At 55.9% G+C, this 53,131-nt stretch carries 53 protein-coding genes and 1 tRNA gene; 23 read left to right on the plus strand and 31 right to left on the minus strand.

Annotated elements, in window-relative coordinates; all coding sequences use genetic code 11:
* Positions 1-38 precede the first annotated feature (38 nt).
* Together B3075_RS09750 and B3075_RS09755 are read right to left on the minus strand one after the other, a co-directional pair.
* Positions 39-251: a hypothetical protein gene (locus tag B3075_RS09750; protein WP_290488318.1), complete on the minus strand. Its 213-nt coding sequence runs from the start codon at positions 249-251 to the stop codon at positions 39-41.
* Positions 252-268: 17 nt separating this feature from the next.
* Complete coding sequence (locus tag B3075_RS09755) at positions 269-3,430, minus strand: AsmA-like C-terminal region-containing protein (RefSeq protein WP_290488317.1); 3,162 nt, start codon at positions 3,428-3,430, stop codon at positions 269-271.
* A gap of 205 nt (positions 3,431-3,635) precedes the next feature.
* On the opposite strand from B3075_RS09755, the gene B3075_RS09760 reads away from it, so the two are divergent.
* Entirely contained in the window at positions 3,636-4,334 is a 699-nt protein-coding gene (locus B3075_RS09760; protein WP_290488316.1) for a pirin family protein, read from the plus strand.
* Positions 4,335-4,390: 56 nt separating this feature from the next.
* On the opposite strand, the gene B3075_RS09765 is transcribed toward B3075_RS09760, so the two are convergent.
* Entirely contained in the window at positions 4,391-4,930 is a 540-nt protein-coding gene (locus B3075_RS09765) for a DUF2062 domain-containing protein (RefSeq protein ID WP_290488315.1), read from the minus strand.
* A gap of 184 nt (positions 4,931-5,114) precedes the next feature.
* On the opposite strand from B3075_RS09765, the gene B3075_RS09770 reads away from it, so the two are divergent.
* A complete protein-coding gene (locus B3075_RS09770) occupies positions 5,115-5,843 on the plus strand; it encodes a TlyA family RNA methyltransferase (RefSeq protein ID WP_290488314.1) in 729 nt (242 codons plus the stop codon).
* A 280-nt stretch (positions 5,844-6,123) separates the two neighbouring features.
* On the opposite strand, the gene B3075_RS09775 is transcribed toward B3075_RS09770, so the two are convergent.
* The 6 genes from B3075_RS09775 to nagB form a co-directional block, all read right to left on the minus strand.
* Complete coding sequence (locus tag B3075_RS09775; protein ID WP_290492083.1) at positions 6,124-6,537, minus strand: hypothetical protein; 414 nt, start codon at positions 6,535-6,537, stop codon at positions 6,124-6,126.
* A gap of 21 nt (positions 6,538-6,558) precedes the next feature.
* Positions 6,559-6,714: a hypothetical protein gene (locus tag B3075_RS09780; RefSeq protein ID WP_290492084.1), complete on the minus strand. Its 156-nt coding sequence runs from the start codon at positions 6,712-6,714 to the stop codon at positions 6,559-6,561.
* A complete protein-coding gene (locus tag B3075_RS09785) occupies positions 6,711-7,376 on the minus strand; it encodes a hypothetical protein (RefSeq protein ID WP_290492085.1) in 666 nt (221 codons plus the stop codon). The genes B3075_RS09780 and B3075_RS09785 overlap by 4 nt, the downstream gene beginning before the upstream one ends.
* Before the next feature lie 31 nt (positions 7,377-7,407).
* Entirely contained in the window at positions 7,408-7,935 is a 528-nt protein-coding gene (locus B3075_RS09790; protein ID WP_290488311.1) for a hypothetical protein, read from the minus strand.
* An 18-nt stretch (positions 7,936-7,953) separates the two neighbouring features.
* Complete coding sequence (locus B3075_RS09795) at positions 7,954-8,223, minus strand: hypothetical protein (RefSeq protein WP_290488310.1); 270 nt, start codon at positions 8,221-8,223, stop codon at positions 7,954-7,956.
* Positions 8,224-8,404: 181 nt separating this feature from the next.
* Positions 8,405-9,148 (minus strand): glucosamine-6-phosphate deaminase, encoded by a 744-nt coding sequence (gene nagB, locus B3075_RS09800; RefSeq protein WP_022198221.1) that lies wholly within the window; start codon positions 9,146-9,148, stop codon positions 8,405-8,407.
* Positions 9,149-9,333: 185 nt separating this feature from the next.
* On the opposite strand from nagB, the gene B3075_RS09805 reads away from it, so the two are divergent.
* Positions 9,334-10,518: a class I SAM-dependent rRNA methyltransferase gene (locus B3075_RS09805; RefSeq protein WP_290488309.1), complete on the plus strand. Its 1,185-nt coding sequence runs from the start codon at positions 9,334-9,336 to the stop codon at positions 10,516-10,518.
* A gap of 331 nt (positions 10,519-10,849) precedes the next feature.
* Positions 10,850-11,131 (plus strand): KH domain-containing protein, encoded by a 282-nt coding sequence (locus B3075_RS09810; protein ID WP_094136228.1) that lies wholly within the window; start codon positions 10,850-10,852, stop codon positions 11,129-11,131.
* Between the two features lie 15 nt (positions 11,132-11,146).
* On the opposite strand, the gene B3075_RS09815 is transcribed toward B3075_RS09810, so the two are convergent.
* The 3 genes from B3075_RS09815 to B3075_RS09825 form a co-directional block, all read right to left on the minus strand.
* Entirely contained in the window at positions 11,147-13,615 is a 2,469-nt protein-coding gene (locus B3075_RS09815; RefSeq protein ID WP_290488308.1) for a hypothetical protein, read from the minus strand.
* Between the two features lie 88 nt (positions 13,616-13,703).
* Complete coding sequence (locus tag B3075_RS09820) at positions 13,704-15,005, minus strand: class I SAM-dependent rRNA methyltransferase (protein ID WP_094136230.1); 1,302 nt, start codon at positions 15,003-15,005, stop codon at positions 13,704-13,706.
* Entirely contained in the window at positions 15,002-15,907 is a 906-nt protein-coding gene (locus B3075_RS09825) for an SDR family oxidoreductase (RefSeq protein WP_290488307.1), read from the minus strand. Before B3075_RS09825 ends, B3075_RS09820 begins: the two co-directional genes overlap by 4 nt.
* A 91-nt stretch (positions 15,908-15,998) precedes the next feature.
* Here B3075_RS09825 and B3075_RS09830 point away from each other — a divergent pair, with 91 nt between their 5' ends.
* On the plus strand, positions 15,999-16,949 hold the full coding sequence (locus B3075_RS09830) for an enolase C-terminal domain-like protein (RefSeq protein WP_290488306.1): 951 nt from the start codon (positions 15,999-16,001) through the stop codon (positions 16,947-16,949).
* Between the two features lie 266 nt (positions 16,950-17,215).
* On the opposite strand, the gene B3075_RS09835 is transcribed toward B3075_RS09830, so the two are convergent.
* Positions 17,216-19,393, minus strand: a complete 2,178-nt coding sequence (locus B3075_RS09835; RefSeq protein WP_290488305.1) for a family 20 glycosylhydrolase — start codon at positions 19,391-19,393, stop codon at positions 17,216-17,218.
* Between the two features lie 111 nt (positions 19,394-19,504).
* A complete protein-coding gene (locus B3075_RS09840) occupies positions 19,505-19,951 on the minus strand; it encodes a hypothetical protein (protein ID WP_290488304.1) in 447 nt (148 codons plus the stop codon).
* A gap of 175 nt (positions 19,952-20,126) precedes the next feature.
* Between B3075_RS09840 and B3075_RS09845 the strand changes: the two genes are divergently transcribed.
* Both B3075_RS09845 and B3075_RS09850 read left to right on the plus strand, forming a co-directional pair.
* Positions 20,127-21,512: an MATE family efflux transporter gene (locus tag B3075_RS09845; RefSeq protein WP_290488303.1), complete on the plus strand. Its 1,386-nt coding sequence runs from the start codon at positions 20,127-20,129 to the stop codon at positions 21,510-21,512.
* 314 nt (positions 21,513-21,826) lie between these two features.
* Entirely contained in the window at positions 21,827-23,305 is a 1,479-nt protein-coding gene (locus B3075_RS09850) for an alpha-amylase (RefSeq protein ID WP_290488302.1), read from the plus strand.
* 83 nt (positions 23,306-23,388) lie between these two features.
* Here B3075_RS09850 and B3075_RS09855 read toward each other — a convergent pair whose 3' ends face one another.
* Positions 23,389-23,838, minus strand: a complete 450-nt coding sequence (locus tag B3075_RS09855; protein ID WP_180974620.1) for a YhcH/YjgK/YiaL family protein — start codon at positions 23,836-23,838, stop codon at positions 23,389-23,391.
* A gap of 238 nt (positions 23,839-24,076) precedes the next feature.
* On the opposite strand from B3075_RS09855, the gene B3075_RS09860 reads away from it, so the two are divergent.
* Complete coding sequence (locus B3075_RS09860; RefSeq protein WP_102759281.1) at positions 24,077-24,562, plus strand: MerR family transcriptional regulator; 486 nt, start codon at positions 24,077-24,079, stop codon at positions 24,560-24,562.
* Positions 24,563-24,686: 124 nt separating this feature from the next.
* On the opposite strand, the gene B3075_RS09865 is transcribed toward B3075_RS09860, so the two are convergent.
* The 11 genes from B3075_RS09865 to B3075_RS09915 all read right to left on the minus strand — a co-directional run bounded on the left by B3075_RS09865 (position 24,687) and on the right by B3075_RS09915 (position 35,298).
* Positions 24,687-25,505, minus strand: coding sequence for a carboxymuconolactone decarboxylase family protein (locus tag B3075_RS09865; RefSeq protein ID WP_180974619.1), 819 nt, complete (start codon positions 25,503-25,505; stop codon positions 24,687-24,689).
* A 7-nt stretch (positions 25,506-25,512) separates the two neighbouring features.
* Entirely contained in the window at positions 25,513-25,974 is a 462-nt protein-coding gene (locus tag B3075_RS09870) for a putative quinol monooxygenase (RefSeq protein WP_022198210.1), read from the minus strand.
* Between the two features lie 7 nt (positions 25,975-25,981).
* Positions 25,982-26,560, minus strand: a complete 579-nt coding sequence (locus B3075_RS09875) for a flavodoxin (RefSeq protein ID WP_290487886.1) — start codon at positions 26,558-26,560, stop codon at positions 25,982-25,984.
* Positions 26,561-26,748: 188 nt separating this feature from the next.
* A complete protein-coding gene (locus B3075_RS09880; protein WP_290487884.1) occupies positions 26,749-27,885 on the minus strand; it encodes a metallophosphoesterase in 1,137 nt (378 codons plus the stop codon).
* Positions 27,886-27,974: 89 nt separating this feature from the next.
* The gene (locus B3075_RS09885) at positions 27,975-29,093 is read right to left on the minus strand and encodes an aldo/keto reductase (protein ID WP_290492089.1); all 1,119 of its coding nucleotides are present in this window, start codon (positions 29,091-29,093) and stop codon (positions 27,975-27,977) included.
* A gap of 42 nt (positions 29,094-29,135) precedes the next feature.
* Positions 29,136-30,215 (minus strand): alpha/beta hydrolase, encoded by a 1,080-nt coding sequence (locus B3075_RS09890; RefSeq protein WP_343125187.1) that lies wholly within the window; start codon positions 30,213-30,215, stop codon positions 29,136-29,138.
* 24 nt (positions 30,216-30,239) lie between these two features.
* A complete protein-coding gene (locus tag B3075_RS09895; RefSeq protein WP_290487876.1) occupies positions 30,240-31,085 on the minus strand; it encodes an aldo/keto reductase in 846 nt (281 codons plus the stop codon).
* A gap of 46 nt (positions 31,086-31,131) precedes the next feature.
* Positions 31,132-32,139, minus strand: a complete 1,008-nt coding sequence (locus B3075_RS09900) for a DUF362 domain-containing protein (protein ID WP_290487874.1) — start codon at positions 32,137-32,139, stop codon at positions 31,132-31,134.
* 38 nt (positions 32,140-32,177) lie between these two features.
* Entirely contained in the window at positions 32,178-33,383 is a 1,206-nt protein-coding gene (locus tag B3075_RS09905) for a MalY/PatB family protein (protein ID WP_290487872.1), read from the minus strand.
* Positions 33,380-34,252 (minus strand): DUF3737 family protein, encoded by an 873-nt coding sequence (locus B3075_RS09910; RefSeq protein ID WP_290487870.1) that lies wholly within the window; start codon positions 34,250-34,252, stop codon positions 33,380-33,382. The genes B3075_RS09905 and B3075_RS09910 overlap by 4 nt, the downstream gene beginning before the upstream one ends.
* 728 nt (positions 34,253-34,980) lie before the next feature.
* Positions 34,981-35,298 (minus strand): hypothetical protein, encoded by a 318-nt coding sequence (locus B3075_RS09915; protein WP_143245586.1) that lies wholly within the window; start codon positions 35,296-35,298, stop codon positions 34,981-34,983.
* A 110-nt stretch (positions 35,299-35,408) separates the two neighbouring features.
* Between B3075_RS09915 and B3075_RS09920 the strand changes: the two genes are divergently transcribed.
* A complete protein-coding gene (locus B3075_RS09920; protein ID WP_290487867.1) occupies positions 35,409-36,215 on the plus strand; it encodes a LexA family protein in 807 nt (268 codons plus the stop codon).
* 411 nt (positions 36,216-36,626) lie between these two features.
* Entirely contained in the window at positions 36,627-37,808 is a 1,182-nt protein-coding gene (locus B3075_RS09925) for an acyltransferase family protein (RefSeq protein WP_290487865.1), read from the plus strand.
* A gap of 201 nt (positions 37,809-38,009) precedes the next feature.
* Here B3075_RS09925 and B3075_RS09930 read toward each other — a convergent pair.
* Positions 38,010-38,084 (minus strand) — tRNA-Gly (locus tag B3075_RS09930).
* A gap of 188 nt (positions 38,085-38,272) precedes the next feature.
* Between B3075_RS09930 and B3075_RS09935 the strand changes: the two genes are divergently transcribed.
* From B3075_RS09935 to B3075_RS09945, 3 genes are read left to right on the plus strand one after another with little or no spacing between them, the layout of a single operon-like run.
* Entirely contained in the window at positions 38,273-38,404 is a 132-nt protein-coding gene (locus B3075_RS09935; protein ID WP_256943693.1) for a hypothetical protein, read from the plus strand.
* 12 nt (positions 38,405-38,416) lie between these two features.
* Positions 38,417-39,181, plus strand: coding sequence for a S1 family peptidase (locus B3075_RS09940; protein WP_290487862.1), 765 nt, complete (start codon positions 38,417-38,419; stop codon positions 39,179-39,181).
* Complete coding sequence (locus B3075_RS09945) at positions 39,178-40,197, plus strand: PDZ domain-containing protein (RefSeq protein ID WP_290487861.1); 1,020 nt, start codon at positions 39,178-39,180, stop codon at positions 40,195-40,197. The genes B3075_RS09940 and B3075_RS09945 overlap by 4 nt, the downstream gene beginning before the upstream one ends.
* Before the next feature lie 100 nt (positions 40,198-40,297).
* On the opposite strand, the gene B3075_RS09950 is transcribed toward B3075_RS09945, so the two are convergent.
* The 4 genes from B3075_RS09950 to B3075_RS09965 are packed head-to-tail and all read right to left on the minus strand — an operon-like array spanning position 40,298 to position 44,697.
* Positions 40,298-41,140: a hypothetical protein gene (locus B3075_RS09950; protein ID WP_290487860.1), complete on the minus strand. Its 843-nt coding sequence runs from the start codon at positions 41,138-41,140 to the stop codon at positions 40,298-40,300.
* A gap of 34 nt (positions 41,141-41,174) precedes the next feature.
* A complete protein-coding gene (locus tag B3075_RS09955) occupies positions 41,175-42,713 on the minus strand; it encodes an SUMF1/EgtB/PvdO family nonheme iron enzyme (protein ID WP_290492087.1) in 1,539 nt (512 codons plus the stop codon).
* Positions 42,713-43,924 (minus strand): tetratricopeptide repeat protein, encoded by a 1,212-nt coding sequence (locus B3075_RS09960; protein WP_290487856.1) that lies wholly within the window; start codon positions 43,922-43,924, stop codon positions 42,713-42,715. Before B3075_RS09960 ends, B3075_RS09955 begins: the two co-directional genes overlap by 1 nt.
* On the minus strand, positions 43,921-44,697 hold the full coding sequence (locus tag B3075_RS09965; protein WP_290487854.1) for a hypothetical protein: 777 nt from the start codon (positions 44,695-44,697) through the stop codon (positions 43,921-43,923). Before B3075_RS09965 ends, B3075_RS09960 begins: the two co-directional genes overlap by 4 nt.
* Here B3075_RS09965 and B3075_RS09970 point away from each other — a divergent pair.
* The 10 genes from B3075_RS09970 to B3075_RS10015 all read left to right on the plus strand — a co-directional run.
* Positions 44,696-44,908 (plus strand): hypothetical protein, encoded by a 213-nt coding sequence (locus B3075_RS09970; protein ID WP_290487852.1) that lies wholly within the window; start codon positions 44,696-44,698, stop codon positions 44,906-44,908. The genes B3075_RS09965 and B3075_RS09970 overlap by 2 nt on opposite strands.
* 120 nt (positions 44,909-45,028) lie before the next feature.
* Positions 45,029-45,616 carry a hypothetical protein gene (locus B3075_RS09975; protein WP_290487850.1) on the plus strand — a complete coding sequence of 196 codons (588 nt, stop codon included), beginning with the start codon at positions 45,029-45,031 and terminating at the stop codon, positions 45,614-45,616.
* Positions 45,613-45,945, plus strand: coding sequence for a hypothetical protein (locus tag B3075_RS09980; RefSeq protein WP_094136257.1), 333 nt, complete (start codon positions 45,613-45,615; stop codon positions 45,943-45,945). Before B3075_RS09975 ends, B3075_RS09980 begins: the two co-directional genes overlap by 4 nt.
* A gap of 47 nt (positions 45,946-45,992) precedes the next feature.
* Positions 45,993-46,286, plus strand: a complete 294-nt coding sequence (gatC, locus tag B3075_RS09985) for an Asp-tRNA(Asn)/Glu-tRNA(Gln) amidotransferase subunit GatC (RefSeq protein ID WP_012420815.1) — start codon at positions 45,993-45,995, stop codon at positions 46,284-46,286.
* A 48-nt stretch (positions 46,287-46,334) separates the two neighbouring features.
* The gene (gene gatA, locus B3075_RS09990) at positions 46,335-47,747 is read left to right on the plus strand and encodes an Asp-tRNA(Asn)/Glu-tRNA(Gln) amidotransferase subunit GatA (protein WP_290487821.1); all 1,413 of its coding nucleotides are present in this window, start codon (positions 46,335-46,337) and stop codon (positions 47,745-47,747) included.
* 54 nt (positions 47,748-47,801) lie between these two features.
* The gene (locus B3075_RS09995; RefSeq protein WP_094136259.1) at positions 47,802-48,785 is read left to right on the plus strand and encodes an AAA family ATPase; all 984 of its coding nucleotides are present in this window, start codon (positions 47,802-47,804) and stop codon (positions 48,783-48,785) included.
* Between the two features lie 98 nt (positions 48,786-48,883).
* A complete protein-coding gene (locus B3075_RS10000) occupies positions 48,884-49,774 on the plus strand; it encodes a DUF58 domain-containing protein (RefSeq protein ID WP_290487820.1) in 891 nt (296 codons plus the stop codon).
* A gap of 18 nt (positions 49,775-49,792) precedes the next feature.
* On the plus strand, positions 49,793-50,407 hold the full coding sequence (locus B3075_RS10005) for a DUF4381 family protein (protein ID WP_290487818.1): 615 nt from the start codon (positions 49,793-49,795) through the stop codon (positions 50,405-50,407).
* A 6-nt stretch (positions 50,408-50,413) separates the two neighbouring features.
* Positions 50,414-51,400 (plus strand): VWA domain-containing protein, encoded by a 987-nt coding sequence (locus tag B3075_RS10010; protein ID WP_290487816.1) that lies wholly within the window; start codon positions 50,414-50,416, stop codon positions 51,398-51,400.
* A 17-nt stretch (positions 51,401-51,417) separates the two neighbouring features.
* Positions 51,418-53,131: vWA domain-containing protein (locus tag B3075_RS10015; RefSeq protein WP_290492088.1), on the plus strand; the 1,714-nt coding region annotated here is incomplete at its 3' end.

Below are 53,131 nucleotides of genomic sequence, written 5' to 3' on the forward strand. Positions count from 1 at the left end.
CAACGCCGGCGTGGCCAGGAGTTTCTAGGAACAATTCTTCAGTAATACCTGAAGTCATCAAGGAAGTAAGGAGGGGGGCGTTTTCCGCGCAGGGCGCGGGAGGCGTCCCCCTCTGATTGATGGGCGATCGTCGGCATGATGACGATGTTTTGCCGGCCCCGGATGGCGCTCTCTTCTTGACGCGGACCATGAAACAGACGAAGGCGGGAAAGAGGTCTTCTTTTGACGAAGGCCAAAGCGTCTCTTTTCATGTTCCTTTTGCCATGCGCTACCTCTTCCGGATGGAGGCCGGCGCAGGGGGAACAGGGGCTTTCCCTCCGGAGAACGGAGCGAAGTTCCAGGAAACATTGCTTAAAGGCCCCGTGCCGCGCACCTGGAACAACCCGCCGGCCAGAAGGAAGACGGGGGAGGTAATCAGCCCCGGCAGGCCACGCAGCCCCAGCTTGAAATCTGAATTGACCTGCAGGTCGGAAAGCCGTACCCAGCCCCCGCCCTCCAGAGACATGTTGCTTCCCTGGGCCGCGAAGTTACTGGTGCGCACATAACCCTTTTCAATGGAAAAATCGCAATCGGCCCTGGATATCTTGTAATTGATCAGATGCCCCAGTCCCGGAATATAATTGGAGAGGGCTTCCCCCAAAAATCCGAACAGGGGAATTTCCACCAGGTCTCCATGCACCAGGGCCGCCTCCCCCTTCGCCTGAATAGAATTCATGTTGCCGCCTCTGGATGAAAATTCAATGGCGCCGTGCACAGTGGCTTTCTCCATCTTCTTGTCATAGGATTTCCCAATGGACGCCAGGTTCATATCCTGGAGTACAAAGGAACCGTTCAGGGCATCACCATCGTCAATCTGCGCCAGCACACGGCCCGTAAAGGAACCGTCCCAGATGGTTCCCTTCATCTTGTCCACAACCACCCACTGCGGAGAAAGCAGCACTTCTCCCTTTGTTTTTCCGAGGTCCAGCGTAGTACCCAGCAAGGGATAGCGCACGCGCCCGGCGGAAGCGTCAAAGCGGATGCGCCCCTTCATCAGCTTCATGTCGTCCCCCATCGGGAACATGCCGCCGCCGGAAAGCGTTACGGGCCGTGTAAAGACGAACTCCTTCAATACCCTGGCGGCGCTATCGGAAAACATCCGCAGAGTATAGCCGGGATAGGCCTGTCCCTCCAGGCCAAGCACTTCCACCGTATCCTGCACAAAACGGAAATCTATGCTCTTGGCCTTGAGCGTGCATTCCGAAGGACCTCCGGACAATCCGGCGGAAGACAGGTAATTCCCATTGGAAACCACAGTCGTCACATTGGTCAGCACCAGCTGGTCCGTCACCAGATGGGCATCCGCCCGGGCGGACTTCAAATCCACCCCTTTGTAGCGCGTGTTGGTTGCGGAAACAGTAGCCTGCAAGTCGTAAGCCTTTTCCAGATTGTACAGGCCCAATGTCCCCTGGAAAGAAAGTTCCAGGCCGGAATCCTGGCGGAAGGAAAAGCGGCTCATTAAAAAGTCGTCATCCTTTATGCTCAACAACTGGTCTATCGTTTGCAGCGGAACCGTGGACTGCCCCATGATAAACATCTGACCGTCCAGAAAACCGTTGGCGAATAACTCAAAAACGCCCTTCTCCATTTCTATCCGGCAGTTTTGCACAAAAAGCTGGTTGGGACGGTATTCCGCCTCCACATCCGCCGTCTTAACGGAAACCTTGTTCCAAGCCAGGTTTTCCGCATGGATGCGCGCGCGGACCAGCGTCGGCTCCACAGGCTTGCCCTCCGGAATATCCAGCCTGCCGTGAACCCATAAAACCGCTTTTTCCGGAAGTTGCAAATTCTCAGGAACAGGAACCGAATTCCCGGCCAGAGTCACCAGCAGTCCAGGTTCCAGATTCGATTCCATCGTAAAAACAAGGTCAGTGCCCAGGTAGCTGCCTTCCAGCCTCACCCGGCCGTCATTCCGCACCAAGTCCAATTGGGTGACGTTAATGGAACGGCCGATCAATTCCGCCCTGGCCGCAGCGGAAACAAATTCCACCCCCTGGTAAAAGACATCCGTCACGGAAGCCTCAATCCGGAGGCGGTCCACCCGGAGCGGCCCTTTCCAGCCCTTCCCCATATCCACGGAACCGTACACCTTCAATTCCGGGTCTCCCCTGATTTCCAACGTTGGCGGCAGTTTCGCATCCTCCGGCGCAAGAGAGCGGGCCATGCCCAGCATCGCATTCATGGGCAATGTGCTGTGCACGTCTATCTTGATTTCCCCGTCCACTCCCATCACTTTGCCGGAAAAACTGCCTCCGGGATGCCTTATGTCCAGGTCTGTTACATAGAAATTACCGTTTTCGTAACTGAAATCGCAGGAAGCCCTCTGGAATTTTTCCCCAAGCACGGAAAACGCACCCAAGGAACCGGCCCCTAAAACATTCAGATGCTCCACGCCCTCCCAGTTTTCCGAAAAAACCGCACGCCCGGATAGTTGCACATGCGGCTCGCTCAGGAACTTCATTTCCCGCGGCACCAGAGCTTCATCAACAATAGCCACCGCCCAGGAAACCAGCGGAGCCGTACTGCGGACATCCCAGATCAGCGTGCGCTTTTTCAAATCGGCCTGGAGGGAAAGGCTGACGAAACCGGCCGTTTCCGCATCCCGCATGGTAAAACGCTTGGCCATAATGACGGAATCCGCATAATCCCCGCTGAACAGAAAATCCTTGAGCATGATTTTTCCGTACCTGAGGGAAGGCGCCTGCAAATCCATGCCCACACGCACGCCGCCTTTCGGATCGTCGCTTAAATTGACAATCAGGCGCGGAGGGGATGATTCAGGCCACTTCACCCGGTCCATGTAATTCAGCGCCTGATTCAACTGTTCCCTGACGGCGGCCATGTCCTGAGCCGTCAGCGTAAAGTCGCCGGAATCATCCTGCCCCATGGAAAATGCCCCCTGGGCCGTCACCCGGATGCCCTGCACCACGGCATCCGCATTGACGATGTCCACCATGCCGGGACGCTCCAGATTCAGTTCCGCGTTCACCCCCGTTACGGAAAAAACTTTTTCCGGATTCCCTGCATCTACGGGCAGGGTGACGTCCATCCCCTTCACATTCACCCGCTCCGGCACTACTTGCCCGTCTATCAGTTTTTTCCAATTCAGCGCCACATCCGCCTCATGCAGCAAAACTATGGGCCGGCGCGTTTCCGGCGCAGCCTCCGGATCCAGCAACTCCACGTTTTTCAGTGTCACGACGGCACGGGGCCACAGAGCAACCTTCAGCGTCCCTATATGGGAAGGGATGCCCTTTTCCAGAAGAACCTGTTCCACCCGCTGCACGACGAAGGAGGGCACCCCCCAGATGGAAATGCAGCATACGCACCCCAGCAACAACGCCCCCAGCAAAATAATCACTGTGGGAATCAGCCCCTTAATCCATCTCATAAATGTCCGCTGAGCCATAAGCCTTGTCTTCTTTGCACAGGTGCTTCGGTACGCTACCTTAAAAGAAGAGACATTGCACCATCAATTTGTGTTGCCTATTTATTTTACGGCACCGGAAATGATGTCATCCGCCTTGAACATCCCCGCGTTTCATCCAGTCAAACACTTTACAGGCGGAAAGCCGCTCTTACTACCCCAGACAATCATGAACATTACCATTCACCGGGCATCCACCCGTGGTCATGCCAACCACGGATGGCTGGACACATACCACACGTTCAGCTTCGCCAATTATTTCAACCCGGAACGCATGCAATTCGGAGCTCTGCGCGTACTCAACGACGACACTGTTCTCCCGGAAGAAGGCTTCGGCGCCCATCCGCACAAAAATATGGAGGTGGTTTCCATCCCTCTACAAGGAAAACTCCGCCACGGAGACAGCCTGAACAACAGCCACACCATTACCCGCGGAGAAATTCAGGTGATGAGCGCCGGAACGGGCATCCTGCACAGCGAATTCAACGACAGCCCCACGGAACCATTGGAATTCCTGCAAATATGGATTATTCCGGACAGAGTCAACGCGCCTCCCAGATACCGGGATTACAACATTGCTCCCCTGCTGAAACACAATGAAATTTCTACCTTCCTGGCCCCGGAAACGGATATTTCCATCATGCAGCAGGCCTGGTTTTCCTGGGCGGAGCTGGACAGGGGCATAGAACGGGAATACCAATTCAAGGGAAGGAACACGGGCATATACATCTTCGTGATAGAAGGAGAAATAAAAATAGGAGATGCAGTATTGCACAGTCGGGACGGAGCCGGAATTACGGATACGGAAACCGTCTCCATGGAAGCCCTTCAGAACTCAACCGTTCTGCTGATGGAAGTAGCCGTCTGATTTCTGCGGACTGCCCGGCTTTCCGGTTGCGTTGCCTTACCTAGGCGGCAGTTTTTTTACGCCTCGCCGCTCGTTCTTTTGCCGTGCAGGAAATGGCCTATCCTCCACCCCAGCTGCACCAGTCCGTAGCACAGTCCACCCAGAACCACGCTGGAAACAATCCAGCCCGCTGCGAATTCCAGGCTTACCATGCCGATGCTCAATCCGCCAAACGGCTCCCAGGACCACTGTTGAACTCCCGCTTTCAGCATCTCCCAGTTCGCTCCGGACGTAGGGAGCCCCAAAACCGAAAAAAGAAACCATCCCAGCCACCATTGAGCGGGAATGGCAAAAAAGGTAAAGCCGGGGGGGGAAAGCCACGCCATCAGAATGGCTACGGGAATATTGCCCTTGCGCCACAGGCAGGCGAAAACGCCCCACAGGCTCTGCATGGGAAGCGGGGCAATCGCTGCGGCAGCCCCCCAGGCGGCGCCCGTCGCTACGGACTGCCTGTTCCACGACCAGTAAACAGAATCAAAAACCCTGGCGGAAAGGAACTTGCTGGTCCACGATTTTTTGCGTACCTCCGTCAGCAGGTAAAGCCTGACTCTGCGCATCAATTGCCTGTAGCGGTGTTCCATCCGCCGCAGAATCTCCTATAAACCAGCCTTGAATCAATCGTAAAATGCTCCAGTACGGGGAATGCCGCATTTTTACGCCCAAATGTCTTTCCGAGTTCGGTTTTTCTTGATTCTTCATACGGTTTCATGAAATACCTGCGTTCACATCTTTTTCCGAATCATGAGCAAGCAACGACTCGATATCCTTCTGGTTTCCCGCAATCTCGTAGAATCCCGGGAACTGGCCCAGCGGCTCATCATTGCCGGAGAAGTGAGCGTGGGGGGGCATCCCTCCACCAAGCCCGGTCTCAAGGTCAATGAAGACGCGGATATCGCCATCAGAAACCGTCCCCGCTATGTCAGCCGCGGCGGCCTGAAAATGGAAGGAGCCCTGAACGCCTTCCCCGTTTCTGCGGAAGGCAGGGTCTGCCTTGACATTGGGGCTTCCACAGGAGGCTTCACGGACTGCCTGCTCCAGCACGGAGCCGCCAGAGTGCATGCTATAGACGTAGGAACCAACCAGCTCGTCTGGAAACTGCGTCAGGACCCCCGCGTCATTGTGAAGGAAAAATTCAACGCCCGCTACATGACTCCGGAGGATATTGGGGAACAAGTGGATCTGATCGTTTCCGACGTCTCCTTCATCTCTCTGAAAAAAATCCTGCCAGCCGCCTTTCCCCTGCTGAAAAAAGGAGGAGACGCCCTGGTGCTCATCAAGCCCCAGTTTGAACTTCAGCCGGAAGACATAGGCCCCGGCGGCATCGTCCGGGATCCGGCTTTGCACCAGCGGGCAGTGGACTCCATACGCACTTTCGTCACGGAGGAGCTGAACCGTTCCTGGATGGGGTGCGAACCCTCCCCTATCACGGGAACGGACGGCAACCATGAATTTCTGGCATGGCTCAAATAGCTGCAGCCTTTTACTGTCCGGAAAAATCCTTCAGGCACCGTGGAAGGGGTCAACAGTTTCCCACAGACCTGTTGCCATCCCATGATTCCACATCAAAGTCTACCCTGCCTGCCCCTTGCTCAAAATTTGAGAATACCGGTATTTTCCGCTGGTAGGGAATATTCCTCTGATGCACAGGTGACTGGCACAAATCCTACCGGGAACCTCAAAGAAGCAACAACACACCTCAGACGTGATGAAAAGAGACTTTCACCATTCTCATTGAATCCACGTTGAACATTCACCGAGGCACTCCTTTGGGCGACCGGCTCGACGTACGAAATTCAGTCTTCCCTACATACACCCTCCGAACACCAGGTTCCGCACATTCATCCCTGAAACGTACTTCCAGCTCGTAATTCTTGTTATTGCGAAGGTGTTCGAAATACGTTAGCAATAAATAAGCTTCCTTGATGGAGACTTCATGCTTTTCTCCCGGCTTCAACGTAATGAAACGTATCTCGTCCGCAGCCCGTTCAAGCAAATACAAGGGTCCATAACGGGCTTTTGGAGTCTCTATTTTGCCCACCATGTACCCATATCTCTCCCCTCCCTCTTTTCCCCATATTTCGATGTCGATATTAGGTCCATATTCCTTGAGGGGATAGAAGTCGTCGAACAGGCGAACGGTCTTTTCTCCCTTGTTCGTGAACACCAGTTTGAAGTCAGGGAACGTCTATCTTGCGTCAAACCGGGTCTTTTCCATCACCACGGAACATTCCACTCCGTTGTCGGCCATGTCCCCCCATGCAACCGCATGGAGGGACAGGCTTGCCAGAAGTCCTAAAAACTGGAAGATTTTTTTCATCACAGCACGAGCTTGAATATTCACCGAGGCACTCCTTTGGGCGACCGGCTCGACGTATGAAATGCTGCCTTCCCTACATACACCCTCCGAACACCGGGTTCCGCACATTCATCCCTGAAACGTACTTCCAACTCGTAGTTCTGATCATTGCGAAGACGGTCAAAATACGTCAGCAACAGGTAAGCTTCCTTGATGGGGACTTCATGCTTTTCTCCCGGCTTCAACGTAATGAAGCGCATCAAAGCCGCTACCTTTTCGAGTTTATACCCTGGTCCATAACAGGCTATTGGAGTCTTTATTTTGCCCACCATGTGCCCATATCTCTCCCCTCCCTCTTTTTGCCATATTTCGATACGGATATTAGGTCTAGCCTCTCTCCTAGGTTCAACAAACCGTACAATAGGATAAACATCGTCGAACAGGCGAACGGTCTTTTCACCCTTGTTCGTGAACACCAGTTTGAAGTCAGGAAAAGCCTCCCTCGCGTCAAACCGGGTCTTTTCCATCACCACGGAACATTCCACTCCGTTGTCGGCCATGTCCCCCCATGCCGCTGCATGGAGGGACAGGCTTGCCAGAAGTGCTAAATACCGGAAAATTTTTTTCATCACAGCGAGAGTTTGGCCGTCGCCCGGAAAGTCCCCAGGAAATGAGCTGGCTTCCACAAAGGAAAAATCCTCCCTCATCGAATATAAGCGAGGATATTTTAATCATTTGTTAAGGCTTAGTACAGAATTTTGTCTCTCCCTTGTATGTCCTGCGAACTCCCGGTTCGCCGCGCTCATCCATGTACTCCACTTCCAGCAAGTAGGTTTCTCCCTTGGACAAACGCAGCGTCTCAGGGAGAAATTCCACCAGCAAGTAAACGTCCTTAATGGGGACTTCGTGTTTTTCTCCGGGCTTCAAGGTAATAAACCGGATGTCCTGAAACATCGGGTTAACGTGGTAGGCTCCCAGATACGAGCCAACTTCTTTCTTCTCCTTCCCTGTTTGTTGGCTCCAAAGTTTTATCATGATATGAGGACCTAAAGTTGGATCAGGATAAAAACCATCATAAAGCCGGACAGGCTCTTTTCCTTTGTTAGTAAAAACGAGCGTAAAATCCCGTAGCCTGTCTCTTACGTCAAAGAAAGTTTTTTCCATCTTGATGGTGCATTCCAGGCCGTTGTCCGCCTGATCGCCCAGGGCGGCACCGGCCAGAAACACGCCAACCAACAAATTGACGAAGAGACAGGCTTTATTCATGCTTTAATAAAGAAACATTTAGTTTTCTTCACCGTTGACCGGGGGAAGGGAACACACAGGTTCCGTTACTCCCGGCACCGTGACGTTCCGGGGAACCCGGGTCCAGCCGTTGGCATCCGCTAAAGCGATAACACTCCTGATCGCTTCATTCAAGACTTTTTGCCCTGCACAATAAGGACGGCTATTCGCATCATCCGGAAGTTTTTGGACATAGTCCCAGACTTCTTGTTGGAATTTCTTCTCCCAATCGGTAACGGCCTTCTTCATCGCTTCCAATGCCTGGTCCATATCCGGGTATTCCTTGCAGGAGACGCTTTCCTTTTCCAGTTCCCTTTCGCCTGAATAGGCGGCATTTCCCATATAACCTCCATGGAAAGAAGAAGCTCCCGCTTTCCTTCATCCCATAAAAAACGCCGCCTTTCCACGAAACCGGGAAAGACGGCGTTTCCGTTGCTACAACGTAATAAAATTAAAGCTGGGAAGCGGCTCCCTTGTCCAGAAGGAACTTGGCGTTCGGATGCTTCTGAAGGTAGGAGGCGGCCACCTCCACCGTCACAGGCCCCTGAACAGCCTTCTTCACGATGGACGCCTTCTTTTCTCCCCAGGCCATCAGAGCCACTTCACGAGCGCCCATGATGGTAGCCACGCCCATAGTAATGGCGGTGGTGGGAACATTTTCAATACCGCCGAAAGCGGGAGCGGCATCGGAACGGGTCAATTCGTCCAGATGAACCTGCCGGGTAATGGTGGTGTCATCAGAGCCGGGTTCGTTAAAGCCGATATGGCCAGTCCGGCCAATGCCGAGAATCTGGAGGTCAATACCGCCGCAGTCCTTGATCTTTTGTTCATAGGCGGCGCAGTGGGCGGCAATTTCATCATCCTTCACCGTGCCGGAGGGCAGATTGATGTTTTCCGGCTTGATGTCGATGTGGTTGAAAAGGTTGGTGTGCATGAAATACCAGTAGGACTCCGGATGGTCACGATCCAGGCCGCTGTATTCGTCCAGATTGAAGGAAATGACGTTGGCAAAGGAAAGGCCTTCCTCTTTATGCATGCGAACCAGTTCCGCGTAAAAAGGCAGCGGAGTGGCGCCCGTGGCAAGGCCGAGAACCACGTTTTTGCCTTCAGCGGCGCGCGTACGGATCAATTCCGCAACTTCTCCTGCCAAAGCCTTGGCAGCATCCTGGGGAGTTTCAAAAGTTTCTACTTTCATAACGCGCCCTATTTTACTGCGTTTCTGGGCATTTTCAACCGAAATAGTCCCGGAATGATGCACGGCGGCGCACTTGCGCAAAAAATCCCCGGGTACGGAGGCCTCTTCCCTTTCCCCATCCGTTCAGGAAACCGCCCGCATTACCCTTGAACTTTCCCCCCCGATCATGTATTGCCTTTCCTGACATGGCAGGTTTGATTATTTCTCCAAGAGCACGTATTTTTCAAGGACACGACTGGGTTTACGGCACGGAAGTGCGCAAGGTCTTCGGCAACCCGCAGCCGGGGGACGTCGTGGCCCTGAAGGATTTCAAGGACCGCTTTCTGGGTTCCGCCATGTTCAATCCCCATTCCCAGATCGTCGCCCGGCGTTTCTCCCGCCGCAAACAGGAACTGAACGGAGATTTCTTTTCCAGGCGCATCAGCCAGGCAGTGGAACTGCGCCGCCGTCTGCTTCCGGAAGAAACTCTCACCCGGCTCGTCTGGAGCGAATCCGACGGGCTTCCCGGCCTCATTGTGGACCGTTACGCGGATTATCTGGTCGTCCAGACGCTGACGATCGCCATGGAACGCCGCCTCCCCATCATCCTGAATGTTCTGGAAGACCTTCTTTCTCCCCGCGGGATTATTGTCAGGAATGATTCCCCCATGCTGGCGGCGGAGGGGATTGCCCCCTCCGTCCGGGTGGCGCGGGGGCAGCAACCAGAACCTTTTGCCGCACGCAGCGGCAGCGTGCAATTCATGATTGACCTTCAGACGGGACAAAAAACCGGCCTGTATCTGGACCAGCTTGACAATTACGCCGCCGTAGCGCGCTTCGCCCGCGGACGACGCGTGCTGGACTGCTTCTGCAACCAGGGCGGTTTCGCCCTGGCCTGCGCCCTGGCCGGAGCTTCGGAAGTAACGGCCGTGGACGTTTCTCAGGACGCTATGGACGCCGTAGCGCGGAACGCCTGCCTGAACGGAGTCTCCGTGCAGTGCGTCACGGATAATGCGTTCGACTTCCTGAAAAAGGAAGCGGCCCTCGTCCGGGACGGAGGAGAACACAAATGGGATTTGATTATCCTGGACCCTCCCTCTTTTACCAGAAACAAAAAATCCGTGCATGACGCCATGCGCGGATATAAGGAAATCCACCTCCGCGCCATGAAGCTTCTGGCCCCGGGAGGCATCCTTTCCACCTTCTGCTGTTCCCACCACGCCGGAGCGGACCTGTTCCGAGAGAGTGTGCTTGACGCCGCCATTGACGCTCCGGCCACCCTGCGCCTGATGCAGCAACATGGTCAAAGAGCGGATCATCCGGTTTTATTGAATATTCCGGAAACGGAATACCTGAAGGGGTTCACTTATGAACTGCTTCCCGGAAGATGATTTCATGATAATAACAACCACCATTCCTTCCGGCCCGATATTGTCAAAATGAGGTAAAAATATAATGCTGTTTCCATTGAATAAAAACATTGTTCCCATGAAAAAATACTTGCGTATCCCCTTTTCCTCCACTATATTGCGCCCCGAGCAGGTGAGCGCTCGTTAAAAAAGCTCTCTGGATCTTAACCGATCCAGTTTCATAGGGTAGTTGGGGCGCCCCGGCCGTTTTACGGTCGGGGCGACTTTCTTTTTCAGGGAATGCCTGGAATTGCATCTTTTCAATCAGGCGGTTTTATAGTAGGGTTCATGAAAATAACCCACATTTCCCTTCATGCATCCTGCTGTAGAACAAATCCGCCAGTACCTGCAATTGATCGCTCTGCAATTCGTGCAACACCCGGAACAGGCGGAATTGCGCGTTGCGGAATCCCCGCAGAGAGACGCCGTCCGCTTCCGTTTGATTCTGGAAAAAACGGACGTGGCCCGCATCATCGGCCGCAATGGAATGACGGCCTCCGCCATTCGCTCCCTGGCGAAGGCGGCCGGGGAAAAACACGGCATCAAGGTCATTGTGCACATGCTTTCCCATGAGGAAGCGGCCGAACAGCCGTAAGCGGCGCTCCTGCACCTACAATTCCACATCCAGCACCAGGGCCAGAAGGTTAAATGGAGCCGGAGTCTCCACACGGAGGGCAAAGGAAGACTGCTCATCCATACCATAGTTGTGGATCATCCGCACATAGCCGGAGTAAGGTTCGGAAACACCGTACCTGCCGGGCTGGAAATCCTTCCATGCCTCCGGGGCCCCCGTTCCGTAGCGGAATTTCAGGGTGCTTTCATGAAGCAGGACGCGCGCACCTAGCTGCTTTTTAAAGCGACCCAGCGTCTCAAGCGTTTCCAGGGGCATCGTCCTTACTTCCGCCGGAGCGGCCAGACCTACGGAGACTGCTTCCCCATCCCCTCTTCCGGGACAGGCGGCATTTCCGTTCCCGTCAACGCTGATATCCATGCATGCGCCGTCCCCGCCCACCAGAAAGGCGCCGCATCCCGCCAAATGGCTCAGGCCGGACAGCGTTCCCCCCTTCACGACAGCCTCCGTGCAGGCATCCAGGCAGGCATTCCCATCCGCCATGCATTCCACCGTAATGCAGGCCTCATCCCCCTCCCCGCGCGCCACGGCAAACCATACTTCCTCATCCGGTGTGTTGCGGGAACCGCGCAGGGATGCTACGGACAAAATACGGCCGTGTTCCAAACGGTGCGCATGCCACGCCACAACATTCTGCTCCCGGTTCAGGGTCATGCATACGGCGCTGCCGTCACCCAACACGCACCAGACATGGAACGCCGTGCTCCTCTGCACAGTCCAGTCCACAATTCCCTCCGCCAGCAGATGGTCGGACAACAGGCTCACATCCCTTGTCTGGTAGCCGTCAGCCTCCAGAGAATAAAATAATTCCCGGACCTTCATCCCACCCTGCTGCACAAAAAGAAGGCTGTTTTCTACAGACAGGGCATCCAGGGAAGCGGAGCCCACTCCGGAATGACGCTCAAATCCGGCGTTAGAGGCATTCAACCCTTCTGAATTGGTGGCGGACAGACGCCATTCCCCCTCGCTGGTGCCGATCATCAGCCCCCGGAGGGAAGATATCCAGGAAATGCGGTTCTGCTGGGAAGCCGCCATGGTCAGAATCATGGGGGAATCCGCCGGAATGCCGGGCGTAAACGCGGAAAAATCATCCACCCTGCTGGCCCACAGCGTCTGGGGCTGCCCAGGCGTGCCACCGAACCACAGCCGCCCCTGATGGAACTCTACCGTGCACGGATAACCGTTCCGGACCCCGAACGCACCAAAGGACCAGTCATTGGTATCACAGTCACTCAGCGTATGATAGGACAGATGAAGGGCGTTCGCAAGATAGGCGCTGCGCGGGGAAACATACTCCTCCACCACCACTTCATGATTGAAGGAGCCGGCAGCGGCACGGAATACGGGCGTTCCCGCAGAGGTCTCGCCCTTGTACGCCATGAGGCGGATTTTGTAATAGGACATTTCCTCTTCATTGCCGCTCAGGGTGAAATTATTACGGAACCCCTCCCTCTGCTGGAAGCTCTTCACGGAATGCCACACCAGTTCCGGACGGTTGGGAAGGTAATTGGAACCGTCCGGATATCCCCGACAAATTTCCCATTCCGCATCCCAGGTCCCCGTCGTCTCCAACGTCCACGCGCCATTGACATAAACGCGGGTACTGGCATCGGCCCCTTTTTCAAAAAAGGCCGTGTAACGCTCCGGGCGGTCCACTCCTTTCAGGTAGTCGCTTTCCCGGCTGAAATCGCGGATGCAGGTATAAGCCTGCCTCCAGCCATCCTCCCGGTTCATGGAAAAAGTTTCTCCCTTGTAAAGGTCCCGGTCCAGAGTCGTTAAATGGTAAAAAGGCATCTGGGTTCCCTCCGCCACGGTTTCTCCATATTTCCTGGTGATGCGCAGAAACTCCTTTCCCTCCATTTCCGGAGTGAATACATCATCGTCCGCCGTCGCCAGCAGTCTGTTGGCGCTTCCCTCCCGCACCATGCGGCATTCCAGCCGCACGGCATTCAGCAGGGAACTCTCATAAGGCATGCCGGAAAACTCCAATGCTTCCAGCCGCCAGTCATCGTCTGCGTAGCGGGCCAGCGTCATAGGCGGCGTAGAAGGTTCCACGCAGTAAATCACGTCATTCAGCTGCTGCATCCGGAGGTTGCTTACCTGTTCATCCGTCTTCCACGGAGTAAGCGTTTCCTGCGCCCCGCCTTCCGCATCCGTCAGAGGAGCGCCATTCTTAAAATACCGGATATAGCCGCGCCCCACTTCCAGCATAAACTGCACGCCCGTGGAGTACTTGAAGGAAACCAGCCTCACCATGCCCTCCCGGCATCCCGCGCGGGCGACCAGGCGTGTTCCCGGCCTGCGCCGGAGACCGCCGAAGGGGCTGACCAGAAAATTGATCAGCCGGGAGGCACCGCGGGACACGGGGTCCAGGTCGGCGCGTCCGGCCAGCCACGGGGTCAGCTCCCCGGCCGTAAAACTGAGCCGCTGCAATACTTGTTTTGCCATATTCCCCACCACGAAAGCAGAGAGGGGCAAAAAACGTCAACACGCCTGAAAGGTTTTTCCGAAATGCATCCCGGGGCTCAAACTCCAGCTACAGGGCAATCGCCCACAGAACCTTCAGATAACGGCCCTCCGGATAAGTGCTCAGGAAAGGGTGGTCCCAGCCGGGGCCGGTCATCGCCATAATCTGGAGCTTGCGCCCCTGCCGCTGGGCGGCCTTGATGACGGTATGCTCAAACTCCGCGGGGGAAAGCAGCCCGGAACAGGAACAGGTGACAAACAGCCCGCCGGGGCGCACGCATTGCAGCCCCAGCATATTGAGATCATGGTATTTCTTGATACCCTCTTCATATCCGTCCCTGCCGATGATGAATTTGGGCGGGTCCAGCAGCACGGCATCAAACAGGCGGCCGTTGCGCACCATCTGGCGCGCATAGACAAAGGCATCCGCATGCACGAAGTCAATGCGCTGACGGTTGATATTTCCGTTTCTCTTAGCCATGGCGACGGCCTTTTCATCCAAATCCACAGCCGTTACCTCCGCCGCTCCGCCCAGCATCTTGGCGGCAATGGAAAAGCCGCCGCTGTAGCAGCACAGGTCCAGCACCGTGGCCCCCTTCACCAGAGAGGCGAACTTGAGGCGGTTGTCACGCTGGTCACAGAAAAAGCCCGTCTTGTGTCCCTGGGCGAAGTCCACTTCGTAGGTGATGCCGTTTTCCACAATCTTCACCAGCCTGACGGGAGCCGGGGATGCCGGTGCCTCCTCCGCCCGGATGCCCTCCATGCGGGCAATGCCCTCATCCACCTGCACCACATGGCGCTTTGTGCCGCACAGACGGTGCAGCAGGGGCAGCCAGCGGTCCAGCCTCTGCCAGACGGCCAGAGTACTCACCTCCAGGCTCAGCACGTCCGCGTAACGGTCCACCACCAGGCCGCCCAGGCCGTCGGAATCTCCGTGCAGCACACGGTACGCATTCGTGGTCTCATCCAGGCGCAGAACTTCCCGGCGCAGCTTCACGGCGCGTTCCAGCGCGGCATCCAGATCCCGTTCGGCAAAAGCGTCCTTCCCGTGGTGCACCATGCGCAGGGGCGTGCGGCTGGCCTCATTCCAGAATCCGGCGCCGAACAATTCACCATTCTTGTCATAGACGTTTACCAGGCTACCCGGCGCTATTTCCCCGCTTACGGAGCCGAGCATGCGGGGGAACACGGCCGGATTGTATGTGAAATACTTCAGCTCCACCCAGGGCTTGAGCCATTGCTCGCTCCCTTCCGGCGACTTGTTGGCAAAAAGGTTCTTTTTGGGAGCCGTGCGCGGACGGCCCGGCTGGGAACGGCGGTCCCGGTAAACGGGTCTGGGGCGGGAATCATGGGAATTGCGGAAATCGTTCATGAAATGCTGGAGAGAAAGGTTGGATCTGCGGCATAGCGGGCCACGGCCATGTCGATGGCCTCTTCATACGCCCTCACGGGCTGCTTCATCAGGGAAGAGAGCCGTTCGCAGGACATGGCGGTATGCCGGGGCCGAGCATCCCTGAAACCGGCCTGTTCGTCGAGCTTTTGTTCCGCCACGGGCGGCAAAGAAGGCAGCAACCCGTGCTTCACGGCGCATTTCAGTACGGTTACGGCATAACTGTGCCAGGAAACAGGCTCTCCGGACTGGCACAAATGCAGCACGCCGGAAGCCCCGCTCTCATAAGCCAGAAAACGGAGCCATGCGCACAAATCTTCCACCCATGTGGGCATGGACCATTTGTCCGCCACGGCGGCCAGGGGCTCCCTTTTCATCGCCCGCCGCAGCACCATTTCCGGGAATGAAGGCCGTCCCGGATTGCCGAATACCCAGGAAACGCGGGCCACCAGAGCATCCGGCATCTCCTCCCGCACACGGAATTCCGCCTCCAGCTTGGACTCCCCGTACACATTCACGGGACGGCACTTCCCCTCCTCCGTTTTCAGGCCTTTCCTCCTGCCGTCCAGCACATAATCCGTACTCAAATGGATAAAGCGCATACCCTCCAGGCGGCAAATGCGCGCCATCATCTCCGGAGCCATGGCGTTGACGCGGTGGGCCATCTCCGGATCATCCAGGCAGGCTTCCAATCCGCTCACAGCGGCGCAATTCACCACATGAGTGGCTCCGGAAGAAAGCAGAACACGTTTCAACGCGCTTAAATCCTTCAAATCACAAAAGCCCCGTCCGCACTTCACCACCTCCAGGCCATGTTCTTCCAGATACGCTGCCAGACGGCTTCCCACCCGGCCGTCCGCTCCGAACACCAATGTTCTGTACATGACGCAGAGCTTAGACGTTTCCCCCTCCAAAATCCAATGAAAACCTTTTTTCATCGTGACAAAAGATGGAAAGGTTGTTTGAATTAAAGTTGTGTTTTACCATGAATATTCTTTAACAGCCTGCGGCCCTCTGAACGCCAGAGCCGCGGAAGTGTGCAGGAAGGGAGCCCTTATTAAAACGGATGAAGGCGGGTACGGCTGCATCCAGCCGTGGCCGGAACTGGGAGACGCCACCCTGCAGGAGGAATTGGACGCGCTCAGGAAGGGCCGCCCTCTGCCTTTGGGCGTCCGCGCCGCGGAATGCGCCCGAACGGACGGAGAAGCACGCGCGAGGGGCGTCAGCCTGTTTGACGGTCTTCACATTCCGGAAAGCCACGCCACGCTGCCCTCCTGCGTCAGCCCCGCCACCATTCGCATCATGGAATCCAAGGGATTCAAGGCAGGAAAAATCAAGGCCAGCGCCAATCTGGCCGCCTCCCTGGAACGGCTGACGATGCTGGCATCCATGGTCCCCTCCTGGCGCTGGCGGCTGGATTTCAACGGATGCCTGAATGAAAACGATGCCCTGAAATTCTGGAAATCCCTGCCCCACCATCTGAAAACCAGGATAGACTTCATAGAAGACCCGTGCCCCTTCTCCATCCAGAGCTGGGAACGTCTGGTGGACGCCGGCATGCCTCTGGCCCTGGACATGGGTTCGGACGTGGAACACCAGCCGGCTATTTCCTCAGACCTGCCCATCATCCGCATCGTCAAACCCGCGCGGGAAGCAACGCCGGAATACCTTTACGAGCCTCCCGTCTTCACTACCGTCATGGATCACCCCGTAGGGCAGCTCTGGGCCGTTTACCAGGCGGCGGAGTATTACCGCAACTTCCTTCCCACGGAAATTCCCCTCTGCGGCCTCTGCACGCACCTCCTGTTTGAGCCGGACCCCTTTATTGACCAGATGGGCGGCATGACCCCTCAGGCAGCTGTTCCCGGAGGCACGGGGCTCGGCTTTGACGAACTATTGGAAAATATTCCCTGGAAAATACTGTAACAATACAGAATTACCCGGCTTTCATTGAAACTACAATAAAGCGGTTCTTCCCATACTCCCGTGCCGGAACCGCCCACGGTTTCCCTCAGCCTGCCGGGACTTGCCGCTCTGATGACGCGCCGCCGGGGAGGGCTTAATTTCGTATTCGCGTCCTTTGCATGCAATCAGAAGCCGCGCTTTTGCAGGAAGCGCGGCTTCTTTTGTAATGATGATGGCGGATACCGCAACCGGATTATCTCAACTCCAGATGCTCATCACGCAATTTTCTATTCCGGGCGTGTGGAAAATTTAAGGCCGGGATATTCCTTCACATTGCATCCGGGCGTCTTGGGATTCACCAGCACCGGAACAAAAGTGAACATCCACCGGCGCGCGGAATTGTTGCTGGGGCTCTTCACCAGCACGCGGTTCCACCCCTTCTTCAACGGAACCATGGAAGGCTCCCGGAAATGGTAGTTTTCATCCACCAGCACGCCGCTGTTGCGCGGCTTCTTCCATTGCGGGGGGGCAATCTCCCGGCCGTTCACGAAAAATTTGGGATCCGCATGGAACCATTTGCCGGGAACGCTCGCCGGACCATTGCGCCAGTCGGACGTGGCCCAGGTATGTCCGCTGATCCAGAAAGGCACCGTCTGCGCCTTGGGGGAATAAATCCAGGTCTGCGCATAATAAGTATGGTTCTTGTGGGGATAAGCTCCTATCTTCGCGCCATTGAACAGCGTCGGAAAATCACAGTAATGCTTGAAAATGATGGTGGCCCCCGTGTAATCGTCTCCGGACCACTCATAGGTGACGCCGTCAATCTCGTAGGAATCCTTCATCTTCCCTGCCTTGTTGTCCTCTTCCGGGGCGAATTCCGTTTCCGTCTTACCGCCGTTGGGAATAGGCCCCAGCAATTTCCAGGGAATATTCGCCTGCCGCACGTAATTAAACTCCTTATCCATGAAAAAACGGTCCCGGATGGCGAGCACTCGGTTCTCGTAATCCGCAAATCCTTTCAGCAGAGGATCTCCCTGCACGGGCAAATTGGAAAAATACTTCATGTATTCGTCCTGGTTGGGATCTCCCTGCACCTTCTCATGGGGATTGTTCCACAAGGGTTCGGAAACGAACGCCATCCCGGCGTAAACGGGCGTCTGAAGCACCTGGTTGCGCGGATCCGTGATTTCCAGGTCCGGAAAAGAGCACAGCATCATGCCCAGTCCTTCCGCATTCCGGAACGGACACGCCCGGCGGAAATACATCGTCATGGCCGTTTCAAACGGATCAAGATGATTCAGGTAAGTTTCCAGGGAATCAACGTACTTCGCCCCGTCGGTAGGCCATGCGCCGCGGTTCTGGCGGCCGGACCATAACTGCTGGATGGAACCGTTATAACCCTTCGGCGTCAGGCCGGGCTGCCATCTCATGGGAATGCGGCCGCAGGATTCCACAGCATTGATGTACTCCTTCAGAATCTCATTGTTCACCTGCTCATCCCTGCCGCGCACCTCATCCGTGCCGATGTGGATAATGGGCATTTTCTCCTTGGGAACCAGGGAACACAACTCCTTGATCAGGGCCACCAGGGCCTTGGTGGCCTTTTCATCGCTCATCTTCACGTTGAGCGCCTTGCGGAACATCTGGCTGTGCCCCGGCATATCCATCTCCGGAATCAGCAGGATGTTGCGCAGGCGGCAGTACTCCACCAGCTGCTTAAACTCCTTCTGCGTGTAAAACTTGCCAGGCATGCGCGTATAATTCCTGGAATCGTTCAGCTCCGGATAAATTTTGGATTCCAGCCGCCAGCCGGGATTCTCCGTAAAATGGAAGTGGTAAACGTTCAGCTTAAGCTGTGCCATGGAATCCAGCTCCCGTGCAATCAGAGGCAGCGGCATGTAATTGCGTCCCACATCGTTCATGAACCCGCGGATTTCAAAATCCGGCCAGTCCACGATGTCGCAGGCGGCAATAGTCGTCGTCCCGCCGCGTCGCAGAAGAAGCTGCTCCAGCGTTTTCATGCCGTAGTAGAATCCTCTGGTATCCATCGCCGTAATGAGCGCGCCGCCGGAAGTTACACGAAGGGAATAGGCTTCCTCCTTCAGCTTGGAATTTTCCGTGCCGGTTTTCACATCCCCCTTGACGAATTTAATGGCAAACGTCCCGTCCGGAGCCACCTTCACGCGGTGATCCGCCAGAAAAGACTTCAACTCGGAAACGATGAACTTCATCTGCTCCGGATAGGAAGTCTTGGACGGAGACGGAGCCAGAATGCGCACGGACTGCACGGGAATAACCCTGCCGTCCCAGCGAAGCTGCTGGGGTTTGGGAACCAGCGGAGGCCGCTCCGCCGGAAACTGCCTGTAATTGGCTCCGTTGGCCGGAAAGGACGGGGCCGTATCCTGCCCCCATGCTCCGGCGCAAGCCATGCACATCCATGCAAACGATAATAAAAGGAACTTCATGCGGCCAATAATACGCCCGCAATAACGCCTGCCTGTCAAACCTATCGTGTCCAACCTGCCGGGAAACGGGGCTCCGGCAGCATTTTTTTGCAAAAAGACCAGAACCTGCGCTTACATGACGGAGGGTGGCCGGACATCCTGCGCGGCCGGGGCATCTTCAATTTCTCCGGAAATACCGTTTACGGCCACACCGCGGCGCACGGCGTAAAGTCCCGCTTCCTCCTCTTTCTTTCCGGCTACAAAAGCCCAGTAGTAACTGCCGCGGTCATGATAGCAGGCCCACTCTCCGGCAATTCCCGGGCGAGCTTCCATCAGCAGGGAATAAGAATCCGCGGGAGAAACCTTGAACCCGCGGGGCGTACTCAAACCGGAAGAGGGAAAGGAACGGATGTCTCCCCTCCACACCAGATCCAGAGAAGAAGGGGACAGCAGGCCGTCCGCAAGTCTGCTTCCCGCCAGCACCTGCCCGGCGCCGAACATGGGCAGGCAGGAAGAACCCAGAAAAGCGGCTCCGCAAACGGAGACAACACGCAGGAAAGGGAAAATGGATATGGTCATGGCATGCTTCTGAAAAAGGCGGAAAGGACTCAACTCCCAAAAGCTTCCACAGTCAATCAAAAACAGCCCTCTTTCCGGAACTGGGGAAAAGGCCGTTTTCCGGACAGGTGGACAGCTTGACAACCCATCCGCGCGTTTTTATAGTTTGCTGCCTGTTTTGAAAGGAGGAACGTCCATGGCAGCCCAGTCACGCAACATCGCAGAATTGGAAAACGCATCCGTATGGCGTCTGCTGATCCAGTACTCCCTGCCCTCCATCGCCGGCATGGTGGTATACTCTCTGTACAACATCATTGACAGCGTGTTTATCGGCCACGGCGTGGGGCCTCTGGCCCTGTCCGGCCTGGCCGTCACCTTCCCCATCATGAACCTGACTTTCGCGCTGGGCACGCTGGTAGGCATCGGCGGGGCGGCCATCAGCTCCATCCGTCTGGGAAGAAAAGACCAGGAAGGCACTGAGCGCACGCTTGGCAACGTCCTCATCATGAGTCTGATTGCCGCTGTGGTGCTGGTGATTCCCACGCTCCTTTTCCTTACGGAAATCCTGACCGCCTTCGGCGCCAGCGGGCAGACTCTCACCTATGCGCACGACTTCATGCTCATTACCTTGCTGGGACTGCCCGTCACGTACGTCTTCTTCAACCTCAATCATGTGATGCGAGCTACCGGCTACCCTAAAAAAGCCATGGGCTCCACCCTTCTCTCCGTAGGAATCAACATCATCCTGGCGCCCATCTTCATCTTCTGGTTCAAATGGGGCATTACCGGAGCCGCCGTGGCTACCCTTCTCGCCCAGATCGTCGGCATGGTGCGCGTGCTGTTCCACTTTTCCGATGCGGCCAGCACAGTCCACTTCCGCCGCGGCATCTGGCAGCTGCGCAAAGCCATCGTCACCGGCATCCTGTCCATCGGGCTGGCTCCCTGCCTGGTAAACGTCTGCGGCAGCGCGGTTACCGTCGCCATCAACAGGCAGCTTGCGGACCATGGGGGAGACCTGGCTATCGGGGCCTACGGCATCATCAACCGCATTCTTATCCTGTTCGCCATGCTCGTCATCGGCCTCACGCAGGGAATGCAGCCCATCATCGGCTACAACCACGGAGCCATGAAGCCGGGCCGCGTTCTGCTCACTCTCAAATACGGAGTTCTGGCCGGAACGTCCTTCACCACGCTGGGCTTCCTGGCCTGCGTCCTCTTTCCCCGCGGCATTGCCGGCCTCTTCACGGATGACGCCTCGCTCATCAGCCTGGCGGCCAACGGCCTGCTCATCTGCGTGCTGGCCTTTCCGCTCATCGGCAGCCAGATCATCATCGGGAACTTCTTCCAGGCCATTGGGAAAGCCCGTCTGGCCATCTTCCTGTCCCTGACGCGCCAGATGCTCTTCCTGCTGCCGTTCCTGCTGGTCCTGCCCGGTTTCTGGGGGCAGAACGGAGTCTGGGCATCCCTCCCCCTGGCAGACGTGCTTTCCTTTATCGTCACCCTGCTCTTCATCCGCCGGTTCCTGAAATACTACCGGCTGAAAAACAGGCACTACCTGGTTCCCGGCACGGGAAAGGCATAACCTTTCTCCCCCCTGCCTTATTGGCACGAATCCGCCCCAGGGCACATTCTTTCCGGGGGGATATGGAAGGCGGTGAAACGCTTTTTCCCATTCTCCGGAGAAAAGTCCTCCCTGCCTTGCCGTTTTTCCCGCTGGCGTTTTTGCGGGACATAAGACCGGCAGTACGCCTAACGCGCCGCACTTTCAGGACTCTATTCTGTTGAAGGCCTCGCATGGTCTCCCCTTCCGGGGCCCCTCCCGGGAGAACCGCTTTTCCACCGGACAGCTTCCGGAAGCGCAACAACCCGAACAGTATTTACAAGGAATCAGATCAAATGAAAAACGGAATCATGATGCAGTATTTTGAGTGGAACCTGCCCAACGACGGGCAGTTTTGGAACAAGCTGAAGGATGACGCCCCTCATCTGGAGGAAATGGGCGTCACGGCCGTCTGGATTCCTCCGGCCTACAAAGGGAAGGAACAAAACGACGTAGGGTACGGCACCTATGATCTTTTTGACCTAGGGGAATTCGACCAGAAAAACACCGTCCGCACCAAATACGGCACCAGGCAGGAACTCCAGGAGGCCATCAAGGCCCTTCATGAACACCATGTAGGCGTTTATCTGGACGCCGTCATGAACCACAAGGCCGGGGCGGACTATACGGAAAAATTCATGGCCAAGGAAGTGGACCAGCAGAACCGCGACAAGGAAATTACGGACGCCTACGAGATTGAAGGCTGGACCGGTTTCAACTTTCCCGGCCGCGGAAACAAATATTCCGACTTCAAATGGCACTGGTACCACTTCACCGGAACGGACTACGACGCGCGCACGGAAAAAACCTCCATCTTCAAGATTATGGGAGACGGCAAAAGCTGGAGCGAAGGCGTGGATGAAGAAAACGGCAACTACGACTACCTTATGTTCGCCAATCTGGACTTCAACCACCCGGAAGTGGTGAAAGAAATGGAAAGATGGGGAATATGGGTATCCCGGGAACTGGATCTGGACGGCATGAGGCTGGACGCCATCAAGCATATCAATGACGAATTCATCAGGAAATTCCTGGCGGCCGTCCGCAAGGAAAGGGGAGCAGACTTCTACGCCGTGGGCGAATACTGGAAACAGGATCTGGAATCGCTGGACGACTACCTCAAGGAAGAACGCTACAAAGTGGATCTGTTTGACGTCCCCCTGCACTACAATATGTACCAGGCCTCCAAGCAGGGCCGCGATTACGATCTTTCCAAAATTCTGGACGGAACCCTGGTTCAGAACCATCCTACGCTGGCCGTTACCTTTGTGGATAATCATGACTCCCAGTGGGGCAGTTCCCTGGAATCAGCTGTGGAAGACTGGTTCAAGCCCTCTGCCTACGCGCTCATCCTGCTCATGAAGGAAGGCTATCCCTGTCTCTTCTACGGGGACTATTACGGTGTGAGCGGCAACCCGCCCATGCACCGCGCCATCATCGACATCCTGCTGGAAATCCGTAAAAACCATGCTTTCGGGGAACAAAATTACTACTTTGACCACCCGAACACCATCGGCTTTACCCGCGTGGGGGATCATGACCACCCGCATTCCGGCGTGGCCGTGCTCATTTCCAACGGAGAAGACGGAGACAAAGTCATGAACGTGGGCAAGCAGCACGCAGGGGAAACATGGAAGGAAGCTACCGGCAACGTGGAAGAAACCGTCATCATTGATGAAGAAGGCAACGGCCGGTTTCTCGTCCACGGCGGCAATGTGGCCGTATGGATTCCGGAACACGCATCTCAGGACACACGGGAGGAAGACGGCAAATAACGCGGTTCCCGCCCGCAAAGAGCCAGAACGGACACGAAGAAACGGCCTGTTCTCCACTCCGGACTGTTTTTCCGGAATGGGGTTCAGGCCGTTCTGACTTTAATCACCAGTTTCAGAAGCTTCCCTTCCCCAATGCAGCCGGCATGCGCATCCTCCGGGAAAAAAATGGCGAACTGCCCCGGTCTCACGACAAAAGAGGTGTCCGGCGCATCGTCATAATGCTGCGCGTCCTTTTCCCTGTTAAACGGTTCGGAAGGTTTTTCCAGCGCCGCGCGGTCCTTCCACATAAACCCTTCTTCCCGGGAAAGGGGCACGTGAATGTCAATAAACCGGTCATGCACTTCCATGCGGGCCTTTTCCCGCTTCTTCATCACCGGTTCATTCACCATCACGGTCAGGGCGTCTTCCTCCAGGACATGGCAGCCCGCTTCCAGGGCTGCCGGAGCAGCTTCCCTGATAAAATCGAAAGCTCTCCTGAACAGGGGATTCAACATTTCGTAACGGGCGGAATCGGAAAGGGAGGCGATAATCATGACTACGGGCTCCGTCCCCGGAGCGGGCCTCATTGTAACGGGGCGGAAAAGCCAGTCAACTCATTTGCTCCCTTTCTCCCCGATATTCCGGTGCATGGCCCGTTCCTCCCGCTCCGGAATGAATTTTCCGCCGTTTTCCCTGGTCTTTAATATACGTTATCTCCGTGAAGCACAGTAAAAAACTTGTCATCCGGCGCCACCTCGTATATTAGAGTAACTGTAAGTTATCAGTCACACGATGATTAAACAGAAAAATCCCTCCGGCACCTACCGCCCTTCCTATGACCGCACCCCCAGATACACTGTCAAACAGGTTGCGGAAATGATGGAAATGTCCGCCTACACCATCCGGTATTATGAAAACGCCGGATTAATCCCGGACGTGGACCGCAGCGGAGGAAATGCCCGTATGTTTTCCGACTACACCCTGGGGTGGCTCCGCCTGGTCCACTGCCTCCGGATGACGGGCCTCCCGATTGAAGGCGTCAAACACTACATCGACCTGTGTCAGGAAGGGGATTCCACCATTCCGGAACGCGCCGAACTGATTTTCAAGCAGGAAAAAAGTCTCCGGGAACAGCTCCGCATCCTGAAAAAACAAATGGAAGTGTTGAAATACAAGAAGAAATTCTACCAGGATCTTTTGGAAAATCGCAGGCCGGACATCTGCAATCCGCTGAACTACGTCAGCGCCAGCGAGCCGAACATCGCTCCTGAGGAATAAGCCCTGCCTTAAATCCGCAACAGAAAGCGGCCGGGATTTCCCAATGAGGAATCCCGGCCGCTCTGCGTTCTTATCTGTTTCCCGCCGCCTCCGCACATTCCGCGGCGGTCATAAAAAATCCGTTTTATTTTTGAAGCTGATCGTACTCATCATCCGTCACCGGCTCAAGCCATTCATTGGATGCATTCTCACCGGGAATCTCGATAGCCAAATGGGAGAACCAGCAGTCGGCGGCAGCCCCGTGCCAGTGCTTCACATTGGCGGGAATATGGATGACTGTGCCAGGAAGAATTTCCACAGCAGGCTTTCCTTCTTCCTGATACCAGCCGCGTCCGGCCACGCCGATAAGCACCTGCCCGCCGCCGTTCGTCGCTTTGTGAATATGCCAGTTATTGCGGCAGCGGGGTTCAAAGGTCACATTGGAGATATTCACCTGTTCGCGTGAAACGGGCGCAAGATAACTGTTGCCTGTAAAATACTTGGCGTATGCCGTATTCGGCTCGCCTACAGGGAAAATCATCTTACGTTGGAAAGCGGCTTTGGCGTCTTCGCCCGCCGTATCTTCCGCCCATACGTCTTTGGCCAGATTAAATGCCGCCCATGCTTTCGGCCAACCGGCATAAAAACCGATGTGGGTGATGATTTCAGCAATCTCGGTGCGGGTAACGCCGTTCTTCTTTGCCGACTGAAGATGGAAAACGAGCGAATTGTCGGTGATGCCCTGGCTGATCAGGGAGGTGACGGTTACCAAACTGCGGTCACGCAGACCGAGCTTGTCAGTCCGGCTCCATACTTCACCGAAAAGAACATCATCGTTAAGTTCCGCAAATTTGGGAGCAAACTCTCCTAACTGAGTGCGTCCCGCCGTCTGTACTATCTTTTCCTGCGACATGGCATTTGTTATGAAAAAACTAATTGAAAGAAATAAAATAATCTTATTCATTATTTTGTTATTTAATAATATTAGCAATGCTGCTTGAAGGATTCAGCGGCGTCTGATCGGATAAAACCAATGCCTTAACCATGTGCTTCGTTCCCTGCTTGTATTTCTGGAAATGAGCCGATGCGATGTGAGACTTATATGCCTTTTGGCTGGCGTAAGTTTCGAGAATGGTTATCTTGCAGGCATTTTCTTTCTCCGCAACAGCATACATGGTCAACACGCCCGGTTCCGTGCGCAGGGAGATTTCCCCCACTTCGATGGCGTACTTCATATATTCCTCCAAATATTCAGAATGCACTTCTATTTTTGAGAGACGAACGATACCATCAGGCTGCATCGGTAACTTGACGCACATGCCCGTATTTTTGCCATTCTCCATTTCCACTTTATCGTGATTTATGGTTTGGGCTCCTGAAAGATTCATCAGACAGGCAAGGGAAAAAGCCATTCCCGCGATGGTTCGTTTCATAAAATCATTATTTGTTGATGGAAATCGTCTCATTGACCCACTTGACAAGCGCGGCCCTCGTCGTCCGTATTCCTTCCCCGGCAAAAGCGCCACCCTTGAGAACGGAGGACTTGGGACACAGCTTCCGAACCTCGTCCGCACAGCGCGCCATGCCGCCGCCCCCATGCGTCACAAATGGAATCACCGTCTTCCCGGAAAGGTCGTAACTTGCCAGGAAAGACGCGACCGGCGGCGCAATGGTGCTCCACCAGTTGGGGCTGCCGATGAAAATCACATCGTACTTGCCCATATCCTCCACCTTGGAGGCCAGTTCCGGCCGCACTCCTTCCTGAATCTCCTTCCTGGCCTGCACGGTGCATTCCCGATATTCGGAGGGATAGGGTTTGACCGGCTTGATTTCAAACAGCGTTCCGCCCGTCGCCTTCTGAATTTGCGCAGCGGCGTACTTCGTATTGCCTCCCCATGAATAATAAGCAATGAGAACGCTGGAAGGCTCCGCGGAAACCTTGGGTTGTTCCTGCCCCGGACATCCGGCTCCTGTCATCAGGGCCGCGGCCAGAGCGCATATCGTTGATATTGTTTTCATATATTTTTATCCGGTTAAAAGGAGCGGCAGAAGGCGGCCGGAAAAAACGTTTTCATCCGGCATTCCTTTGCGCGAACCTTGTTCCTCATTTCTGTCTAAATATTAGAGTAACTATAAGTCAATATGTTTTTTCAACTATTCCGGAAGCCATACCCGAACCAATTCCTAAAATTCTTCTAATCAATATATTATTCTTTCCGAAGCCGAATCAGGACAATTTCCGACGGAACGCCGATGCGGATGGGAAAGCCGTTCCAAATCCCTGACCCGTTGGAAACATACAGCTTCATATGACCAACCGTGTACAGCCCGGAGACGAATCCCTCGTTAAAACGCGCCACCAGCCGGTCCATGCCGGTAATCATGCCTCCGTGCGTATGGCCGGACACTTGAAGATCCACGCCGTGCTCCGCCGCTTCCCGGGCCAGCCGCGGCTGGTGGGAAACAAGAATGCGTACTCCCTTTTCCGGGGCGCCCTGCAACGCCTTGCTTATATCCGGCTCCTCCTTCCCCATAAGGCCGGCTACAGGATCCGTCACGCCGGCCAATACCACGGCCTCCCCTCCCGCCAGCGCGTGTTCGTTAAGAAGCATGCGAATTCCAAGGGCAGGCAGGAACTCCATCCACTCCTCATAACCGGAGTAATACTCATGATTGCCCGGCACGCCGAACACCCCGTATCTGGCCTTCAAATCCGCAAGAGGCCTCAAATCGCCGCCATGCTCGGATACAGTCCCGTCCACGAAATCTCCGGCAATCACGACGATGTCCGGATTCAGGACGTTCGTGCGCTCCACAATCTTCCGAATGCGGTCCTCCCTTGTAATGCCGTCCGCATGAAGATCCGCCAGCACGGCGACCGTCAATCCGTCCGCCTCCTCCGGGAGGCGGTTCACGGCAATCGTTTCCTCCTTCACCTGGGGCACTCTGGTGCCTCCGAGCATGCCCACAGTTGCCAGCACGGCGGAAAGAACCAGCAAAACAACATTCACCCGGTTGCCAATGACGCGGAACCTCTCCGTCCTGTTCCTCCGCAGGCAGAACAAAACCAGCAGATACAGCGCCCGCGCCACATCCACCGCCAGCAGCAGGAAAAAGAACAGGAAAAGAACGGAGAACAGCCACGCGGCCGCCAGCAGAACGTCTTCCGGCAAAACCGGGGAGAAAAACATGGGGCCTCCAAACAAATGCAGCAAGTGGAATTTGAATGCCGCCACCGCCAGCAGGGCGGCAAGCAGAAGCTTCCAGCCCCATTTCAGCTTCAGAGGCAAAATAGCGCGGCAGAAAACGTAAACCGCCAGCAATGCTCCGAAAATCAGTATCATATGTCTCTTTCTTAAAAACAGCTTAATATCTTCCCCTCGCCGCAAACAACTCTATGGCATTTGAACGGAAGGGAAACGCATCGGCAAAACTACTTGTCTATCTGGCTCTCCGTAAATGGATCCGCCCGGTGCCCCATTAGGGGGAGCCTGGAACAGGCAAGGTCAAATTCCTTGAGTTCCGGTTCGGACAGGCGGACGGAAGTTCCTCCCAGAAAATCATCCAGATGGGCTGGATTGGTTGTTCCGGGAACAGGCGCAATCCACGGTTTCCGGGAAAGCATCCAGGACAGGGCGAACTGGGCCGGAGTCATACCCCTGCTTTCCGCCCATTCCCGGACAAGAACAGCCAGCGGCATGTTGAACCTGAGGGCTTCCGGCGTAAACCGAGGCAAAGTGGCGCGGCGGTCCGGCTTTTGAAAACGGCTGTCCTCCCGGACGGCTCCTGCCAGAAAAGCGCGTCCCAGCGGACAATACGGAACAAAACCGATGCCCAATTCTTCCAACGTGGGAAAAATCTTCGTCTCCGGTTCCCGCCACCAGATAGCGTATTCGCTCTGGACGGCGCTCACCGGACACACGGCATGGGCCTTCCTGATGGAACGGGCGCCGGCTTCGGACAGGCCGAAATGCAGCACTTTTCCTTCCCGCATCAGTTCCTTCACCGTACCTGCCACTTCTTCCATGGGAACGTCCGGATCCACCCGGTGCTGGTAAAGCAGGTCAATATGGTCGGTACGCAAACGTTTCAAGGAACCTTCCACTGCACGCCGGATATGGTCGGGCCTGCTGTTCAGGGAAGAAGGGCGGCCTTCCTCCACTCCAAAACCGAATTTGGTACCTATCCTGACCTGGTCGCGGACAGGAGCGAGAGCTTCACCCACCCATTCCTCACTGGTATAAGGCCCATACACTTCCGCCGTATCAAAAAAAGTAACTCCTTTGTCAAAAGCCCGGCGTATCAGGGCAATCATCTCCTGTTTCTCATACTTGCCGCCGTAATAACCCACCATCGGCAGGCATCCCAGCCCGATGGGGGACACTTCCAGACCTCCAAGGCGCCGGGATTCCCCAGGAAAACCCTTCTTCGGCGCCCCGGAAGAAGACCCGGGAGCGTCAGGCAGCAAAGAAGAACCCTCCCCGGCCCATCCCCGGGAAACCAGGGATAAGGCAAAACCGGACGTTATTTTGAGAAAATCCTTGCGTTTCATCACGTTCCATCTTTCTTACCCAAATTCAGCCGCAGAACCGCCTTATTTCAGATACTTCAAAAAGAACTGTTCGATTTTGTCGAAAGGAATAACGCCGGTTTGATTGTCATAAAGATCCACATGGCTCGCGCCGGGAATGATCATCAGCTCCTTGTTATCCCCCTTCAACTTCTTGAAGGCGTCCTCGCTGAAATAACGTGAATGGGCTTTTTCTCCGTGAATCATGAGCACGGCGCTGCGGATTTCACCGCTGTACGCCAGAAGGGGCATATTGATGAAAGAAAGCGCCGAGGTAACGTTCCATCCGCCATTTGAATTGAGCGAACGCTTGTGATAGCCGCGGGGCGTCTTATAATAATCGTAATAATCTTTCATAAATCCGGGCGCATCCGCGGGCAGAGGATCAGGCACGCCCCCCGCGAGAGCATAAGAACCGTTCTTCGCATCATCCGTGCGCCGGGCATTCAGTTGTTTGCGAAGCTCATAACGGGCGTCGGCGTCCATCGCGTCGAAATAGCCGTTCGCGTTCACGCGGCTCATATCGTACATCGTGGACGTTACCGCAGCCTTGATGCGGGTGTCGATAGCCGCCGCATTGACCGCCATGCCGCCCCAGCCGCAAATGCCAATGATTCCGATACGTTCCGAATCCACGTCATCCCGGGTGGAGAGGTAATCGACGGCGGCGCAAAAATCCTCCGTATTGATATCCGGGGAAGCGACATAGCGGGGAAATCCGCCGCTTTCTCTCGTATACGAGGGATCAAACGCGATCGTCAGAAAACCGCGTTCGGCCATCGTCTGGGCATAAAGGCCCGCAGATTGTTCCTTCACGGCGCCGAAAGGACCGGAAACGGCAATAGCCGGCAATTTCCCGTTGACATTCAGTGGAATATACAAATCCGCAACCAGCGTAATGCCATAACGGTTGCGGAAACTTACCTTGCGGTGGGTTACCTTGTCGCTTTTAGGAAACACTTTATCCCATTCCTGCGTTACATTCAGTTTTTCGGTCATGATTTTATTAGTGTCGGTATGATGATGTTCAGCGGATAAGCTCCCTGCGCAGCAAAGGCTTGCGGAGAAAGCCAGACAAATCCTTGTCAATGAAATAACGGTCATATGTCCAATATCTAATGTGAATGATTACTTCCCGTAATTGATCAGGTACAAAACCGATTCCGGATCCTGGTGGCACAGGAAAAGGCTCTCTCCCCGGTCAAGCCTGGCGATAGCCTCCATATCCTCTTGGGAAAGAGTAAAATCAAAGACGTTGAAATTCTCCACCATCCTTTCCCGGTGGGTCGTCTTAGGAATGGCGATAATTCCACGCTGAATCAGGAACCTCAAGGCTGTTTGCGCCGGGGTTTTGCCGTACTTCTCGCCGATGCTCTTCAATACCGGATTCGTGAAAAATCCATTGCGGCCTTCCGCAAAAGGTCCCCAGGATTCTATTCTGGTACCGTACTTTTCCATCACTTCCCGGGCTTTTTCCTGCTGATTGAACACATGCGTTTCCACCTGGTTGACGGCGGGCCTGATCTCGCAGAACTCCGCCAGATCCACAAAGCGGTCCGGATAAAAATTGCTCACTCCGATGGCGCGAACCTTCCCGGCCCGGTTCGCTTCTTCCATGGCCCGGTAAGTGCCGTAGTAATCGTTGAAAGGCTGGTGGATGAGCAGCAGATCCAGATAATCCGTACGCAACTTGCGCAGGGATTCGTCAATGGACGCCTTCGCCTTCTCATACCCGCCGTTGGAAATCCACACCTTCGTGGTTAGGAACAATTCTTCCCGTGGAACACCGCTTTTCTCCGCCGCGCGGCCTACGGCTTCCTCATTGCCGTAAATCTGCGCGGTATCAATAGAACGGTAGCCGACCTCAATCGCATCCAGCACGCAGCGTTCGCACTCCTTAGCGTCGGGAATCTGAAAAACGCCGAATCCCAGGACAGGCATCGTAACGCCATTGTTCAAAATGATTTTTTCCATAACAGTTTTTTCTATTGTTTTTTGATGCTAAAAAGGAAATTGCCGATTAAACGGCCTGCAGCGGGTTCAGCTCTTTCAGTTCATACTTCCTGCTGCCAAGACCTATCTTCTCGGCATACTCTACCGTATGCCGCCCATGGCGGCTTTCAATACGCTCCACCAGAGGCCTGTTGTCATTCCCTTCAAACGGTTTGACGGCGTAAACGAGATCCAGGCAGGCCTGGTCAAGAGCAACCGGGTCAAGGGAAGCCAGAATACCGATGTCCTTCATTTCCGGCGCATGGGGGTGGGCATCGCAATCACAGTCAATGGACAGATTATTCATCACATTGATGTATAGAATTCTGTCCCCGAAGTAATCCGCCACCGCCTGCGCGGAAGCCGCCATGGACTCCAGAAAATCATCCTGCCTGGCCAGATTGTTCCATACGGAGGAAACATCCCGCGTCTTTCCGGCGGAATGGATGTACGCCTTCCCGGCCGCTGAGGCAACCCCGATGGACTGGTTCTTGATCACGCCTCCGAAGCCGCCCATGGCATGCCCCTTGAAATGGGCCAGATTGACCATGAAATCATAATCCTTCAAATGATCCCCCACGATATCGTATTCCAGATGCTTCCTGTCCCTCACCGGGATAGTGAACTCTCCTTCCGCGTCCATGATATCCACCCGCGCAATATCGGAAAAACCGTGATCCTTCGCAGCCTGCAAATGGTCCTCCGTCCGTGAGCGTTTGCCTCCGTAAGCCGTATTGCATTCCACGATAGTGCCGTTCACCCGTTGCACCAGGCCTTTGATTAAGGCCGGACTCAGAAAATGATGGCCGCCCGGTTCCCCGGTGCTGATCTTGACGGCTACCTTTCCCGCGGCCGGACGCCCCAGAGCCTCGTAAATCCTCACGAGAGCCTCCGGAGAAATTTCCTTCGTCATCCAGACCCTGGAAGCTCCACCCTTCTCCGCAACCGCGCCCAGGGCATACTCCGGCAAAGCCAGGCCCGCCAGGGCTGCGGTGGAAGACTGGAGCCATGTTCTTCTCGTCATCTTATTTTCCATGCCAACTTGATTACTTGTTATTAAAACCGTTCTCCCTGTTAAGAACCTGCAGGGGACGCCGGGCACGTTCGTGTTCCGGAAATGCGGCCGCACAGCGTGCGGATGATTCTCTCCAGCCCCTCAAGCAGCAGCTTCCTGGGACAGGCGATGTTCAGGCGAATGAAGCGCCCCTCCGTTTCCCCATACATTTCCCCGCCGTTGACGAGCACCCGCCCCTCCTCTTCCAGCAGGCGGACGATCTCTGCGGAGGGAAGCCCCAGAGCGGAACAATCTACCCAGACCAGGTAGGTCCCCTCCAGCGGCGCCACACGGAGCTGCGGCTGGCGTTCGGCCAGCATATCGCGGACTATCTCGTAATTCCCGTAAAGGTAAAGCTTCAGTTCCTCCAGCCATTCCTCCCCGCCGTTATAAGCCGCTTCCAGGGCATCCACGGCAAAGGAATTGACGTCACACACCTCATTGATGTTGATGGCCTTGTCAATCCTCTTCCGGACTTCTTCATCCGCCGCGACGATATTGGCTATCTGAATGCCCGCCAGATTAAACGCCTTGCTGGGGGAAATACAGGTGACGGAATGGCGCAGGGCGTCCTCTGAAAGGGAAGCGAACGGCGTATAGGGATGGCCCGGATACGTCAGTTCGCAATGAATCTCGTCAGCCACTACGAAAACGCCGTTTCTCCGGCAAATGGCAGCCATCTCCTCCAATTCTTCCCTTGTCCAGACGCGCCCGGCGGGATTATGGGGATTGCACAGGAGCATCAGCTTGACGGCGGGATCGGACGCTTTACGTTCCAGCTCATCCGCATCCAGCTCATATCTGCCGTTCTCATATTTCAGAGGGCAGGTTTCCGCAACGCATCCGTTATTGCGGATGGAGGAAAAAAAGCAATTATACACAGGCGTCTGCACCAGCACCTTGTCTCCGGGAACCGTCAGGGCCCGTATGACGGCAGACAGCGCGGGAACCACCCCCGTGGTATAAATCATCCATTCCGGATTAATCTTCCAGCCGTGGCGGCGTTCAAACCAGTTCACGACCGCCTCATAATAGGAATCAGGAACCCGCGTATAACCGAAAATGCCGTGTTCGGCCCTTTTCCGGATGGCTTCCGTCACCGCCGGAGCCGTACGGAAATCCATGTCTGCCACCCACATGGGCAGAATATCCTCCCGGGGCATGGAATCCCACTTGTAGGAATTCGTGCCGCGGCGCGGAACAACAGTGTCAAAATCGTACTTCATGCGGCTTCTCCGGATTGTTTTTTTCCCGTTTCAATGGAGCAATTGGCCGGAGCCTTGCAATGCTCGTCCAGAATAATCTCCCCGTACTCTTCCGCGACGATGCGGCCGCTGCGCGGATTTTTGACGCTGTGCACACGCCCTTTGATTTCCGCATGCACGGAGGAATACTCAAAGCAGAGATCCGCATCCTCTCCGAGCGTGCAATTCTCCAAAACCAGGTTTTCCGCGTAGCACAACGCCTGCGTGCCGGAAATGCGGCAATTCACCAGACGAAGGTTCCTGGAATGCCAGCCCAGATACTCCCCATCCACTACGGAATCATACACCGTCACGTCCTCCGTATTCCAGAAAGCGTCCTTGGAATGTATTTCCGCATTCCGTATCACCACATTCCTGCAATATTGGAAAGAGTAATTTCCGTTCAGGCGGAAGCCGTCAACATCTATATTCTCCCCGTGCATGAACAGGTAATCCCCATGCTCCGCCTGCACGCCGCGAAGTTTCGCATTCCGGCAGTGCCAGCAGCATTCCAGGGCATCCGTCAAAACGACGTTCTCCAGAACCATCCCGTCCATATCACGGAACATCTTGGGCGCTTCCACGCGCGTATCCTTCATATGCAGATTCCGGGAATACCAGATAGCGGCCCGGGCGCCTTCCCTGAACAGACAATGTTCCACCAGCAGCCCGTCATTATGCCAGAAAGGATACTTCCCCCGGAACTCGCACCGTACGGCTTCAATGTCGGAGCATTCCTTCAGGGCGGATTCCCCCGGATAAATAATGACGTCTTCCAGCCTGAGATGGCGGGAAGCGAACAGGGGGCGTTCCCCTTCGTAGGAAGCATTTTTAATCATTCTCTTGGTCATGGCGATGATTTGATAAAAAGTCTGTTGTTTTTCATGATATGCCGTTTCAAACGGCGCCGGCCGGATTCCGGAAAAAGAAGGGAAAAGACGACGTCCGCGTACCATGCCTTCTTCTTTCTGCATTCAGGCTATTCCTTATAGTAACTATAATGCAAAAGATTTTTAGCACTTTCTGCTTCATCATTATTAATATATTAACATTCAATATACATTGACTGTCATAAAACTATTTCTCAACAGACAAAACCGGAAAAAACCTCTTCATTTTTCACGTTCCCCGCAGAAAGAGCATCTGTTACCCGGAAAAAATCCCGAAGAGGAAAGTTCCCCATTCCAGGCGGCATTTTCCGCCTCCAGCCTCCCGACCATTATCACAAGGCCCGGAATGATGAACAATACGGCCTCAGGGCCCATCATCCCCGCCTCAAATCCCGGCAAGACAGACCACCAGGGAACAGCCGGTCACGCTAGAATGAAACCGAACCGCTCCGGATAAACGGGAAGCGGCCACGCGGGGGAAAGTCACTCCTGTTCCATTTCATACGGCTCCCTCCGGCCAAAAATCCGGAACCAGCATGAGAATGCAATACTCCACGCCCCATACCCTTCCCCGGCTCTCCCATTAAAACTGTTTTGCTAATAAAAAACCGCCGGAACTCCGGCGGCTATTCCAATCGGAGCCTTTCAATACGGAAAACGCGCTCCGGCTCCCTTGAGCAAGGGCCGGCTTACGGTTTTATGGAACAGGAAGGCTTGGAAGCCTGCAAGGCGGAATTATCCATCTCAACAGCCAGCCAGAACACGCCGACAGCCATCAGGCCGAAAACGCAGGCTCCGGCGACGGAAAGAATGTTCATTACCAGCTTTCGCCGCTCCGCATCTTCCCAGCATTGACGAACCAGCGCCCGCAGCGCGCCGCAGACGGAACCGGAACAAACGCCCCGCTTTTCTTCCCGGGAGGGCTGTTTTCTGGGATGCAGATCGGACCTCATCATCACGGGATGCGGAAAAGGCTCCGGCTGCATTACGGAAAGGTCTAAAGGCATGTAGTTCATAACGCCTTTTTAACGATTTTCGTTAATTAGTCAACATATTTTAACGAATTTAATTTAATTCTTTCTATCGACAATTCACGAAAATCGTGTATCATCAAGCCATGACACCGACAAAAGGGGATGTGAAACGCTGGTTGAAAGCCATTGGGAAAAACCGTGACTGGCTTGCCTTGGAATGCGGTACGGAAAAAGGTACGGTGAATAACTGGCTCTCCCCCTCCGGCCCCTTTCCCGCCAGCGCCATGTTGAAAATCCAATCCCTGATGTCTCAATACAAAACGGTTCAACCGGAAAACGAACCTGTCCAGACCAATCGCCTCGTTCTGGAAATCACGGAAGAGCGCATGAGGAAATATGAACGGGCCGCCTCTGAAAAAGGCGTCCCCCTCCGCCAGTGGCTGACGGATTTGGCGGATGAAGCGGCGGAGGCATGCCAGCTGCGGCCAAAACGCTTCCCCTTGCTTCCCCAGGTCAGGCAATTCCCGTCCCATGCTGAACGAGCCAGGCGCAAATACAGTACGCAAATAATCGGCAACATCGCCGCAGGCTCCCTTGCGGAAAGCGACACCGTCCCGTCTACCATTTACATGGAAAGGCCCCTGAGTAAAAACGAATACGTGGTTCGCGTAGAAGGAAAATCCATGGAACCCCTCATCCCTGACGGCTCCCTGGTGGTCATGCGGCGCCATACCGCTCCGCCCATCCCCAAACCGGGCGCCATCGTGGAATACAACGACGGACGCGGCGTTACCCTGAAAAAACTGATCCGCAGGAAAAACGAGGAGACAGGAAAAACGGAATACGTGCTGCGGCCCATCAACCCCGTATTCAAGGACATAACCCCCATGGACGGCGGCAGTATCTCCGGAATATATGTGGAAACGCTTGTAAACTACCGCAAAGGTTGAGCATTCCGCTCTCCTGCCAGCCCCTCTTTCCTATTCCGCAAAAATGCCGCAGCGCAGAAAAAACAGGCCGGAAACTCTTGTCTACGGAAATCGGACGGGCAGCAATCAACACCCTGCTCTTCCCGGCATCCTTACAAAACCGTTTTCATTCTGACGGGATTCCCGGTCGCTTGCATCTTCCTCTGCATGAGTGGCTCGCCCCTACGGAAAACCGCCGTTCATTCCGCTCATCTTCCTGCCGGAGGATAAGGCGGGAAACGCCTGTTGAAAGAATCTGCAGGGAGAAAGGGTATTTGGTTAGGCAGCTCGGCAACCGCGTCTTCGGAGAACCTGCATCCACCTGAAAAACGGAACATGAGCAGCCGGTTTTTCACCTTAAAACAAAAACAGCATCGAACAACAGCTTCTCTCATGTTGAAAACGCAGCATCCGCCCATTCCCCCAGGCAGTGAAAAACACCACTACCACATTCTTGACGGCTTGCGCGGCGTGGCCGCCATTGTCGTCGTATGGTTCCACATCTTTGAAGCCTACGCCACCAGCCATGTGGACCAAATCATCAACCACGGCTACCTGGCCGTCGATTTCTTCTTCATGCTTTCCGGCTTTGTCATCGGCTACGCCTACGACAACCGCTGGAAAACGATGACGACCCGGGAATTCCTCAAACGCCGCCTTATACGCCTGCAGCCCATGGTGGCGATAGGAGCGCTCATCGGCGCGCTCATCTTCTATTTCCAGGGCTGCCCCGTATGGGACGTATCGCAGGTGGCGGTCATTTCCCTGTTCGCCGCCACCTTCGTCAACATTCTGCTCATTCCGTCACCTCCCGGCATGGAAATCCGGGGTCTGGGAGAAATGTACCCGCTCAACGGCCCGAGCTGGTCCCTGTTCTTTGAATACATCGGCAACCTTCTTTATGCCCTCTTCATCCGGAAACTCTCCACCCGCTCCCTGGCAATACTGGTTGTCGCGGCCGGATGCGGTCTTGCCTCCTTCAGCTTCTGGGGCCCCAACGGAGACATATGCTCCGGATTCTCCATGACCGACACGGAATGGACGGGCGGCTCCCTGCGCCTGTTGTACTCCTTCTCAGCCGGGCTGCTCCTGTTCCGCCTGTTCAAGCCGTTCAACGTCAGGAACTCTTTCTGGTTGTGCGGACTGTCCCTGGCCCTTCTGCTGGCCGTTCCTCGGCTGGGAGGACAAAATGCTTTCTGGATGAACAGCCTCTATGAAACAGCGTGTTTCGCGGTATTTTTCCCGCTCATCCTCCTCTTCGGCGCTTCCGGTAAAATAACAGACCCCCGTACGGATAAAATATGCCGTTTCCTGGGCAACATCTCCTACCCCCTGTACATGGTGCATTACCCGTTCATCTACTTGTACTATGCATGGGTGAAAAACGAAAAGCTTTCCTTCCCGGCCTCCCTTCCCGGGGCTCTGGCCGTCGTCATTGGAAGCATCCTGCTGGCCTGGCTCTGCCTGAAACTCTATGATGAACCGGTCCGTAAATATTTGACGGCGCTGTTCTTAAAAAGAAAAGTCCTTCCAAAGAAAACTCCCGTCATTCAGGAAAACGGTCTTCCGCAATAATTCCTCGCCTTCCGGTGGAGAGCAACAAAGGCGGGACAGCGCATAAAACTTCGTCGCAAACAAGATATCCGGCTCTTGTTTCGCCGTTGCAAGGATAAACAAACCGCCATATCCTTTCTCCGCTCTTTCAAACAATGAAGCGGAAACACCGCTGTTCAGGCAAATCCGTTATTCCCGCATCAAACCAGCCGGAATAAAAAATGGAGCGGATGATGGGATTCGAACCCACGACATCAACCTTGGCAAGGTTGCGCTCTACCCCTGAGCTACATCCGCTTTAAATGAGCCAGCGAACCGGAAATGGCCGCTGACAGATTTATACGCCTGTCACGGGAAAAAGCAACCTTTATTTTGTCTATTTCCTCATCCGCATTCATCCCACGCTCTGCCGAACTGCATCAAAATGCGGCTTATCAATGAAATTCTCTCGTCAGACGCAAGGACGCATTCTATGCTGTGACGGCATGAAAGAACTCCTCATTACCCTTATTACGCTGGCAGGCCTGTTTATCGGCGTATATTACCATGATTCCCTGGTGGGCGGAGGACAGGAAGACCAGCAGCAGAAGACGGAAACTTCCGTCTCTGAGCAATAATCCCCGGCAACCATGATCCCGGCTCTCCGGCTCCCCTGTTTTTCCGCCATTCTCTGCGGCACGGCATTACTGGTTCCGCCAGCTCCGGCACAATCCGCTGATGGAGCCGGCCTCCTGGCTTCCACCCCGCAATCCATAGAAGACTTGCGGCAAATTGAACACCGGCTTCAGCAAATGCTTCCCCGGGTCCTCCCCGCCCTGGTCTGCATTGAAATCAACAACGGCAGCGGCTCCGGCATCCTGGTTTCGGAAAAAGGCCTGGTTTTTTCAGCGGCCCACGTCGTGGACAAAAAAGGCACTACGCTCAAAATCATCCTGCCGGATGGAACGTGCCTGCCTGGAAAAACTACGGCGCAAAACAGTAATTCGGATGCAGGCATGGCCAAAACCACGTCCAAATTGGACAGGGACCTGCCCTGCGTGGAAAAAGCGGAAGAAATGCCTCGTGTGGGGGACTGGGTATTCGCGCTGGGGCACGGCGGAGGTCTGGATCGGAAACGCGGCCCGATGGTGCGCCTGGGAAGGGTGGTTTCCCTCAAAGACGGCGTCATTCAGACGGACTGCAAGTTGATTCGCGGAGATTCCGGCGGACCTCTTTTCAATCTGGATGGAAAGCTGATTGGCATTCACAGCCGGGTCGGTTCCGGTCTTGAAGACAATCTTCACGTGCCCATGAAGGATTTCGATGCTCTGACGGAGGAGGCAGCGGAAGAAAAGCCCTCCCTGACGCCGGCACCGGAACAGGACAGCCAGCCATTCACCCCTAAGCCATCATGAAATGTTCTTTCTGCGTCTGCCTGTCTCCCCTGGCCTTCTTCCTGTTTCATCCCGCTCTGGCGGCAGGAAACAGCGGGAGCCTGGATTTTGAACAGAGAATCAACGGAAAAGCCGTTCTGAAAATCATCGAACCCATCCGCGAACGTCTTCAGGACTTGAGCGCGGTTTTCTTTTCCGGTCATGATGTTGTGATTTACGGCATTGTGCTTAGCCCGGACGGCTATATCGCCACCAAGGCCTCGGAACTCCATTCCTACAGGGATCTGACTATCCGGGTAGGTTCTTCCAAATATGGGCAGTTCAGGGAAATTGGCTCGGACCCGTCCACAGACATCGCGGTAGTGAAAGTGGAAGCCTCAGGCCTGCGCGCCCCCGGCCCCGTCAGCAATGATGCAGCCATGGGAACCCTGGTGGTAAGCAACGGTTCCACCACCCGTACTTCCAGACGGCCCCAGCTGGGAACCCTTAGCGCGGCGCAGCGCCCCATCCCGAATGGAGATACCGCCTATCTGGGCGTCGTCTTCGGCGCCCCCTGTTCCATTCAGGAAGTTATCAAAGACGGACCCGCGGCCCAGGCCGGAGCCATGGCCGGAGATGAGATTCTGGCGGTGGACGGCACGCCCATTACTGCGCTGAATGCCGTTTTCCCCATCCTGTCCGGGAAAAAAGTGGGGGAAAAAGTGACGCTGGACGTCAAACGCAAGGATAAAAGGTTATCCTACACCATCACGCTGGGTTCCAGACGTCAGGCCCTGGGAGAAAACGTTCCTGAGGATTCCAATGACCTGATCAGCGGCGGCTTCAGTAAACGCAGGGATGATTTTCCTATGGTCCTCCAGCATGACACCCCTTCCCGGTGCACGCTGATGGGAGGCCCGCTGCTCAACCTCAAAGGGGAACTCATCGGCATGAACATCGCCAGAGTGAACCGGGCGGAAAATTACGCCCTTCCCGTCAGCCTGGTGCAGAAAAGCGTGCAAAACATCCTGAAAAACGCGCCTCAGCCGGAAAAATAACTCAGGGAAATACCGGAATATTTCCTTTTTCCCGTACGGGAGAAGCAGCGCATTTGCCTTTTCCTGTTCCCTGCATGGCTCTCAGGAAACCCGGACGGATTCACATGCCGGGAACGTCAGCGGCATCCGGCACCGTCTTGGGCTTCACGGTAGGATCATAATGGACGGCTCCCGTCACACGCACGCTGCCGTCCGGGAGAAAGATCATGGAGGGAGCTCCCACCACCTTTTTATAGTACTGGAGCTTCTCCATCGTTCCCCGGTAGTTGATGCGGGAATACGCGCTCAGCATGGGAGTAGTTGGGAAGAAGACATGGACATTCGCCTTGCCGTCCACCATGCACTGCGGACGCGTGGTCCCCAGCCAGTCCCCGATGCACACGGCATTGTAGGCCACTCCCGTATCCGGATCCTTCGTCTGCACATACAACTTCTGGATCCCCCGCACGGCAATGGTGCAAACGGAAAAAGTGCACCGCTTGGCACTGGCCGGAATAGCTACGGTCTGGGACCACATGGGCGTTCCCGTCCGGACGGCAAACAGGGATTTCTGGGAAGCAAACATGTCCTTCTGGTTGGGCATTTTGACAACGGCCTGCACATGGTAGTTGCCCTCACGGGACAAGTCATAGAAATGGCGCAGATCAATCTTGCGGGAAACGCTCATGCCGGCCGGAACCTTGAGAGGCGGAAACAGGGCAAACTTGGACTGTGGGAGTTCCGCCCCCGCAGTGGAATGCTCCACATGGATATCCAGCCAGGAGGAATATTCCTGGCTTTTCAGTTCCACGGGCACGCCGGAATTGTTGGTAATGGTCAGCCTCATATACATGGCTTCCCCGCTGAGGAAGGTCTTCTTTTCCGGAACGACTTTCACGTAAATCTGGGCCAGGGCCCCGGACGCGCCCAGCAGGGCCAGCAGCATGGCAAGGATATGTTTCATGATATTGGTATGTTAAGTATTGTTATTAAACAAGTCAGCGGACATCCCGCACGATTCTGAACCCCAGGTTGTCCCGGCTTTCACCGCGGGAGCGCAGGTATTCCACCCGGTTGGAGATGCCGGGTTGCCTCCAGTCTCCGCCGCAGGCCACCGGCCCCGGAGGCTCCTTCACGCGCGCAGGATCCTTTTCCATGGAAGAAGTCCATTCCATCACGCCGGAAGCCATGCCGCATACGCCGGTCTTTAAATCGTAATCATTGCTGTATCTGTCAATCACCAGCGTCTTGTCACCCTTTTCACCCGTTTCCATCATCTTTCCCAGGGCCATCCATTCCCCACGCTCAGGCAGGCGGTAGCGCGGTTCTCCAGGGGCCACGGGCTTCCATCTCGCATACGCCCAGGCATCCCAGAAAGTAACGTTGACGACGGGAGAGCGGGGCGTTATTTTCCTGCCTTTCCATTTGCCTCCCGGCATGGAAGCCGCCTTCCACATAGCCTCCCAGTCCCGGGGAATATGGGAGGCAGTCCTCTTGTCCGGCTGATCCGGATGGGAATATTCCTCCCTCAGCTCCGGAGTAAGGCGTACCCACTGTTCCAAAAACAGGCGGTAGGATTCCAGGGTAATTTCATGGGCCCCCACAATCAGTTCCCCGCCTCCGGGAAAAGTTACGCGGACTTCCGTATGATCGCTGGCGGAAAAATCGGGATAATGTTTAGGAGACGGAACATGGGGGCAGGATACGGTTTCCTTTTCCCGGGGGAATAACAGAAGAACGGCAGCCGCGGCTATTCCCGCGCCCAGCAGGCCCGTTCCGGCCCAAAGCAGCCGTTTTCCTGCTTTTCCGCGGGATTCCGCGGGGACGGTATAGCGGTGGGTGGTCACCCGGGGGGAAAGCCCCAGCTGCTCACGGACCGCAGCGACCAGCTCCATAACCTGGTCCCATTGCATCGGCTTTCCGTTCTGCCCTTCCCTCATCCATTCCAGCAGGGTGCGCAGCCGCGTGGTTCCGGGCACATCCGGCGTCACCAGAGGCGGCAGGTCAACGCCCAGGCGCTTCATCTGGGTTCGGGACATTTCTTCGTGAAAGTCACCGGGCACGGCCGTATTCATCAGCCGCACGGAGGACTTGTCATCCAGGAAAATGTGACGCGGCTCCATGATATTGAAAGCGGTCCGCAGACGTTCATACCTGCCGCACATATTGCCAACCGTTTCAATCACTTTCAGCAAATCCTTCATGGACAGGGTCTGCCCGCGGTCCAGCAAGGCCTGGAGGGACGCGCCTCCCAGTTGTTCGCTGGTGACGAACCAGTATCCCTGGGCCTGGGACGCTTCATAGACGGTGCCCAGCACCGGAGCATTGATGACGGCGCGCGTGCGGGCCTTCATCAGGAAATCCTCCACGCCTACCCCCTCCGGATTGCCCGGATCCAGCAGCTCCAGGAACACGGAACGGTCCATGCCCTGCTGGATGGCCTGATAAAGAATCCCACCGCGCGTGCGGCCAATGAATGCCACCAGCGTGTAGTCGCCAAAATTGTGGGGAAGGTCAAACATGGACAAATCAGGCATCAGGGAGGCAAAAGGGATTCATAAGAATCAGAAACCGGAGCCGCTTCTACAGGGGGAAGCAAGCCGCCGTCATAAATCTCGGGCAGTCCGGAAGGGGAACTCTGATTCATCTGTTCCAGTAAAAATAGCACGGGCGGGGAAGCATGGCAATCCATCGGTTCTCCCTTGTAATACAATTTAGCGGTATATCCGTAATACTTCAGGCTTCCATAAGCGATCGTCTCTTCTTCCGTCAAAGGGGGCATGTAGTAGGTTATTTCCATGATTTCCTCACCGTCCGCCCAATCCGCAGGTTCCGTAACGCATCGGGAAGAAGGTTCGGGCGCGTGCGTCTTTTCCACTTTCTTCCCATTCACTTTGTCAAAAAACTGGACAATGACGCGCAAATCCTCCGGCCTGACATTCAGGCCGTCCTTCATCAGAATAGGCACCATCAGTTTGACGCGCTCCCCGGCGGGGCATTCCGGATCCCGGTATTCCAGAATAGTGCCGAAGGACATATCCCCCCGCAAATCCGCCGGGCTGGAAAAGCCGGCCTGGAGGTGCCGCGCCGCACGCGCAAAATATTTTCCCGCCTTCTCCCGCTGGGTATATACTTTCAGAAAAAACTCCCGTGACTTATCCGCGTTCCTCAGCCATTCATAGGTGAGTCCGTAATAATAAAGCACCACCGGGTTATCAGGTTCCAGCCTCATGGCCTGCTCCAGCTTCACGACCGCCACTTTAAGGTCTCCTTCAATCTGGGCGTACCGGGCCGCCTTGACAAGCTCCGCCACTTCTTCCGTCATGGGGGGCATGACATCATCCGGATTCTCGGCGGGAAGGGATGCCCCGCTGGAGGCGCCCCCCCCTCCCGCAACAGCCGCGGCAGCCGGAACTGAATCGGCTGCCGGATCTGACAAATCGGCTTCCCGGAGCATTTCTTCCACGGAACGGGGCTTTTCAGAAGGGGATGCCGGAGCGCTCACCCTATGTACCGTCTCATCAGCCGCTCCATCCCCAACGACTCCGCCCGGGCTCTCCGGTTTCTCCCGGGCCGGAACGGGGACAGGCTTTTCCACCACTTTTTCCACCACCATGGTACGGACAGACAGGCTGAAAGAAACGCCCACCATCAGCAACAGGACAAACACCAGCCCCCCCAGCGTCCAGCAGGCGACGCAGAACGCGCGGTCATTAGCGCCCTTTTCCGGTGGAAGAGACCCGCTCATACGGCACGTTCCTCGTCCTCTTTCCGGGCAGGCGACCCGCCGGCATCGGGAATCTCTTCATAATCCACTATTTCTCCTCTGTAGAGAGACAGAAGAGCCTTCATGAAATCTTCCGCGTTATGGGGAGAATCCTCCTTCCGGAAACCGCCGTAAGTCAGACCGTCCAGCCTGATGCGGGCGCCTCCGCATTCCGGCTTCAGCGTCGCTATGGCCAGCCCTTTCAGTTTCCATCTGCGCAAATCCAGACGGGCAATGTCATCCACGCGGAAAACCACCCCGGCGGCCGTCACCTCTTCCCCGTTCAGGGCCATCTTCCTGCCGCGCGTTCTCACCAGGAAAAACAGAGCCACCATGGCAAGCGCCATGCAAATGCACCCGGCCACCCACTGCTCAAAAATTTTGGAGGCGTCATACGGATGGTCCACCGGCTTGATGGGATAGTGCTTCTCTCCGGAATAGGATTGCCACGCAGCGCTCCAACCCTTGCCGGGAGCGGACATCAGACTGTAATCCGCCAAAATGGCAGGCCACGGCATCGCGTTCCTGTCCACGCCGGAAGGGATCTCGTATCCCTCCGGAAATTTCACGGTGCGCGCCAGAACAATGCGCTCCCAGTCCTCTGCGGACGCCCCTTTTCCGCTCACCTCGCGGTCAAACACGGCTCCAGCGTCCACGAACGCCTTGTGCATGAAAAACTCCAGATTTTTTTGAGGGTATCCGGTGGACGCATCATAATAAAAATACACTCCGAACCCCAGAAACATGAGAGCCATGATAACCGCCCTGCCGGTAAACCACATGGTCGGCTTACATTCTACCGTGTCAGACTGCATGTTTCCTACATACCAGCAAATCCATGCCCTTGACCATAAAAAAAAGCTCGCCTCCTCCACCTTTGCGGGAACGGGGAACTTCCTGCCGGGAAAGCATCCGGAAAATCTTTCCCTGCCTTCTTCTTGGCTTGATTTATTTTGTGAAAGTTAAATAATAGCACGCGCAGGCGTTCCCCGCTCCGGCAAAAAGGAGTGGAAACGCTGCAATCCCTTACGCCGGCCTGCATTATTTTTTCCGCATATGAGACCAAGTCACCCTCAATACCGCCGCATGGACGCCGAACCCGGCTACAATTCCCAGGCAGACGACCAGATGGACGCCGATATGGAACAGGCCCAGCTAAGACTGGAACAGCTGCGGAAGGAAAAGGAGGAAGTGGAAAACTCCCGCCGCCGCCTGGAAGAAAGCCACATGCGCAAAGCCAGGTTTATGGACCAGCAGAATGAGCTGGGCGACCGCATGGTCAACGCTACAGACCTCATCGGCCGGGAAGTGGAAAGCCTCCGCCAGGAAAGCAATGAACTGGAACAAATCCATATGGCGCTGACGCGCAGCCTGAAAATGCTCAGCACCGTGCGTCCGGACGAATGGCCTATTGAAAATACGGACAACCTGATCAGCCAGGGCCAGCAGGTCATTGACCGTTGCGAGGAGGAATTCGCGGATGCCGTCCAGCAGTGCGCGCGCATGCAGCATACCAAAGTGCTCACCGGGGTGCGCCGCTCCAGCAAAGTGCGCATCAGCTCCCGCGAATTCATGACCCAGTTCCTCCAGGGTCTTTCCTTTCATCTTCCCCTGCTCCTGATTGCCCTCATCATTCTCTTTTTCATCTGGATTTTCAGCCCTTCCGCATCATGATTAAAAGAAAAACCAAACGCCGTTCCTCAGAACTGGCAGAACTGGATCGCGCCTCACGGGAAATTGAGAGCCGCATCCAGGAATTGGAAGCCTCTCTCAAACGCCCGGCCCAGCAGACCCGCATGCGCCTGGACCGCAATACCATGCCGCCTCCCGACCGCGTTCGGGAAGGCAACCAGAACCGGGCTCTGCGTGCCGTAGTGGCCCGTGACGGACGCGCCACCAACATGAGGCGGGAGCTGCGTGAAAACTTCATGCTGCTGGGCCTGCTGGTCTGCGCCATCGCCGCCTCCTTCTGCTGGATCGTCCGTCTGCTGGAACAGCAGTAGGAGGACCCTGCCCCCCTCTTTTCCGCACCTTTCCTATATTTTATACCATGAGCACGCCCCAAATAGACGTAGCCTACATTGCCAAACTGGCGCGCATTGATCTGACAGAGGAAGAAACAGCCCTCTTCTCCAAGGATCTGGACAAAGTCCTGGCCTATATCACCAAGCTGGAATCCTACGATGTCACGGGCATCGCCCCCATGAACCATCCTCTCCCGGCAATGGATGTCATGCGCGAAGACATTCCTGAAACCGGCTTCACCCAGGAAGAAGCCCTCTCCAATGCTCCCCAGCAGTCCCAGGGACAGTTCCGCACACCCAAGGTGGTGGAATCCGCCTGATCTTCCCGTCTCTTTTCACGTTTCAACCGTCTTTACCTTTTCCCTCCCATGTCAAGAATTCAAGGCACCCTGACCCAGTGGCGCGACCGTCTGCGCCGCAAGGAACTTTCCCCTGCCGAACTGGTCAACCTGACGGCGGACGCCATCGAGGCGGACCGGACAACCAACGCCTATATCTCCTTTGACCGCGAAGCAGCCCTCCGGGCCGCGGCTGGGGCGGATATTTCCAGCCCCCTGGCCGGCATCCCCATCGCCGTGAAGGACAACATCAATGTCCTGGGCCAGCCGACGCGCTGCGCCTCCCGCCTTCTTTCCCCTTATGTCTCTCCCTATGACGCCACTTCCATCCGCCTGCTGAAAGCAGCGGGCGGCATCCCGCTGGGCCGCACGAACATGGATGAATTCGCCATGGGGGCCAGCGGAGAAAACTCCGCTTACGGCATCACGCGCAACCCGAACGCCCCGGACCGCATCCCGGGCGGTTCCTCCAGCGGCTCCGCTGCCGCCGTCGCATCCGCTACCGCCATTGCCGCACTCGGTTCCGACACGGGCGGCTCCATCCGGCAGCCGGCCGGGCACTGCGGCATTGTGGGCCTCAAGCCCACCTACGGGCGCGTTTCCCGTTACGGGCTGGTGGCGTTCGCCTCTTCCCTGGACCAGATCGGCCCCATGACCCAAACAGTCGAAGACGCAGCCATCCTGCTCCAGGCCATCTCCGGACACGACCGGAAAGACTCCACATCCGCAAACTGCCCCGTGCCGGACTTTGAAGCCGCGCTGGGCCGCGACGTCAAAGGGCTGAAAGTGGGCATCCCTTCGGAATACTTTACCTCCGGCAACCATCCGGGCATTTCCGAGGCTGTGCAAAACACCGTGAAACAGCTGGAAAACCTGGGTGCGGAGCTGGTGGAAATCAATCTGCCCCACGCGGACGCCGTCGTCGCCGCCTACTATATCATCGCCTGCGCGGAAGCGTCTTCCAACCTCTCCCGGTTTGACGGCGTGCGCTACGGCAAGAGAGCGGAAGACGCCGCCGGACTGGTGGAACTCTTCTCACGCACCCGTGAAGAAGGATTCGGGCCGGAAGTCAAACGCCGCATCATCCTGGGCACCTACGTGCTCAGCTCCGGTTACTATGACGCCTACTACTCCCGCGCTCAAAAAGTCCGCTCCCTGGTCGCCAGAGACTTTGCGGAAGCTTTTTCCAAGGCGGACATCATCGTAGGCCCCACCTCTCCCGCGCCCGCTCCCAAAATCGGAGATTCCGCGATGGACCACCTCCAGACCTATCTGGCGGACATCTACACAATCCCCGCCAACCTGGCTGGCCTCCCCGCCATGTCCATTCCCTGCGGAACCGTTAAGGAAAACGGCATGGAACTTCCCGTGGGCTTTCAGATAATGGCGCCCCATTTCCGGGAAGACCTCCTGTTGAAAACCGGATTTGCCCTTGGGAAATAATAGGATTTTTTCAACGTAAATGCCCGGCATACTGTCTCACCGCTATCAAGAATCATGGATACCCGAGAATTCAACGAAATTATCGCCGCGAACTCATCGTGGATTTCTGCTCTCAGAACGGAGGTTGGTAAAGTGGTCATCGGCCAGCAGGCGCTTGTGGACAGATTAATACTCAGTCTTCTCTGCAAGGGGCACGTTCTGCTGGAAGGCGTTCCCGGCCTTGCCAAGACGCTTTCCGTCAAAGCCATGGCGGGCACGCTGCATGCACAGTTTGCCCGCATCCAGTTCACTCCGGACCTTCTTCCGGCAGATCTGCTGGGCACCATGATCTATAATCCGGAAGAAAGGCAGTTCACAGCCAAAAAAGGCCCGGTCTTCGCCAATCTCATTCTGGCGGATGAAATCAACCGCGCCCCGGCCAAAGTGCAATCCGCCCTGCTGGAAGCCATGCAGGAACGCCAGGTGACCCTGGGCGAAACCACCTACCGCCTCCCGGATCCCTTCCTGGTGCTCGCTACACAAAACCCGATTGACCAGGAAGGCACCTACCAGCTCCCGGAAGCCCAGCTTGACCGTTTCCTCTTCAAGGTGCTGGTCACCTACCCAACGCGCGAAGAAGAACTTCAGGTTCTGGACCTCATGGCCAGCTCCGCCAAACCGCCGGAAACCTCCCCGGTCACCACGCCGGAGCAGGTGGCGGCCTCCCGCGACCTGGTAAACCAGATTTATATTGACGACGCCGTACGCGGCTACATCGTGGACCTGGTGCGCGCCACCCGTTTCCCGGAAACGGTGGACGTGAAGCTGCGCGGCCTTATCCGCGCAGGGGCGTCACCCCGCGCTACCATCAACCTGGCTCTGGCCTCCCGCGCCAATGCCTTCATGCACCATCGTTCCTTCGTCACTCCACAGGACATCAAAGACCTGGCCCATGATATCCTGCGCCACCGCATCCTGCTTTCCTATGAGGCAGAAGCGGAAAATATTTCCACGGACGACGTCATCGACCACATCCTGACGAAAGTTCCCGTGCCGTGACGGCAGGAGGCGCACGCTTCCGCATCCGCCTTGATCCTTCAAACCCCGAGGGGCGCCTTGCCGAAACCTGATTGAACCCAAACAGGGAGAATCATTTCATGGATAAAGCCTCAGACATTCTCAAGCGCGTACGCCGCATTGAATTGCGCGCCAGGCATCTGGCCACGGAAAACTTCGCCGGGCAATACCAGTCCGGCTTCCGCGGGCAGGGGCTGGACTTTGACGACTTCCGGGAATACATGCCGGGGGACGACCCCCGCTTCATTGACTGGAAAGTGACGGCCAGGATGAACTCCCCATTTGTCCGCCGTTTCCGGGAGGAACGGGAACAGGCCGTCATTCTGGCGGTGGACGTCAGCGGCTCCATGCATTACGCCTCTTCCGCGGCCCGCGTCTCCAAGCTGGACTATGCGGCGGAAGTAGCGGCAGTGCTCGCTTTCAGCGCTGCCCAAAGCGGGGATAAATGCGGTCTCCTTATCTACGGGAACAGCCGCTCCCATTACATCCCCCCGGCCAAGGGAGTGAAGCAAACCCTGCGCATCGTCCGCGAAATCGTAGCGAGCAAAAACGATGGGGCCGACCAGAACATTTCCGATGTAGCCCGGCAGCTTGTCCTTTCCCAGAAAAAAGCGGCCATGGTCATCATGATCAGTGACTTCTGGGGCGAGACCAACAAAGTCGCCCTGGGGCAACTCAACTTCAAGCACGACTTCATCCCCATCCGCATCGCAGACCCGATGGAACTGCATTTGCCTGACGCCGGGCGCGTCATCCTGAAAGACCCGGAAACCGGAAAAAGCATGTTCCTGAACCTTTCCCGCCAGGATGTCCGGGAAGCCCACGCCAACGCCGTGCATCTGCACCGTGAAAAATGGACGCAGGATTTCCGCCGCCTGGGCATCGACTTCCTGGACTTTCAGACCACGGAAAACTTCATGCCTCCTCTCCGGGCCCTTTTTGCCAGAAGATCCCGTAAATTTTCACGCTAATCCTTCTCTCCGCCAGCCATGCCGACACCTGTCACCATCCAGCCCCCCCCTTCGGCCATTCCGGAACCGCCGGCGTTTCCCTCCCTGATGGAAACACAATCCCCGGACGCCTATTTTCAAGCGGGCTTTTGGGATGCGTGGGGCATCTGGATCATATTGGCCTTCATCCTGCTGGCCGTCGCCATCGCCGTCATCGTGCTCATTCGCAGGAAAGGACGCCTCCCCGCCGCGCCGCTCAGCCCGGCGGAAACCGCTATCCGGGACATCTCGGCGCTCCGGAACACGCATCCCTCCCTCAGGCAGGCCGCCGTGGAATTTTCCCTGATCCTCCGCAAATACCTGGTGGGAGAAACCAAAGACCCGGCGCTATATGAAACCCAGCAGGAATTCAACCGCCGGGCGGATGCGCTCACCGCGCTGGCTTCCGAACTACAGGCCCCCACGCGAGATTTGCTGGACCGCATGGCTTCTCTCAAATATGAACCGGACACCCCGGAAAATGATTCCATGGTCAACGAATTGGCGGATGCCACGGTCCAACTCATCAATGACATAGAGGCGGACGCCCACCGGACGAAGGAAGAAACGGACCTTGTCGTCAAAAAATCTTCACCCCGCTTCAACCAACGCTAGCATACCATGACGGAACACTTCCAATTTGCACAACCTGAATGGCTCTATGCCCTACCCTTCATCTTGTGCCTCATCATCCTCCGCCGCAGGCGCGGGGCGGAAGGCTCCATCACCTATCCTACCGTGCGTTTCATCGCTTCCCTGGCGCGCGCGCCGCAATCCCTGGCTGGGAAAATAGGCGCCCTTTGCTTCGTTCTGGCGGCTGCCGCCATCGCCATCGCCCTGGCGCGCCCCCAGCACGTGGAAGACAAAACCTTCCGGACAGTCAACGGCATCGACATCATGATCGCCTTTGACCTTTCCTACTCCATGGAAACGCCGGACATGGTTCTCAACCGCATGCCCATCAACCGGCTGGTAGCCGCCAAACATGTCATCACCCAATTCGTTGACAGCCGTCCGGACGACCGCATCGGCATCGTGGGATTCGCCGGGAAAACCAAATCCTTCTGTCCGCTCACGCTGGACCACGCCCTGGTCAACAGCATCATCAGGGATTTCCATCCGCGCATGATCCAGGCGGACGGCACGGCCATCGGCTCCGCCATTGCGGCGGCGGCCACCCGGCTGGACGACCGCAAGGACACCAAATCAAAAATCATCATCCTGGTGACGGACGGCGCCTCCAACTCCGGCCAGATATCCCCGCTGGTAGCGGCGGAAAACGCGGCCAAGCTGGGCATTAAAATTTATACTATCGCTGTGGGCACGGAAGAAGGGACCCTGGCGAACGGCATGGTGGTGCAAAGTGAATTTGACGAACCCACCCTGCGGAAAATAGCCCAGCTCACGGGCGGAGAACACTTCCGGGCCACCAATATGGCATCCTTCAATAAAGCGTTCACCTCCATCGGCAAGCTGGAGAAAAGCGAGGCCAAAGTGCAAACCGTCCGCCACATTGAAGAATACTTCATGTACTTCCTTGTAACGGGAGCCGCGCTGACGCTTCTGGGCCTCTCCCTGCAAGTACTTAAACCGGCGCCCGCCCCGTAACACGATCTTCATCCGTCATGACTTTCCTTTATCCCAACGTTCTGTACGCGCTCATTCTCCCTGCCCTGCTCGCGGCGGCGGCCTGGTGGCTGTGGCGCCGCCGTTCCAGAAAATGGGAAGTGCTCGTCTCTCCGGAATACCGGCGGGAACTGGTTCACGCTCCGGCCACCTGGCACCGGGTGCTCCCCGTCATCTTTGCCGTGCTGGCATCCATCTTCGCCATCCTCTCCATGGCGCGTCCGGTGGACGGCTACACGGAGGTAAAGGAAATTCCCAAATCGCGCAACATCCTCATTGCTATTGACTGCTCCCGCTCCATGCTCAGCAAGGATGCCTCCCCGACCCGCCTGGGAAGGGCGAAAACCGCCGCGTACGACCTGCTGGACGCCCTGCCGGGGGACAACTTCGGCATCATCATCTTCTCCGGGGACGCCGTCCTGCTCATGCCCCTTACCCATGACCATAACGCATTAAAAGAAACCATTGAGCAACTTCAATTCGGCTGGGTTTCCCAAGGGGGAACCAACCTGGAAAACGTCGTGCGCCTGGCCCTTCAAACTTTCAAGCGGGACAAGGAAGCGGACGCCAAAAACGCCCTCGTCATCCTCAGCGACGGGGAAGACACCGTCAACATCACCTATAAGACGGCGGAAGCCGCACGGCAGCACCAGCTTATCATCGTGACGGCGGGCATCGGCACAACCATCGGCACCACTATCCCGGATGAACAATCCCCCTCCGGCCTGTACCGGGACCGTCGCGGCCAGCACGTCGTCTCCAAGCTCAATCCGGAAAGCCTGCAATACCTGGCCAGGCAAACGGAAGGCCAGTATGTCCAACTCTCCGACGGAGCGGCGCTGAACCGCTTCGTCAAGGACATCGCGGACCGGCTGGACGCCACGGAAGGCAGGGAAGAAGTGCGCCGCGTGCCGAATGACCGCTACATCATCTTTGCCGTTCCGGCCCTCATCTGCCTGATCCTCACCCTTCTGGCGGGAACACGCTGGCGCTCCTTCCGCCGTTCCGTGCGCCGCGGTATGACGGCTCTGACTGTTGCGGCGTTGTTCTGCGCCGGACTGCTGGGCCCGGAAGCGCGGGCGGACATGCACGCCCTGGACAATGTTACGGATTTGATCCGCACGGGAAAAACGGAAGAAGCCGTCAAGTCCATTGATGAAATGCTCGCTGTTCCCGACCTGGCGGAAGAAACACGCCAGGCCCTGGAATTCGCCAAAGGATGCCTGTCACAAAAAGCTGATAACCCCAAGGAAGCCGCGGAGGCTTTCTCCCAGGCGCTTCTTTCTCCCAAACCCGCGCTCCAGGCGGATTCCCACTTCAACCTTGGCAACCTGGAAGCCGCCCAGGCCCGCAAAACCATGACCTTCTCCAGGCCGGAAGGGGAACAGCAGCAGGCCCGGCCCTCTTCCATTGACGACCAGATTAAGGAAATTGATGCCCGGCTGGCAAAAATACCCGTTGCGAAAAAACATGTTAAGGAAGCCGTCAAGCGCTTTGACGACGCGCTCTCCGCCTATGGTTCCCATGAAGGAGCAGCATCCAACAAAGAGGAAATGCTCCGTTATGATCAATCCCTGGACGAATACCGCCGGCAGCTGGAAGAGTTAAAGAAGAAATTGGAAGAAGAAAAGAAAAAACAACAGGACCAGAACAAGGACCAGAACAAGGCCCAGAACAAGGCCCAGAACAAGGACCAGAACAAGGACCAAGACA

It is taken from the genome of Akkermansia sp. UBA7090 (genome assembly GCF_002493465.1).
GTDB classification, from domain to species: Bacteria; Verrucomicrobiota; Verrucomicrobiia; order Verrucomicrobiales; family Akkermansiaceae; genus Akkermansia; species Akkermansia muciniphila_A.

Excerpts from the sequence above, each read along its gene's own strand:
- B3075_RS09950 (WP_290487860.1), bottom strand. The coding sequence starts at position 41,140 with ATGAAACATATCCTTGCCATGCTGCTGGCCCTGCTGGGCGCGTCCGGG.
- B3075_RS09820 (WP_094136230.1), bottom strand. The coding sequence starts at position 15,005 with ATGAACGATTTCCGCAATTCCCATGATTCCCGCCCCAGACCCGTTTAC.
- B3075_RS09885 (WP_290492089.1), bottom strand. The coding sequence starts at position 29,093 with ATGAAACGCAAGGATTTTCTCAAAATAACGTCCGGTTTTGCCTTATCC.
- B3075_RS09855 (WP_180974620.1), bottom strand. The coding sequence starts at position 23,838 with ATGATTATCGCCTCCCTTTCCGATTCCGCCCGTTACGAAATGTTGAAT.
- B3075_RS09890 (WP_343125187.1), bottom strand. The coding sequence starts at position 30,215 with ATGACCGTTATTTCATTGACAAGGATTTGTCTGGCTTTCTCCGCAAGC.
- B3075_RS09940 (WP_290487862.1), top strand. The coding sequence starts at position 38,417 with ATGATCCCGGCTCTCCGGCTCCCCTGTTTTTCCGCCATTCTCTGCGGC.
- B3075_RS09955 (WP_290492087.1), bottom strand. The coding sequence starts at position 42,713 with ATGCCTGATTTGTCCATGTTTGACCTTCCCCACAATTTTGGCGACTAC.
- B3075_RS09850 (WP_290488302.1), top strand. The coding sequence starts at position 21,827 with ATGAAAAACGGAATCATGATGCAGTATTTTGAGTGGAACCTGCCCAAC.
- B3075_RS09840 (WP_290488304.1), bottom strand. The coding sequence starts at position 19,951 with ATGACCATATCCATTTTCCCTTTCCTGCGTGTTGTCTCCGTTTGCGGA.
- B3075_RS09975 (WP_290487850.1), top strand. The coding sequence starts at position 45,029 with ATGGACGCCGAACCCGGCTACAATTCCCAGGCAGACGACCAGATGGAC.
- B3075_RS09960 (WP_290487856.1), bottom strand. The coding sequence starts at position 43,924 with ATGAGCGGGTCTCTTCCACCGGAAAAGGGCGCTAATGACCGCGCGTTC.
- B3075_RS10005 (WP_290487818.1), top strand. The coding sequence starts at position 49,793 with ATGCCGACACCTGTCACCATCCAGCCCCCCCCTTCGGCCATTCCGGAA.
- B3075_RS09925 (WP_290487865.1), top strand. The coding sequence starts at position 36,627 with ATGTTGAAAACGCAGCATCCGCCCATTCCCCCAGGCAGTGAAAAACAC.
- B3075_RS09795 (WP_290488310.1), bottom strand. The coding sequence starts at position 8,223 with ATGGACCAGGCATTGGAAGCGATGAAGAAGGCCGTTACCGATTGGGAG.
- B3075_RS09920 (WP_290487867.1), top strand. The coding sequence starts at position 35,409 with ATGACACCGACAAAAGGGGATGTGAAACGCTGGTTGAAAGCCATTGGG.
- B3075_RS09845 (WP_290488303.1), top strand. The coding sequence starts at position 20,127 with ATGGCAGCCCAGTCACGCAACATCGCAGAATTGGAAAACGCATCCGTA.
- gatC (WP_012420815.1), top strand. The coding sequence starts at position 45,993 with ATGAGCACGCCCCAAATAGACGTAGCCTACATTGCCAAACTGGCGCGC.
- B3075_RS09970 (WP_290487852.1), top strand. The coding sequence starts at position 44,696 with ATGATAACCGCCCTGCCGGTAAACCACATGGTCGGCTTACATTCTACC.
- B3075_RS09875 (WP_290487886.1), bottom strand. The coding sequence starts at position 26,560 with ATGAAAACAATATCAACGATATGCGCTCTGGCCGCGGCCCTGATGACA.
- B3075_RS09910 (WP_290487870.1), bottom strand. The coding sequence starts at position 34,252 with ATGACCAAGAGAATGATTAAAAATGCTTCCTACGAAGGGGAACGCCCC.
- B3075_RS09810 (WP_094136228.1), top strand. The coding sequence starts at position 10,850 with ATGCATCCTGCTGTAGAACAAATCCGCCAGTACCTGCAATTGATCGCT.
- B3075_RS09945 (WP_290487861.1), top strand. The coding sequence starts at position 39,178 with ATGAAATGTTCTTTCTGCGTCTGCCTGTCTCCCCTGGCCTTCTTCCTG.
- B3075_RS09755 (WP_290488317.1), bottom strand. The coding sequence starts at position 3,430 with ATGAGATGGATTAAGGGGCTGATTCCCACAGTGATTATTTTGCTGGGG.
- B3075_RS09915 (WP_143245586.1), bottom strand. The coding sequence starts at position 35,298 with ATGCCTTTAGACCTTTCCGTAATGCAGCCGGAGCCTTTTCCGCATCCC.
- B3075_RS09900 (WP_290487874.1), bottom strand. The coding sequence starts at position 32,139 with ATGGAAAATAAGATGACGAGAAGAACATGGCTCCAGTCTTCCACCGCA.
- B3075_RS09825 (WP_290488307.1), bottom strand. The coding sequence starts at position 15,907 with ATGTACAGAACATTGGTGTTCGGAGCGGACGGCCGGGTGGGAAGCCGT.
- B3075_RS10000 (WP_290487820.1), top strand. The coding sequence starts at position 48,884 with ATGGATAAAGCCTCAGACATTCTCAAGCGCGTACGCCGCATTGAATTG.
- B3075_RS09805 (WP_290488309.1), top strand. The coding sequence starts at position 9,334 with ATGGCAGGTTTGATTATTTCTCCAAGAGCACGTATTTTTCAAGGACAC.
- B3075_RS09865 (WP_180974619.1), bottom strand. The coding sequence starts at position 25,505 with ATGAATAAGATTATTTTATTTCTTTCAATTAGTTTTTTCATAACAAAT.
- B3075_RS09995 (WP_094136259.1), top strand. The coding sequence starts at position 47,802 with ATGGATACCCGAGAATTCAACGAAATTATCGCCGCGAACTCATCGTGG.
- B3075_RS09895 (WP_290487876.1), bottom strand. The coding sequence starts at position 31,085 with ATGGAAAAAATCATTTTGAACAATGGCGTTACGATGCCTGTCCTGGGA.
- B3075_RS09835 (WP_290488305.1), bottom strand. The coding sequence starts at position 19,393 with ATGAAGTTCCTTTTATTATCGTTTGCATGGATGTGCATGGCTTGCGCC.
- B3075_RS10010 (WP_290487816.1), top strand. The coding sequence starts at position 50,414 with ATGACGGAACACTTCCAATTTGCACAACCTGAATGGCTCTATGCCCTA.
- B3075_RS09965 (WP_290487854.1), bottom strand. The coding sequence starts at position 44,697 with ATGGCTCTCATGTTTCTGGGGTTCGGAGTGTATTTTTATTATGATGCG.
- B3075_RS09760 (WP_290488316.1), top strand. The coding sequence starts at position 3,636 with ATGAACATTACCATTCACCGGGCATCCACCCGTGGTCATGCCAACCAC.
- B3075_RS09750 (WP_290488318.1), bottom strand. The coding sequence starts at position 251 with ATGAAAAGAGACGCTTTGGCCTTCGTCAAAAGAAGACCTCTTTCCCGC.
- B3075_RS09785 (WP_290492085.1), bottom strand. The coding sequence starts at position 7,376 with ATGAGGGAGGATTTTTCCTTTGTGGAAGCCAGCTCATTTCCTGGGGAC.
- B3075_RS09870 (WP_022198210.1), bottom strand. The coding sequence starts at position 25,974 with ATGAAACGAACCATCGCGGGAATGGCTTTTTCCCTTGCCTGTCTGATG.
- B3075_RS09880 (WP_290487884.1), bottom strand. The coding sequence starts at position 27,885 with ATGATACTGATTTTCGGAGCATTGCTGGCGGTTTACGTTTTCTGCCGC.
- B3075_RS09770 (WP_290488314.1), top strand. The coding sequence starts at position 5,115 with ATGAGCAAGCAACGACTCGATATCCTTCTGGTTTCCCGCAATCTCGTA.
- B3075_RS09905 (WP_290487872.1), bottom strand. The coding sequence starts at position 33,383 with ATGAAGTACGATTTTGACACTGTTGTTCCGCGCCGCGGCACGAATTCC.
- B3075_RS09815 (WP_290488308.1), bottom strand. The coding sequence starts at position 13,615 with ATGGCAAAACAAGTATTGCAGCGGCTCAGTTTTACGGCCGGGGAGCTG.
- B3075_RS09980 (WP_094136257.1), top strand. The coding sequence starts at position 45,613 with ATGATTAAAAGAAAAACCAAACGCCGTTCCTCAGAACTGGCAGAACTG.
- B3075_RS09790 (WP_290488311.1), bottom strand. The coding sequence starts at position 7,935 with ATGAATAAAGCCTGTCTCTTCGTCAATTTGTTGGTTGGCGTGTTTCTG.
- B3075_RS09935 (WP_256943693.1), top strand. The coding sequence starts at position 38,273 with ATGAAAGAACTCCTCATTACCCTTATTACGCTGGCAGGCCTGTTTATC.
- gatA (WP_290487821.1), top strand. The coding sequence starts at position 46,335 with ATGTCAAGAATTCAAGGCACCCTGACCCAGTGGCGCGACCGTCTGCGC.
- nagB (WP_022198221.1), bottom strand. The coding sequence starts at position 9,148 with ATGAAAGTAGAAACTTTTGAAACTCCCCAGGATGCTGCCAAGGCTTTG.
- B3075_RS09765 (WP_290488315.1), bottom strand. The coding sequence starts at position 4,930 with ATGCGCAGAGTCAGGCTTTACCTGCTGACGGAGGTACGCAAAAAATCG.
- B3075_RS09860 (WP_102759281.1), top strand. The coding sequence starts at position 24,077 with ATGATTAAACAGAAAAATCCCTCCGGCACCTACCGCCCTTCCTATGAC.